The 56,274-nt window shown below is 63.8% G+C and carries 53 protein-coding genes, 3 tRNA genes and 2 pseudogenes (2 of these 58 cut by a window edge); 17 read left to right on the top strand and 41 right to left on the bottom strand.

The features are described 5' to 3' along the window. Positions 1–1,091, top strand: the 3' portion of a protein-coding gene (locus KF707C_RS14030; protein WP_003452359.1) for a multiheme c-type cytochrome. It extends 424 nt beyond the left edge of the window; the window shows 1,091 of its 1,515 coding nt (coding positions 425–1,515); its start codon lies off the left edge, out of view; its stop codon occupies positions 1,089–1,091. A gap of 54 nt (positions 1,092–1,145) precedes the next feature. Here the strand turns inward: KF707C_RS14030 and KF707C_RS14025 are convergent, their stop codons facing one another. The 3 genes from KF707C_RS14025 to KF707C_RS14015 form a co-directional block, all read right to left on the bottom strand. Further along, positions 1,146–1,898, bottom strand: a complete 753-nt coding sequence (locus tag KF707C_RS14025) for a hypothetical protein (protein ID WP_003452360.1) — start codon at positions 1,896–1,898, stop codon at positions 1,146–1,148. 160 nt (positions 1,899–2,058) lie between these two features. Continuing rightward, positions 2,059–3,486 (bottom strand): DUF5666 domain-containing protein, encoded by a 1,428-nt coding sequence (locus KF707C_RS14020; protein WP_003452363.1) that lies wholly within the window; start codon positions 3,484–3,486, stop codon positions 2,059–2,061. Further along, entirely contained in the window at positions 3,483–4,337 is an 855-nt protein-coding gene (locus tag KF707C_RS14015; RefSeq protein ID WP_003452367.1) for a DUF6502 family protein, read from the bottom strand. Before KF707C_RS14015 ends, KF707C_RS14020 begins: the two co-directional genes overlap by 4 nt. Before the next feature lie 202 nt (positions 4,338–4,539). On the opposite strand from KF707C_RS14015, the gene KF707C_RS30155 reads away from it, so the two are divergent. Then, the gene (locus KF707C_RS30155; protein ID WP_003452368.1) at positions 4,540–5,151 is read left to right on the top strand and encodes a hypothetical protein; all 612 of its coding nucleotides are present in this window, start codon (positions 4,540–4,542) and stop codon (positions 5,149–5,151) included. Between the two features lie 227 nt (positions 5,152–5,378). Here the strand turns inward: KF707C_RS30155 and KF707C_RS14005 are convergent, their stop codons facing one another. Together KF707C_RS14005 and KF707C_RS29335 are read right to left on the bottom strand one after the other, a co-directional pair. Then, entirely contained in the window at positions 5,379–6,332 is a 954-nt protein-coding gene (locus tag KF707C_RS14005) for a hypothetical protein (RefSeq protein WP_069776290.1), read from the bottom strand. A 400-nt stretch (positions 6,333–6,732) separates the two neighbouring features. Further along, the gene (locus KF707C_RS29335; protein WP_158526757.1) at positions 6,733–6,906 is read right to left on the bottom strand and encodes a hypothetical protein; all 174 of its coding nucleotides are present in this window, start codon (positions 6,904–6,906) and stop codon (positions 6,733–6,735) included. A gap of 282 nt (positions 6,907–7,188) precedes the next feature. Here KF707C_RS29335 and KF707C_RS14000 point away from each other — a divergent pair, with 282 nt between their 5' ends. Continuing rightward, positions 7,189–8,445, top strand: coding sequence for an OprD family porin (locus tag KF707C_RS14000; RefSeq protein ID WP_003452372.1), 1,257 nt, complete (start codon positions 7,189–7,191; stop codon positions 8,443–8,445). A 44-nt stretch (positions 8,446–8,489) separates the two neighbouring features. Here the strand turns inward: KF707C_RS14000 and KF707C_RS13995 are convergent, their stop codons facing one another. The 4 genes from KF707C_RS13995 to KF707C_RS13980 all read right to left on the bottom strand — a co-directional run bounded on the left by KF707C_RS13995 (position 8,490) and on the right by KF707C_RS13980 (position 13,943). Next, a complete protein-coding gene (locus KF707C_RS13995) occupies positions 8,490–9,548 on the bottom strand; it encodes an NAD(P)H-dependent flavin oxidoreductase (protein ID WP_003452409.1) in 1,059 nt (352 codons plus the stop codon). Positions 9,549–9,610: 62 nt separating this feature from the next. Further along, positions 9,611–10,978 carry a Na+/H+ antiporter NhaA gene (gene nhaA, locus KF707C_RS13990; RefSeq protein WP_003452411.1) on the bottom strand — a complete coding sequence of 456 codons (1,368 nt, stop codon included), beginning with the start codon at positions 10,976–10,978 and terminating at the stop codon, positions 9,611–9,613. A gap of 114 nt (positions 10,979–11,092) precedes the next feature. After that, a complete protein-coding gene (locus KF707C_RS13985; RefSeq protein WP_003452414.1) occupies positions 11,093–12,673 on the bottom strand; it encodes a sensor domain-containing diguanylate cyclase in 1,581 nt (526 codons plus the stop codon). 484 nt (positions 12,674–13,157) lie between these two features. Beyond that, on the bottom strand, positions 13,158–13,943 hold the full coding sequence (locus tag KF707C_RS13980) for a CHAD domain-containing protein (RefSeq protein ID WP_003452420.1): 786 nt from the start codon (positions 13,941–13,943) through the stop codon (positions 13,158–13,160). 185 nt (positions 13,944–14,128) lie between these two features. Here KF707C_RS13980 and KF707C_RS13975 point away from each other — a divergent pair, with 185 nt between their 5' ends. Next, complete coding sequence (locus tag KF707C_RS13975) at positions 14,129–16,129, top strand: peptidase U32 family protein (protein ID WP_003452427.1); 2,001 nt, start codon at positions 14,129–14,131, stop codon at positions 16,127–16,129. 176 nt (positions 16,130–16,305) lie between these two features. Here the strand turns inward: KF707C_RS13975 and ampC are convergent, their stop codons facing one another. Together ampC and KF707C_RS13965 are read right to left on the bottom strand one after the other, a co-directional pair. Beyond that, positions 16,306–17,469, bottom strand: coding sequence for a class C beta-lactamase (gene ampC, locus KF707C_RS13970; RefSeq protein WP_004421712.1), 1,164 nt, complete (start codon positions 17,467–17,469; stop codon positions 16,306–16,308). A gap of 96 nt (positions 17,470–17,565) precedes the next feature. Then, complete coding sequence (locus KF707C_RS13965) at positions 17,566–18,567, bottom strand: GlxA family transcriptional regulator (RefSeq protein ID WP_004421713.1); 1,002 nt, start codon at positions 18,565–18,567, stop codon at positions 17,566–17,568. A 474-nt stretch (positions 18,568–19,041) separates the two neighbouring features. On the opposite strand from KF707C_RS13965, the gene KF707C_RS13960 reads away from it, so the two are divergent. Continuing rightward, the gene (locus tag KF707C_RS13960; protein ID WP_004421714.1) at positions 19,042–19,650 is read left to right on the top strand and encodes a LysE family translocator; all 609 of its coding nucleotides are present in this window, start codon (positions 19,042–19,044) and stop codon (positions 19,648–19,650) included. Positions 19,651–19,695: 45 nt separating this feature from the next. Here the strand turns inward: KF707C_RS13960 and KF707C_RS13955 are convergent, their stop codons facing one another. Further along, on the bottom strand, positions 19,696–20,160 hold the full coding sequence (locus KF707C_RS13955; RefSeq protein ID WP_004421715.1) for a MarR family winged helix-turn-helix transcriptional regulator: 465 nt from the start codon (positions 20,158–20,160) through the stop codon (positions 19,696–19,698). 73 nt (positions 20,161–20,233) lie between these two features. Here KF707C_RS13955 and KF707C_RS13950 point away from each other — a divergent pair, with 73 nt between their 5' ends. Further along, a complete protein-coding gene (locus KF707C_RS13950; RefSeq protein ID WP_004421716.1) occupies positions 20,234–20,974 on the top strand; it encodes a siderophore-interacting protein in 741 nt (246 codons plus the stop codon). A 12-nt stretch (positions 20,975–20,986) separates the two neighbouring features. Here the strand turns inward: KF707C_RS13950 and KF707C_RS13945 are convergent, their stop codons facing one another. Then, positions 20,987–21,328 (bottom strand): hypothetical protein, encoded by a 342-nt coding sequence (locus KF707C_RS13945; RefSeq protein WP_004421717.1) that lies wholly within the window; start codon positions 21,326–21,328, stop codon positions 20,987–20,989. Between the two features lie 258 nt (positions 21,329–21,586). Between KF707C_RS13945 and KF707C_RS13940 the strand changes: the two genes are divergently transcribed. Then, positions 21,587–22,141 (top strand): hypothetical protein, encoded by a 555-nt coding sequence (locus KF707C_RS13940; RefSeq protein WP_004421718.1) that lies wholly within the window; start codon positions 21,587–21,589, stop codon positions 22,139–22,141. 42 nt (positions 22,142–22,183) lie between these two features. Here KF707C_RS13940 and KF707C_RS13935 read toward each other — a convergent pair whose 3' ends face one another. The 6 genes from KF707C_RS13935 to KF707C_RS13910 form a co-directional block, all read right to left on the bottom strand. Next, positions 22,184–22,501, bottom strand: coding sequence for a cytochrome C oxidase subunit IV family protein (locus KF707C_RS13935; protein ID WP_004421719.1), 318 nt, complete (start codon positions 22,499–22,501; stop codon positions 22,184–22,186). Between the two features lie 18 nt (positions 22,502–22,519). After that, complete coding sequence (locus tag KF707C_RS13930) at positions 22,520–23,203, bottom strand: heme-copper oxidase subunit III family protein (RefSeq protein ID WP_004421720.1); 684 nt, start codon at positions 23,201–23,203, stop codon at positions 22,520–22,522. A gap of 4 nt (positions 23,204–23,207) precedes the next feature. Then, positions 23,208–23,897: a cytochrome c oxidase subunit 3 gene (locus KF707C_RS13925; RefSeq protein WP_004421721.1), complete on the bottom strand. Its 690-nt coding sequence runs from the start codon at positions 23,895–23,897 to the stop codon at positions 23,208–23,210. Beyond that, the gene (gene ctaD, locus KF707C_RS13920) at positions 23,894–25,660 is read right to left on the bottom strand and encodes a cytochrome c oxidase subunit I (RefSeq protein WP_004421722.1); all 1,767 of its coding nucleotides are present in this window, start codon (positions 25,658–25,660) and stop codon (positions 23,894–23,896) included. Before ctaD ends, KF707C_RS13925 begins: the two co-directional genes overlap by 4 nt. 36 nt (positions 25,661–25,696) lie before the next feature. Further along, the gene (locus tag KF707C_RS13915) at positions 25,697–27,142 is read right to left on the bottom strand and encodes a cytochrome c oxidase subunit II (protein WP_004421724.1); all 1,446 of its coding nucleotides are present in this window, start codon (positions 27,140–27,142) and stop codon (positions 25,697–25,699) included. A gap of 255 nt (positions 27,143–27,397) precedes the next feature. Beyond that, positions 27,398–28,198 (bottom strand): lipase family protein, encoded by an 801-nt coding sequence (locus KF707C_RS13910; RefSeq protein WP_004421727.1) that lies wholly within the window; start codon positions 28,196–28,198, stop codon positions 27,398–27,400. A gap of 201 nt (positions 28,199–28,399) precedes the next feature. Here KF707C_RS13910 and acuR point away from each other — a divergent pair, with 201 nt between their 5' ends. Beyond that, a complete protein-coding gene (gene acuR, locus KF707C_RS13905; RefSeq protein WP_036992963.1) occupies positions 28,400–29,032 on the top strand; it encodes an acrylate utilization transcriptional regulator AcuR in 633 nt (210 codons plus the stop codon). Positions 29,033–29,096: 64 nt separating this feature from the next. After that, complete coding sequence (acuI, locus tag KF707C_RS13900) at positions 29,097–30,080, top strand: acrylyl-CoA reductase (NADPH) (RefSeq protein ID WP_004421730.1); 984 nt, start codon at positions 29,097–29,099, stop codon at positions 30,078–30,080. A gap of 60 nt (positions 30,081–30,140) precedes the next feature. On the opposite strand, the gene KF707C_RS13895 is transcribed toward acuI, so the two are convergent. Further along, positions 30,141–31,082 (bottom strand): LysR family transcriptional regulator, encoded by a 942-nt coding sequence (locus tag KF707C_RS13895; protein WP_004421731.1) that lies wholly within the window; start codon positions 31,080–31,082, stop codon positions 30,141–30,143. Positions 31,083–31,217: 135 nt separating this feature from the next. Here KF707C_RS13895 and KF707C_RS13890 point away from each other — a divergent pair, with 135 nt between their 5' ends. Continuing rightward, positions 31,218–31,955, top strand: a complete 738-nt coding sequence (locus KF707C_RS13890; protein WP_004421734.1) for an SDR family NAD(P)-dependent oxidoreductase — start codon at positions 31,218–31,220, stop codon at positions 31,953–31,955. A 13-nt stretch (positions 31,956–31,968) separates the two neighbouring features. Continuing rightward, positions 31,969–32,175, top strand: coding sequence for a tautomerase family protein (locus KF707C_RS13885; protein WP_004421735.1), 207 nt, complete (start codon positions 31,969–31,971; stop codon positions 32,173–32,175). Positions 32,176–32,235: 60 nt separating this feature from the next. Here the strand turns inward: KF707C_RS13885 and KF707C_RS13880 are convergent, their stop codons facing one another. The 9 genes from KF707C_RS13880 to gorA form a co-directional block, all read right to left on the bottom strand. Then, complete coding sequence (locus KF707C_RS13880) at positions 32,236–33,405, bottom strand: iron-containing alcohol dehydrogenase (protein ID WP_004421737.1); 1,170 nt, start codon at positions 33,403–33,405, stop codon at positions 32,236–32,238. 8 nt (positions 33,406–33,413) lie between these two features. Continuing rightward, on the bottom strand, positions 33,414–34,802 hold the full coding sequence (locus tag KF707C_RS13875; RefSeq protein ID WP_004421738.1) for an aldehyde dehydrogenase family protein: 1,389 nt from the start codon (positions 34,800–34,802) through the stop codon (positions 33,414–33,416). Positions 34,803–34,858: 56 nt separating this feature from the next. Further along, positions 34,859–35,911: a TRAP transporter substrate-binding protein gene (locus tag KF707C_RS13870; RefSeq protein ID WP_004421740.1), complete on the bottom strand. Its 1,053-nt coding sequence runs from the start codon at positions 35,909–35,911 to the stop codon at positions 34,859–34,861. A gap of 156 nt (positions 35,912–36,067) precedes the next feature. Continuing rightward, positions 36,068–37,399: a TRAP transporter large permease gene (locus KF707C_RS13865; protein ID WP_004421742.1), complete on the bottom strand. Its 1,332-nt coding sequence runs from the start codon at positions 37,397–37,399 to the stop codon at positions 36,068–36,070. After that, positions 37,396–37,905, bottom strand: a complete 510-nt coding sequence (locus tag KF707C_RS13860; protein ID WP_004421745.1) for a TRAP transporter small permease subunit — start codon at positions 37,903–37,905, stop codon at positions 37,396–37,398. Before KF707C_RS13860 ends, KF707C_RS13865 begins: the two co-directional genes overlap by 4 nt. Before the next feature lie 97 nt (positions 37,906–38,002). Then, entirely contained in the window at positions 38,003–38,812 is an 810-nt protein-coding gene (locus tag KF707C_RS13855; RefSeq protein WP_036992965.1) for a dienelactone hydrolase family protein, read from the bottom strand. Between the two features lie 100 nt (positions 38,813–38,912). Next, entirely contained in the window at positions 38,913–39,293 is a 381-nt protein-coding gene (locus KF707C_RS13850) for a VOC family protein (RefSeq protein ID WP_004421749.1), read from the bottom strand. A 4-nt stretch (positions 39,294–39,297) separates the two neighbouring features. Beyond that, positions 39,298–39,921 carry a trimeric intracellular cation channel family protein gene (locus KF707C_RS13845; protein ID WP_004421751.1) on the bottom strand — a complete coding sequence of 208 codons (624 nt, stop codon included), beginning with the start codon at positions 39,919–39,921 and terminating at the stop codon, positions 39,298–39,300. A gap of 5 nt (positions 39,922–39,926) precedes the next feature. After that, positions 39,927–41,285, bottom strand: a complete 1,359-nt coding sequence (gene gorA, locus KF707C_RS13840) for a glutathione-disulfide reductase (protein WP_004421752.1) — start codon at positions 41,283–41,285, stop codon at positions 39,927–39,929. A 94-nt stretch (positions 41,286–41,379) separates the two neighbouring features. Between gorA and KF707C_RS13835 the strand changes: the two genes are divergently transcribed. Then, a complete protein-coding gene (locus KF707C_RS13835) occupies positions 41,380–41,802 on the top strand; it encodes a VOC family protein (protein ID WP_036993036.1) in 423 nt (140 codons plus the stop codon). Between the two features lie 65 nt (positions 41,803–41,867). Here the strand turns inward: KF707C_RS13835 and galU are convergent, their stop codons facing one another. The 10 genes and pseudogenes from galU to KF707C_RS13790 all read right to left on the bottom strand — a co-directional run bounded on the left by galU (position 41,868) and on the right by KF707C_RS13790 (position 48,069). Further along, entirely contained in the window at positions 41,868–42,707 is an 840-nt protein-coding gene (galU, locus tag KF707C_RS13830) for a UTP--glucose-1-phosphate uridylyltransferase GalU (protein ID WP_004421756.1), read from the bottom strand. Between the two features lie 49 nt (positions 42,708–42,756). Next, positions 42,757–44,118 (bottom strand): UDP-glucose dehydrogenase family protein, encoded by a 1,362-nt coding sequence (locus KF707C_RS13825; RefSeq protein WP_004421757.1) that lies wholly within the window; start codon positions 44,116–44,118, stop codon positions 42,757–42,759. A 96-nt stretch (positions 44,119–44,214) separates the two neighbouring features. Continuing rightward, entirely contained in the window at positions 44,215–44,499 is a 285-nt protein-coding gene (locus tag KF707C_RS13820) for a hypothetical protein (RefSeq protein ID WP_004421759.1), read from the bottom strand. A gap of 544 nt (positions 44,500–45,043) precedes the next feature. After that, positions 45,044–45,129: transfer RNA gene (locus KF707C_RS13815), tRNA-Leu, on the bottom strand. A 183-nt stretch (positions 45,130–45,312) separates the two neighbouring features. Next, positions 45,313–45,386: transfer RNA gene (locus KF707C_RS13810), tRNA-Cys, on the bottom strand. Positions 45,387–45,420: 34 nt separating this feature from the next. Next, a tRNA-Gly gene (locus KF707C_RS13805) sits at positions 45,421–45,496 on the bottom strand. An 81-nt stretch (positions 45,497–45,577) separates the two neighbouring features. Continuing rightward, a complete protein-coding gene (gene pgsA / locus KF707C_RS13800) occupies positions 45,578–46,138 on the bottom strand; it encodes a CDP-diacylglycerol--glycerol-3-phosphate 3-phosphatidyltransferase (RefSeq protein WP_004421762.1) in 561 nt (186 codons plus the stop codon). Between the two features lie 32 nt (positions 46,139–46,170). Next, positions 46,171–47,175: pseudogene (locus KF707C_RS13795) on the bottom strand (excinuclease ABC subunit UvrC); the annotation flags it as partial. Beyond that, positions 47,176–47,388 (bottom strand): annotated as a pseudogene (gene gacA, locus KF707C_RS30235) (response regulator transcription factor GacA); the annotation flags it as partial. It abuts the pseudogene before it with no gap. Between the two features lie 438 nt (positions 47,389–47,826). Then, positions 47,827–48,069, bottom strand: coding sequence for a hypothetical protein (locus KF707C_RS13790; RefSeq protein ID WP_036992975.1), 243 nt, complete (start codon positions 48,067–48,069; stop codon positions 47,827–47,829). Between the two features lie 305 nt (positions 48,070–48,374). Between KF707C_RS13790 and KF707C_RS13785 the strand changes: the two genes are divergently transcribed. The 5 genes from KF707C_RS13785 (at position 48,375) to KF707C_RS29085 (ending at position 53,760) form a co-directional block, all read left to right on the top strand. Further along, complete coding sequence (locus KF707C_RS13785) at positions 48,375–48,602, top strand: hypothetical protein (RefSeq protein WP_036992977.1); 228 nt, start codon at positions 48,375–48,377, stop codon at positions 48,600–48,602. 1,116 nt (positions 48,603–49,718) lie between these two features. Further along, positions 49,719–49,904: a hypothetical protein gene (locus KF707C_RS13780; protein ID WP_036992979.1), complete on the top strand. Its 186-nt coding sequence runs from the start codon at positions 49,719–49,721 to the stop codon at positions 49,902–49,904. After that, entirely contained in the window at positions 49,901–50,701 is an 801-nt protein-coding gene (locus KF707C_RS13775; RefSeq protein ID WP_004421765.1) for a BRO-N domain-containing protein, read from the top strand. Before KF707C_RS13780 ends, KF707C_RS13775 begins: the two co-directional genes overlap by 4 nt. Positions 50,702–51,116: 415 nt before the next feature. Then, positions 51,117–52,928 (top strand): hypothetical protein, encoded by a 1,812-nt coding sequence (locus KF707C_RS29090; protein ID WP_004421767.1) that lies wholly within the window; start codon positions 51,117–51,119, stop codon positions 52,926–52,928. Positions 52,929–52,944: 16 nt separating this feature from the next. Next, a complete protein-coding gene (locus KF707C_RS29085; RefSeq protein WP_131679679.1) occupies positions 52,945–53,760 on the top strand; it encodes a hypothetical protein in 816 nt (271 codons plus the stop codon). Between the two features lie 242 nt (positions 53,761–54,002). Here KF707C_RS29085 and KF707C_RS13770 read toward each other — a convergent pair whose 3' ends face one another. Continuing rightward, the gene (locus tag KF707C_RS13770) at positions 54,003–54,992 is read right to left on the bottom strand and encodes a phage portal protein (RefSeq protein ID WP_004421769.1); all 990 of its coding nucleotides are present in this window, start codon (positions 54,990–54,992) and stop codon (positions 54,003–54,005) included. Continuing rightward, on the bottom strand, positions 54,992–56,274 hold the 3' portion of the coding sequence (locus tag KF707C_RS13765; protein WP_004421772.1) for a terminase ATPase subunit family protein. The gene runs 478 nt beyond the window's last position; 1,283 of the gene's 1,761 nt are visible here — the last part of the coding sequence; the start codon falls outside the window, past its right edge; the stop codon is at positions 54,992–54,994. The genes KF707C_RS13770 and KF707C_RS13765 overlap by 1 nt, the downstream gene beginning before the upstream one ends.

The raw sequence follows: 56,274 nt of genomic DNA, 5'->3' as shown, positions 1-56,274 counted from the left end.
GCTGCCACACGCCCATTGGTCTCACCACCGGTCAGATCACCTCAGCGGTCAATCGCGCGTCAGTGGAGTTCACCGCTCAGCACAACCCCATGCCAGGCGTGGATTGCGAAACCTGTCACAACATCAGTGCGCGCACAGGGCTGGATAACGGCGCCTATGTGTTGAGCCCCCGAACGAATGGCAAACCGACCAAATTCGGTCCCCGCCAGGACGCGGTATCGCCCTATCACGACACCCTGTACTCGGGGCTGCACACGCGCTCGGACTTTTGCGCCACCTGTCACAACGTGACCCATCCCTTCAGCTCAGTGGCGGTTGAGCGGACCTATGACGAATGGCTGGAAAGCCCCTACAGCCTCAGCGGCGCGACCTGCCAAAGTTGCCACATGCCCGGGTTCGCGGGCCAGGCAGCCATCATGGGGCCGCATCGGGAGGATGTGGCCTCGCACTGGTTCAGCGGCGCCAACGCGGCAGTACTGGAATATCTCGGCCAGCGCGAGGCCGCACAGCGCGCACGTGAATCGTTGCGCCGTGCGGCTCAGATCGAGTTTTACGACATACCGGCGCAGATGGTGCCCGGAGAACAAGCGTCAGTGAGCATCAAGGTGGCCAATGTCGGTGCTGGGCACAAACTTCCGACAGGCTTCCCGGAAGGTCGCGAGGTATGGATCGACTTTCGTGTGATTGATGGGAAAGGGACAGAGCTCTACCGCTTGGGTGCAGTCAAGGACGGGGCCACTGAGCAAGGGACGCGCAACTTCAAGGTTCACCTGGGCGATAAGGACGGCAAGGAGTTGGATATTGAAGTCTGGAACGCAACCCAGATCCTCTCCGACAACCGTATCCTGCCGAAGGGTTACGACATCCGCGAGTTCTCCTTCCTGGTTCCGGCTGATGCGACAGGCCCCGTGACCTTGAAAGCCACGCTCAACTATTGGCCGTTTCCGCAACGGCTCGTGGATCACTTGCTCGGCCCGAAGCAATTGCAGGTGGAGATCACACCCATGGCCGAGGCTGAGACCAGCGTCGGTCTTGAGCCTGTACCAGTCATACGTGAAGCCAGGAGTCTCGTCGCTCCGTCCAGGTTCTGATGAGGCGTCATCGCCGCCCTGCCCTCTGCCCCGCTTCTGACAACAAGGTCCTGATCAGAATCGACGGCTCAGCAGCAGACCACCCCCCGAATCGGGACTGGCATCGGAAAAGCCCGCCAGCGCGTACAGTTGCACGCGCCACTCCGGACTAAGCCGCTGGGTAAGGAACAGCGTTAATTCCTGGATCTCGTCACCCTCCGAGACCACCTTCTCGCGCCAGTCGTAGGCCAGGCCGATGGAGGTCGCCGGTGCCAGGCGGGTCACCAACCCCAGGGACGCGAACAGCGGATCGCGGAAATCCGTGTCGTCCGGATCGCCGAATTTCTTCCACCCCAGAGTGGCGAAACCGGTGACCGGCCCCAGGCCCTGAGTGACGTCTATCTGCCCGGAAAAATCCGTCTCGCCGGTACCGAGGCAATGGTCCTCGTCCCCTGTGGGCAGCTTGACCTTGCCGACCAGATCAACGAGCAGCGTGCCGCCATCGCCACCCTCCAGCACGGCGTAATCGACGCTGGCGACGGTGTCGCCGAGGCCGCTTTCGATGCGATCGCAATCACCCGCCAGCGGTACCCCGTCCGGACCGACGGAGGGGTTGGTGATGCGCAGCCAGGGCACCGTGAGCTTGTAGGTCAAGGCGCCGCTTTCGTACTTGCCGATCACCGGGACGTACCAGGTCTCGCTGGTGACGGCCTCGCCGTAATCGCCACGGGAATAATCCGCGCCGGAAGACAGGGTGAAATCCCCCGCCAGAGCGGGAAACGAAAGGCAGATCAACACTGGGGAAAATAGCGTCTTGCGAAGACCCATGGGCACCTCATGGCAATTCGGCTGCGAGACTCAGGTGCCCTGCCCGCTCCATCGGACCGGCGCGGAAAGCTGCACGAGCGACCAGTCAATGGACGGCCGGACACCTTCCCAGCTTAGTCGGCACTTCGGGGTTCGCCGCCAGTGCCAGGCGACAACCGTCTCAGTGGGGACCGGAATGATCCTCTCGCTCTACCCGCTCGACCTTGTCCGGTCGCTCCACCTTGTCCGGACGTTCTATGCGCTCCACCTTCTCGATCCGTTCCACCTTGTCGGGCCTGTCCGGACGGTCCGAGCGCTCAATCTTCTCGATGCGCTCGATGCGTTCGACCCGCACGCCATTCTCGAACACCTCGATGCGCTCCCGCGTCTCCATTCGGTCGGAAGACTCACGGGTCTCGCTGCGCTCGATTCGCTGCAACTCCCCCGAGGCCGACTCTTCCCGCGATTCCACGCGCTCCCGCGACTCGCCGTCCTCGACGCGCTCGCGGGTCTCGCTGCTGCTCTTTTCGGCGTTTCCGTGCGCCTCCTCTTCCGACTTGCCTTCCTGGCTGGCACCGTGGCCGCCATTCTGCTGATGGGGGTCGGCCGGCAGGTCCCGCGACAGATCGATGCGCTCGGCGCGGATGGTGCGACCCTGCTCGAAGACGCCGCTGACGCGAATGCGCTGGCCTACCGCGACGTCGCGATCAGCGGAAAACGCCGTACCTTCTCCGACCAGCGCCGTGAAGGCGCCAAGCTCGATTCGGTTGCCGCGGTGTGCTTGCACCAGGCCCTCCACCAGGGCATGGCGGACTCGACCGTCGAAATACAGGCTGGGATCCGGTCGCGCCTCCGCCACCTGCAACTGGCGACCATCCCAGGTGCCCCGCACCAGGGTTTCGCTGGCCACCGGCAAGGTCTTGTCGAGGGCCAGGCCCTGCAGCCGCCCGGGCGTCTCGACGGCGCCGATGGCACTGGCCTGGACCAGGCCCGGGGCCCGCTCGATACGGCTGGCAACCACCTCTCCCTGGGCATCGCGCAGCCCGCTGACCCGGACCGGATCACCGACCCTAAGGCCCGAGGGAACCCGGGCTCCAGCGGCCAGGCGTACCGGCTGCCCCATCACCCGCAATCCGGCGGCAGCCTCGGTCACCGGTCCTTCGTAGGCATGCAGGATGGCGATGTTCCGGGCTTCCAGGCCACGTGGCGAGCGGCGGGCCTCGACCGCCACCACCTGACCGATCGCCAGTTGCCGCTGACTGGCGGGCACTCCATTTTCGGTCACGGCGGAGGTGCTGTCGTAGTGCACCTCAACACCATTGACGCAGATGGAGCCGAATCCCGTGATGGTGCCGACGATGCCGGTGCCGCCGATGCCACCTTCCTCGGCGGGAGCGCCGGTGCCGCCGATCCCGCCATGGGCCGGCGCGCCGGTGCCACCTACTCCTCCCCTCTCCTGCGGCGCGCCCGTGCCGCCGATCCCACCATTGGCGACCGCCCCGGTTCCACCCATGCCACCAGGTTCCAGGCACGCGGGCGCCGCGCTGATGGACAGCGAGCAGGCTGCGGCCAGTAGCAGAACGATGAACGCACGCAGGACAGGGATCATGGCCGATCAGCCTTGGTCGGGTCGGAGCCGGTTGGCGAACTGGGTTCAGTGTAGAAATACAGGCCGATGGTCATGCGCTGCCGCTGGTCGGCCGAGGGTAGGTCATGCGCTTCCAGTTCCGCCGCCAACTGGTTGAAGGCGATGAGCATCCGCATGCCATCTTCGCTGACCCGCTCCCGTAGCTGTTCGATGCTGGCCACCGACAAGCTGTCGTAGTGGACGCTGCGCTCGAAGAACGGCTCGGCGTCCTCGGTCAGGTTATGCACGGCCGCGCAGGCGTGGTCGTGGAGGTTATGCCGCAGATAGGCCGTCTTCTCCTCGAAACCATGCTGGGGAATGAAGGCCATGGCCTCCAGATGCACCCTGTCCTGCTCGTCCAGCCGCACTATTCCCAGGCGCAACCACTCGTCCAGCACCACGCGGGCGCGAATGTCCTTGCTCACCTCGGCCACCAGTGCGTCGAAGGAGCAGCCGCCGCCGACGCTGGCCAGCCGAGGAAGTGGCTGGGGACGCCCGGGGCGCAGGCAGAACGGCGTGGTGTTCAACCAGACACTTACCAGGTGCGCCCCCAGCGAGACGTTCTCCGGCAAGTCCCCCTCGTCCAGTTCCTGGCCGCCACGCAGCCGCTTGACGTCCTTGCGATGGACGCCGGTCAGCAAGCTGATGCGACTATCGCTAGGCGGCAAGCCGTCAAGGCCGAACTCGCGCTCGGCCACGTCGACGAACAGACGCTTGAGGTGCTCGGCAAAGCGTGGATAGGTCACCCCCTTCCGCAACATCAACCTCACCAGCGGGCGCATGATATGACCGAGCGCAGGCAGCAGCGAGGATGGGAAGGCGGGCAACTGCATGGTGAACTCCTGTCATACCCTCGAGTAAAGATCCGGGTTCGCAGAACCTGGAATCATCGGTGCGCAATGCGCGCCATATGGCTGTGCCGGTTCATATGAAAAGCGGGCGAGGCTTCGGCACTGCCCATCCGAAGCCTTGCCCGCGCCAGGCTAGTGACGCGCCATCAGGCCGAGGCCCAGGGACGAACCGTCACGTCGCGCCATGGTCGTCGCCCACATCGTGTCCGGGGCCGTCATCGGCGCCATGTCCGACGCCATGGGGTCCACCGACATCATGCCCGGGACCGTCATCGGCGCCGTGTCCGACGCCATGTGGCCCACCGACATCATGCCCGGGACCGTCATCGGCACCGTGCCCTTCGCCATGCGGTCCGCCGGCGTCATGGCCAGCACCGTCGTCGCCCCCACGGCCACTCTGGCCTCCGTGGCCACCGCCGTCGCCGTCGCCATGGCCGGAGCTCCCGTGCCCACCGCCATCACCGCCGTGACCGCTACCGGAGCCACCATGCCCGCCACCATCACCGCCGTGGCCGCCGCCGGAGCCCCCACCGCTACCGCCGCCGTGACCACCGCCGTGTCCACCGCCGCCGTGTCCACCGCCACCGCCACCGCCACTCCCGCCGCCGCCACCGCCACTCCCGCCACCACCACTCCCACCGCCACCGCCACCGCCGCTACCCCCTTCCTTGGCGTGGACGGTGGAGAACCCGCCGATCGAATCCGGCACCAGGACAGTCGACGCCGACAGCACGCCGGCTATTGCCAGCGCCAGCAAACATCTCTTGAGCAACATGATGAACCTCCACTCGGATAAGCGTTGTCATGTCCTTATCGAACGCTGGGCTTGATGATCGTGGCCCCTGCAAAGGCGGCCTGGTAACCGGTGCCATGTCTTGTCGATGGCGTGATGCGAATGCCTCGACGCCGGCCCTCCTGATGGGCCGGCTGGAGCCTGCGTGGGAGTTTTTCCCACATACTCAGACTAGACCCCGCTTCACTTCTGTCAACGGCCGAGGGTCGTCGCGATACGGCTGTTCCACGTCAGGGCAGGCGCGGCGTCACACGACTTTCGATAGGGACCGGAAAGGGGAAGCCCAGGACCGGGAACTTGCCTCGCACCCTGTTCTGCGCCTGACACTTGCTGACGCAATTGGTGGCTGGCGGCGCGACCTCCACCGAGTCTTCGCCCAGGACCCCGCCCATGCGCCCGCCGCTGGCCACTCGCCAGACCGACACGCCGCCCAGCTGGGTGATGCGCGTTGCCACCTGGGGGCTGTCCCGACCGACGAAATTTGGCGACAGGTCGTTGGCGAAGTTGATCCGCGGCGTCACCGGCACCGGCGCGCAGCTCTTGTTGAAATTCGGTGGCGTGCAGAGCGGCAGTATCGTGGTACGGAATCGCGGGTTGTCGAAATAGAACACCCCGTTCGCCAGTACGTGGGTGATGTCGGTAGTGCCGCCGTCCGCCCGCGAGGGCTCCATCTGGAAGATGCCGCCCTGGGCGCAGTCCTTGGCTTGCACCTTCATGCCTACCCCCGGACCCTTCCTGGACAGCACGAGGTCGGGGCCCTCGAGCTCCACCGACAAGGCGCCGTTCAAGACTGCGCCCTGAAGGTTTGGCGTCTTGCTGGTGAATAGAGTGGTCGGTACCCCGCCGGTCATGTCCTGCGGGTTGGGCGTTCCGGTGAGGGTGTAGTTGCGAATGCCCAGGGTGCGTGCATCCACCTCGAAGGTGACGAACTTGCCCTGGACGAGAAAGCTCGCGCCGACCCCGCTAGCCGGCACCGTCCGCGACGTCAGGCCACTCAGGGCGCCACTGGGAAGCATGACGCTGAAGCCGCCGCCTTCGCAGCCATCGCTCTTTGCCGCGCTGGCCGACTCGACCAGCAGGAAGGGTGACAGCGCCGCCAGCGCCAACAGGCCGAGGCGGCGACGCTGGCCTGGTGGGTGGAAGACCGGGGTTCGGTTGCCGGGTAGAAGCCATGGACGACACATAATGGGGTCCTCGTGCGCAAGTGGTGGTGCCAACCAGTCCAGGCCCTGCCCAGCCACGAAATCCTCGACCTGCCATCAGGGCGAGACGCGCCGTGTCACGTCCTGTGCCTCCTCCGTCCAGACCAGCTGGTCGTTGCGTGGGAATTTTTCCCACATCACGAGCCTAGTCCCGTCTACCCGATCGTCAACGACCGCTTGTCCGGCTGGAAAAGGACGTCGCCGTGCCGGGGATTTCCGTGCAGAACAAAAAAAGCCGCCCCGAGGACGAGGCGGCCAAGACTTTCTAACCAAAGGATTGATGAAGCGGAGGCTTCGGAGTTCATTCATGGGGAGGAACAGAATGAACACCCGAGATATTCTTCATCGCCGCCAGTGTATCTCCGTTACCTTCCATAAAAAATCAAACAGGATAATAGGCAATATCGATGAACCCATATATCGAAGTTCCCCTTTGAATGTTATTGCCAAACTTCAACAGTAGCGCCAAAACAAATAAACAGGGCTTGGTCAAGCCTTGACCCGCCATGTAAATCTGTTTTTCGCAATACGCAATAATGAGTTCGGCACCAGCCATATCAAGGCGTTTCCGGGGATCTTCAAGCAGACATTTCTTTCTTGCCCCGAACACCTCAGGACAATTGTTTGCATTGATATGGACAATTGAGCAAAGCAGTTTTAATGTGCCGCGCCTACATGCTAACCCTTGGCGCGCATCGCATTGACGAAGCCAATGAACAAGCACAATCAAATAGTCCGCTAATCCGCCTCTTCAAGGTGTGCCATGGCGTCGAGTCAGTCTTTTGAAGTACTGCCCACTCCCAATAATCCATAAAACAGACCATCAGGAGCACCCGTGATGACTATCAGACCCCTCAGTGCCCTCGCGCTGGCGGTATCCGCCGCCGTCAGCCTGCCCGCCTTCGCCAGCGAGCAATCGGAATCCAAGGGCTTCGTCGAGGATGCCAGCGCCAACCTGCTGCTGCGCAACGCCTATTTCAATCGCGACTACAAGGACCGCACCAACGACGCCAAGACCTGGGGTCAGGGCTTCATCGGCACCTTCGAGTCGGGCTTCACCCAGGGCACCATCGGCTTCGGCGTGGATGCCTATGGCCTGCTGGGCGTGAAACTGGACAGCGGCCGTGGCCGCAACTACAGCGCCTTCTTCGACACCGAGAGCGACGGCCACCCGGTGGACGACCTGTCCGAAGCCGGCGCCGCAGTGAAGCTGCGCTTCTCCAACACCGTGATCAAGTACGGCAACCAGTTCCCGTCCCTGCCGGTGCTGGCCTATGACGACAGCCGCCTGCTGCCCCAGGCCTTCACCGGCACCCTGGTCACCAGCAAGGAAATCGAAGGCCTGGAACTGAACGCCGGTCGCTTCACCGGTGACAGCCCCATGGGCGACCCGGCCCGCGACCCCAATCGCCTGAAGAGCATCGACGTGCTAGGCGGTCGCTACACCGTCAGCGACGACCTGAGCCTGAGCCTCTACCACTCCGACGTGGAAGACCAGTTCAAGAAGTACTACGCCAACGTCAACTACAACCTTCCGTTCAGCGAACGCCAGGCCCTGAACTTCGACTTCAACATCTACCGCACCAAGTATGACGATGGCTCCACCGCCGCCGTCGCCATGGGCGGCGACGGCCAGGGCGACCGCAACACCATCTGGAGCCTGGCGGCCAAGTACAGCATCGGCGCCCACGCCTTCATCCTCGCCCATCAGCGCAATACCGGCGACGCCGGCTATGCCTACGACTTCGGCGATGGCGGCAGCACCATCTACGTGGCCAACTCCTACTACTCCGACTTCAACCTGAAGGACGAGCGCTCCTGGCAGGCCAGCTATGAGCTGGATTTCGCCGAGTACGGGGTACCGGGCCTGAGCTACAAGGTCGCCTACGTGCGCGGGTCCAACATCGACGCCGGTGGCGAGAGCGACGGTACCGAGCGCGAGCTCTTCAACCAGTTCAAGTACGTGGTACAGGAAGGCGCGGCCAAGGACCTGTCCTTCAAGCTGCGCAACTCCATCTACCGCGCCGACAACAATGTCGGCCCGGACCTGAACGAGATCCGCGCCTTCATCGAGTACCCCCTCAGCATCCTGTGATGCCCAGGGTCGCGCCGGTTCTCCGGCGCGACTCCCCTCCCCTGTTAACCCGCCTCAGTCAGTTCCTGCACCAGTCGCCGGACCAGTTCGACCGCTGGCAGCTCTCGTGCCAACGGAGCACCCTGCCCGGCCCATTGCACGGCGAAGTCGTCGTTGCCTGCCGCGCCCGCCGCAGCGAGCAAGGCCTTGGCGGCGTCGTAGGCGATGGGGTAATCCGGCAGTCGCGGTCGTCCGGGGGCATCCAGCTCGGTCAGGAGCCGATTGACCAGCCCCCGGGCCGGACGCCCGGAGATGGCGCTGGTGATGCGCGTGTCCGCCGTGCGTGCCGATTTCATCGCCCCACGATAGGCGGCATTCGCCGACGACTCAGGGCAGAGGATGAAGGCGGTACCCAGTTGCGCGCCGCTGGCGCCGAGGCGCATGGCGGCGGCAATGCCGCGCCCATCCATGATGCCGCCCGCCGCGATCAGCGGAATCCGGCACGGGTTGGCCAGCAGGCCCAGCAACGCGAAGGTGCCCAGGGCGGCGTCGCTCTCGGGCTCGAAGACGCCACGATGGCCACCGGCTTCGTAACCCTGGGCAACGAGGGCGTCCACGCCTGCGGCCTCCGCCAGTCGCGCTTCCTCGGGGTGCGTCACCGAGCACAGCAGCAGCACTCCGGCCTCTTTCAACGCCTCGATGAAGCCCTGGGGCGGCAAGCCGAAATGAAAGCTCACCACCGCCGGCCGCTCGTCGCAGAGCATCCGCAGCATGGCGTCATCCTCGACGAAGGAGCGGTAGATCTCCCGCAGCGCGTTCGGCGGCGTACCGCCAAGCTCGCCGAAGAGTGGCGCCAGATGCTCCAGCCAGCGGGCTTCCACATCCGCATCGGCCCGGGCCGGGCGGTGGCAGAAGAGATTGACGTTGAAGGGCCTGTCGGTCAGCTCGCGGGTCTGCTGGATCATCGCCCGGGCCTGTTCCACCGTGCTCGCACCGACACCGATGGAGCCCAGCGCGCCCGCGTTGGAGACCGCAGCAGCCAGTCGGGGCGTGGAGACGCCGACCATGGGCGCCTGGATGATGGGGTGTTCGATACCGAGCAGTCGGGTCAGTCTGTCGTTCATGGTTCACCTTCGAGCGGGTGTGAAGCCCGGGAAATGGGTAGGTATCGCTGTGCGCTGCGGGCCTAGGCATCGCCTCCGGAATTGGCCCGGGAACGCCGCACCAGGCAGGCCCCGAAGGCCAATCCGATGCAGCCCGCGATCACCGAGGCCAGCAGCACGCCCAACTTGGCGGCGGCAAGCAACTCGGCGTCCGCGAACGCCAGGTTGGCGATGAAGATCGACATGGTGAAACCGATGCCCGCGAGGCAGCCGATCAGGCCCATCCAGACCCAGTTCATGCCCGATGGCAGGCTCCCCCAGCCCAGGCGCACCATCAGCCAGCTGAAACCGAACGCCCCGATGGGCTTACCGAGCACCAGGGCTGTCGCGACACCCGTGAGCACCATCAGGGACGAACCGCCCTCCAGGCTGACGCCTTCCAGGTTGACCCCCGCGTTGGCCAGGGCGAACAGCGGCATCACCAGGAAGGCCACCCAGGGATGCAGCGCCATCTGCACGCGCATCACCGGCGGCAACAGCTCCCGTTGCGCATGGCGTAGCTGCCTTACCGGCGCCATCAGTTCCGCGCCATGCCCCTGGGTGGACTGCTCGCGGGCGATGAAATCGTTGATTGCCTGGGCCGCCAGTTCCAGCGGTGCCTCGATCACCTTGACCGGCCGCACCGGTGTCATCAGCCCCAGCACCACGCCCGCCAGCGTCGGGTGCGCGCCAGTCTTCAGCAGGCCGAACCAGAGCAAGGCACCAGGCAGCAGATAGGCGTAGGCCGCGCCGATGCCCAGCCATTGCAGGCCGAGGACCAGCAGGACGCCCGCCGCCGCGATGAGGAAGCCCGTCGGGTCCAGGCCACCGGAGTAGAACAGCGCGATGATCAGCACCGCGACGATGTCGTCGATGATCGCCAGCGCCAGGAGGAAGATCCGCACCGACCCCGGTACCGAACGCCCAAGCAGGGCCAGCACGCCCACGGCGAAGGCGATGTCGGTGGCGGTTGGCACCGCCCAGCCCTGGCGGACGCCATCGGCGTGGTTGAAGGCCAGGTAGATCATCGCCGGCACCATCACGCCGCCCAGCGCCGCCACCATGGGCAGTGCGGCGAGCTTGAGATTGGACAGCGCGCCCTCGTGGATCTCCCGGCGGATTTCCATCCCCACCACCAGGAAGAACACCGTCATCAGGGCGTCGTTGATCCAGAAATGCAGCGAATAGGAAAGGCTGAAGTCACCCAGGCTGAACGCCAGCGGCAAGTGCCAGAAATGCTCGTAGCTGCTGGCGTGAGACGAGTTGGCCCAGATCAGCGCGGCGGCGGCGGCCAGCAGCAGCACCACGCCACTGATGGCTTCGATATGGAGAAACTTCTCGAATGCGGAGAATGCCTTGTCGGCGAAACGCTGCGCAGCCGGCAGCGCCTTGGAGGAAGGGCCTTGGGTCATGGTTGCTCATACTCGGCAGATTGTGCGGCGGCCCGACCAACACATGACACCTGTCTGGCTGCGACTGCAGCCTCGACACCCGGCGAGAAAAATACACAGACGCAATCGTCTTGGCTAGCCGGCGTGATCGACTCGGGCTTCCGCTTCACCCTGACGGGAGGATTCCTGTGGCGTCGTCATCAGTATATGCGCCGTCTCGACTTCCACCCGGTTACGCCCTGCCGACTTGGCTCGATACAGGGCCAGGTCCGCCGCCCGCACCAGCTCCAGCTCGCGGCCGGGCGCCTCGCTTCCGGCCAGGGTGGTCACGCCGATACTGGCGCTCAGGGTGCCCAGGGGGCTGCCCTCGTGGGTGATCCGCAATTGACGGATGCCTTGCAGCAAGGATTGTGCGACGGCCAGGGCGCCCACCCCATCGGTACCGGGCAGGATCACCGCCATCTCCTCGCCGCCGTACCGCGCCACCAGGTCCCCGGGACGCTTCACGCAATGGCGCAACTGCCGACCGACTTCCTTCAGGCATTCATCTCCGGCGATATGGCCGTAGGTATCGTTGAACGCCTTGAAATAGTCGATATCGATCAGCAGCAGGGACAGCGACACCTCCTCGCGCCCCGCCCGACGACATTCGAGGGTCAGGCGCTCATCGAAGCTGCGACGGTTGGCCAGGCCGGTCAGGGGGTCGCGCGAAGCCAGGACTTCCAGTTGGCCATTGGCCCGCAGCAGGTCTTCACGGGCACTGACCAGCAGCGCTTCGGCATTGATGCGGCGCTGGATGTTGAGGATCAGCCGGCGACCGATGCCGACGAGGGTGATCTGCAGCGCCAGGACGACGCCCAGGGCCAGCAGGGATTCGAGCTTCCAGCGGAGCAGCGCCTCCGCATGCCCCACCGCCACCGAGATCACCAGCGGGTAGCGGTCGTTGGTGCGGAAGGAGTAGATGCGTTTCACGCCGTCCAGGCCCGAGGTGAAGACGGCGCTACCGAATCGCGCGCCCTTGTAGTAGCGCGAGAAGTTGGCCGACGTGGAAAAGTCCCGCCCCACATCTTCCTCCCGGTACGGATAACGCACCAGCAGCGTGCCACTGGTACTGACCAGGCTGATGGTGCCTTCACGGCCGACATCGATCTTGCCGAACAGCCGCAGGAAGTTCTCGATGCCCAGGGACACGACGATCACCCCCGCGAAGTGGCCCTCGCGGTCCTCGAAACGGCGGCTGATGGTTATGACCCAATCACCGGTGGAACGGCTGCGGATGGGCGGGCCGATATGGATATCGATGCCCGGGGTGTCCCGGTGATGGATGAAATAGTCCCGGTCCCCACTGTTCACGCCAGCCGGTACTGGACCGGTGGAGGACATCAGCCAGTTGCCCAGGGCGTCCAGCACCACCAAGCCGTTCAACTGGTCGAGCAAACGCTCCTGGCGCTGGACCAGGCGCTGCATCCGCTGAAGGTTCTCCGGCCCCGTGCCGTCCAGCTCCAGGCGTTCGGCCATGCCCAGCAACAGCATCGAACTCTGGGTGATGACGCCTTCGGCGTAGGTATCCAGGGCCATCGCCAGATTTCGATTGCTGGTGTCGACTTCAGCGAGCGCGTGCTGGCGCGCCGCCCAGATCTGCCAGGCGGTGGCCAGGGACAGGGAGACGCAGATGGTCAGCAGCAGGAGAACGGCAAGGCGGATATCGGGCTTCACGAATGCACCGCAGGGAAGGTTCGATTCCGGGTCGCGATTCGCTGCGGACGGCTCGGTCCCCGCCTGCAATCGCCCGCCCGGCCCTGTTTCGGTCCATTCAGGAACCTGGATCAGGATCAGCCGCGAATTCTAACGATCCGCGTGGGATTCCGTATTGGCTATTTAGCCGGTCGGTCGCGCTTCGGCCGACGAACGGAGTCTTCACCCGCTCCGGGCTGGCCATTCCGCCCGCCGTCTTCCCCATCGGACGGGCGCCGGGCCCGTCCGGGCAGCCGAATCCACTGGTAGAACAGGCGGTCGAGGCGCTCCCGCAAGCGGGAGAACCAACCCCGGCGGGGTGGCGGCGGAACGGGTCGGAGAGGAATGACCTTGGCCATGACGGTTCTCCTGCGATGCGCTGGCGGATGGCTCCAGCATGGAAGGCCATCGCCCCGAACGGATTGACCTGGGGCAAGGTGGCAGCACCTGGAGTGCCGAACGCTCGCTATCGGTCCTGGGGCGACTGCCCATCGAGCGCCAGCGTCTCGGCCAGGATCGACAGCTCCACTTCCGCGGCGGCCAGTTCCGCCGCACCGGCCACCTCCCAGCGATCCTTGAGCACCAGCAGGTCCGCCTCCTGCTCGGCCCGCAGGCACCACTGGAAGTGGTCATGCCAGTCCCCCAGGGCCGATTGCACGGCCTTGAGGGAGGCGACCGCCGGAGCTGGCAGCGGCGAGAGACGCGGATAGGCCTCGTGGGCGTAGCGCATTCGCTTGACCAGCAGGCGCAAGGCATGGCGATCGAACTCGGGCTGTGCCAGGGCTTCGCGCAATCCTTCCAACTGCCGCTGCAGCCTGGCCTTTACCCGCTGGCGAAGCCTCGACAACTCCCCTGCCCGCTCCGCCTCTCGCATATGGCCCGGCCAGGCGTCCAGGATCGATAGGAATCGCACCAGCGTGGCGCTCCCCTCGATGGCGGAATAGCGCGACTCCAGCAGCCGGGCGCGTCGTTCGGCCTGGTCGGTGAATCCCTGGCGCCGCAGCTCGATGATCATCACCTCCAGGTCCCGCACCGGTGTGGTCAGGCGTCCCACGTCGGCGGCGGCTGCATCCAGCTCACGGGGCGCATCCAGTCGGCGAATGGGTCTCAAGAGGCTGCGCAGTTTGCGCAGGTTGATGCGCAGGTCGTGAAGCGCCTCGCCATCGGTACGACTGGCCAGCCGGGCACAGGCATGCTGAAGGCGGACTTCCAGCTCCAGTACCTGAGCGATCACGGCATCGACGAATGACATGGAGCGACCTCTTCCGATCAGGATGCACAGAGCCTAGCCGGAAAAGATGTGAATGCTGTTGCACCAGGTCAAGGGCGCATCGGGTGGACAGCGAGCGACGCCATCCGGCACTCCACAGGTGCCCGGGCCGCGCGCCCCCGGTACAATGCGCGCCTTGCCCGTGCAGCCTGATAAAGAAAAACACCATGTCCCTACCCAAACACCACCTGGAACTCCTGAGCCCCGCCCGCGACGTCGAGATCGCCCGCGAGGCCATCCTCCACGGGGCCGACGCCATCTACATCGGCGGCCCCAGCTTCGGTGCCCGGCACAACGCCTGCAACGAGGTGGCGGATATCGCCAGGCTGGTGGAGTTCGCCCACCGCTACCACGTGCGGGTGTTCACCACGATCAACACCATCCTCCACGACGACGAACTGGAACCGGCGCGCGCGCTGATCCACCAGCTCTACGACGCCGGCGTGGACGCCCTGATCGTCCAGGACCTGGGCATCCTCGACCTGGACATCCCCCCCATCGAGCTGCACGCCAGCACCCAGACCGACATCCGCACCCTGGAGCGGGCCAGGTTCCTCGACCAGGCCGGCTTCTCCCAGCTGGTGCTGGCCCGCGAGCTGAACCTCAAGGAAATCAGCGCCATCGCCGCTGAGACCGATGCCGCCATCGAGTTCTTCATCCACGGTGCGCTCTGCGTGGCCTTCTCCGGCCAGTGCTACATCTCCCACGCCCAGACCGGCCGCAGCGCCAACCGTGGCGACTGCTCCCAGGCCTGCCGCCTGCCCTACACCCTGAAAGACGACCAGGGCCGCGTGGTGGCCTACGAGAAGCACCTGCTGTCGATGAAGGACAACAACCAGAGCGCCAACCTGCGCGCCCTGGTGGAAGCCGGCGTGCGCTCCTTCAAGATCGAGGGACGCTACAAGGACATGGGCTACGTGAAGAACATCACCGCCTATTACCGCCAGCGCCTGGACGAAATCCTCGAGGACCGCCCGGACCTGGCCCGCGCCTCCAGCGGCCGCACCGACCACTTCTTCGTGCCGGATCCGGACAAGACCTTCCACCGCGGCAGCACCGACTACTTCGTCACCGAGCGCAAGGTGGACATCGGCGCCTTCGACTCCCCCACCTTCACCGGCCTGCTGGTCGGCCAGGTGGAAAAGGTCGGCAAACGCGACCTGATCGCCGTGACCCATGAACCGCTGTCCAACGGCGATGGCCTCAATGTGCTGGTCAAACGCGAGGTGGTGGGCTTCCGCGCCAACATCGCCGAGCTCAAGGCCGAATTCGAGGAAGATGGCGAGAAGCGCTACCGCTACCGCGTCGAGCCCAACGAGATGCCCGAGGGCCTGCACCGCCTGCGCCCAAACCACCCGCTCTCGCGCAACCTCGACCACAACTGGCAGCAGGCCCTGCTGCGCACCTCCGCCGAGCGTCGCGTCGGCGTCGACTGGAAGGCCGTCCTGCGCGAAGACGCCCTCCAACTGACCGCCACCAGTGAGGAAGGCGTCAGCGCCAGCGTGCGCCTGGACGGCCCATTCGGCGTCGCCAACAAGCCCGAGCAGGCCCTGGAGCAACTGCGCGACCTGCTCAGCCAACTGGGCACCACCCAGTACCACGCCCGCGACATCGAGCTGGACGCGCCCCAGGCCTTCTTCGTACCCAACTCGCAGCTCAAGGCATTGCGCCGCGACGCCGTCGAGAAACTCACCGAAGCCCGCATCGCCGCCCATCCCCGTGGCGGGCGCAAGCCCGAGACCGACCCGCCGCCCGTCTACCCGGAGGCGCACCTGTCGTTCCTCGCCAACGTCTACAACCAGAAGGCGCGGGACTTCTACCACCGTCACGGCGTGCAACTGATCGATGCGGCCTACGAGGCCCACGAGGAGACGGGCGAGGTGCCGGTGATGATCACCAAGCACTGCCTGCGCTTCTCCTTCAACCTCTGTCCCAAACAGGCCAAGGGCGTCACCGGCGTGCGCACCAAGGTCGCGCCGATGCAGCTGATTCACGGCGACGAGGTGCTGACCCTCAAGTTCGACTGCAAGCCCTGCGAAATGCACGTGGTGGGCAAGATCAAGGGCCACATCCTCGACCTGCCGCACCCCGGCAGCAACGCCAGCCAGGTGGTCGGGCACATCACCCCGGACGACCTGCTGAAGACCATCCGCCGCGCGCCCCACTGAGGGGCGTAACTGATCGGAACCGCACGGGCGTAAGCGCCCCTGCGCCCTCCCCTGGCTGACGAGGGTTGGCGCTCTACGGAGCATGACGGTTTCCATCACATTCCGTTGAGCCCCCTGGCCCAAGGCCTGCCCCGTCGACTCCGGCCTCCCTGGTCATCGAAATCGGCGCATCGGACTCACTCCTTCGCCGAGCAGGCCTCGACCCTGCACAGGATCCGATAGGCCAGACGTACCCGCGCCTCGTTGGGGTAGTTGCGGTTGGCGAGCACCACGATGCCCGTCTCGCGCGCCGGAACGAAGGCGACGTAGGCACCGAAGCCGTTGGTGGAGCCCGTCTTGTTCACCCAGACGTCCCGCTGGGGCGGCAAGGTCGGCGAGATGGCCTCCTCGGGATGGCTTTCCAGCGCCATGGAGGCGCCGTTGCCCCGCTCCAGCGTCGCCAGGGAAACCGGAAAGGCGTACTGCTCCCAGATCAGGTCCTGGGTCATGGCGCCTAGCCGGTAATGGCCGTTGCGAGTCGTGGCGAGCGCGCGGGCCAGCGCAGGCTCCAGGCCAGGACGGCCGAGCTGGGCCTCGACGAAGCGCAACAGGTCCCGGCTGCTGGTTTTCACACCATAGGCCTCGTCGGCCAATGGCCCCGGATTGACCCGCACCGGCTGATCGTCGCGGTTGTATCCCTGGGCGTAGCGCCGCTCGGCACTGGCCGGAACCCGGAGCCAGGTGTCCTTCAATCCGAGCCTGGGAAACAGCTGGGCCTCCATGGCCTCGATGAACGGCAGGCCCAGGCTGCGGGCGGCGACCACGCCGAGCAGGCCGATACTGGGATTGGCGTAGCTGCGGGTGCTTCCCACCGCGTACTCCGGTTCCCAGGTCCGGAAATAGCGGGTCAGATCGGCCTGGTTGCGCACGTTGTCCGGCACCTGCAAGGGGAAACCACCGGCGGTGTGAGTCGCCAGGTTCAACAAGGTCACCTCCTCCAGCCGACTCCCGCGCAACTCGGGCAGGTGGCGGGCTGGACTGTCCTGCAGGGACAGTTTCCCGCGGGCTTCGGCATAGGCCGCCAGGGTGACTGTGAAGGTCTTGCTGATGGAGCCCACCTCGAACAAGGTGTCGCGGTCCACCGGCGTGCGGGTCTCACGGGAGGCAACGCCGAAGTTGTAGAAGCGCTGTTCTCCACCTTGGGTCAGGCCGATGGCGAGGCCGGGGATGCCGTACTCGGTCATGACCTGCCGGGCTTCGTCGGCCACCCGCAAGTCCAGCCCATCGGCCGCCACCAATGGAAGCGGCAAGCCGCAGGCCAGCATCAGGAGTCCCTGGCGCAGGAGTGTGGTCGTACTCATGGAATTCGTTCTCGTCGGACATGCGAAGGGGCGCACGCTAGCACTGCAGCGCCATCAGGCCCAGAGCCGGCCTTCCAGCCAGGACGATACCGCAGGTCAGCGGCCACCCTGGGCGGGACGGGCGGCCTTGCGCAAGGCCGCCGGCGTCACCCCGAAGCGCTTGCGGAACACCTTGGCCAGGTAACCCGGATCGGCCATGCCGACCTCGTCGGCGATCAGCGCCAGGCTGTGGCTGGAGTTCAGCAGCCGCCACTCCACATGGCGCAGACGCATGTCGCTCCAGTAGTCGCTGGCGGTCATGCCGTAGGCGGCCTGGAACAGGCGATCCAGCTGGCGGCGGCTGATGCCCACCCGCTCGGCCATGTCCTCCATGGTCTTGCCGGAGGCCATCCAGTGACGCATCAGGGCGATCGCCCGCCCGACATGCCGCCCGGCCGCCGCCACGTCCTCGCGGGAACGGACCTGGTGCTGGCTGCTGCGGCTCTCGTCCACCAGCATGTCGGCCAGGCCCTTCATGGCGCGGGTGCGCCCACAGGCCCGCGCCAGCAACTCCACGGCCAGATCGATGGCGGCGAGGCCACCGGCGCAGGAGATGCGGCTGCCATCGATGCAATAGAGCTGCTCGCTGACCACGGGGATGCGCGGATAGGACGCGCGAAACTCCGACTCATGCCGCCAGTGCACCACCACCTTGTGGCCTTCGAGCAAGCCGCAGGCCGCCAGCAGGAAGCAGGCGTTGTCGATGGACACCAGCTTCACCCGCTGGGTCGCGGCTTCCTGCAGCAGTTCACCATAGCGGGGCGCCAAGGCCTCGGTGGCGCTGGCGCTGCGGCCACCGAACACCACCAGGTAGTCGTAGTCGATAAGGCGGATCTGCTCTGGTGTGAGGTCCACCCTGACCGCCGCGCCACTGCTGGACTCCACCTCGCCGGCCTCCACGCCAAGCACGGACCAGGTGCAGTAACGCTGGCGGCTGTAGTCTTCCTCATCGCCGGTAAAGCGCAGCTTGTCGAGGAACCCGCCGAAGGGAAGCATGGCGAATCCCGGCAGGGGCAGCAGCAGGAAGCGGAGGTCGGGCATCAGGGTCTCGGCAAGCATCAGTCAGCGTCCAGATATTCCATGTCAGCGTCCGAATTCTACCTGTTACGAATCTTCTAACAAGCGCAAAGCCCCTGATTTCAGGGGCTGCGCCCTGCCCTCCAGGAACCCTTGCCGAGCCGATCGACGCGAGGTCCAGATATGACAGTAATACGTCCAGAAAAGACGCATCAAGTCTGCTGACGGTGACCGCACTACCCAGTCCGTGGCGACGCAACCGTTCGCCGCAGATCATGGCCATCACCCGACACAGGGCGACGTCCAGATCTCACTCTTTCATGTCTATAAAGCACACTTATCCTGACCGCAGGTGGCCGCCAGCCCCCATGAAAACAGGGACTCCAGGCCTGCAGCCCCCATATCCGCCAGGGCATTGCGCGGGCATATCCAGTTTTCACCCAACAATGTCCAGAACCTACCCTTCACCCGTCCGATGAGCCACTACACTGGCGCCAGTTCGCAGAGGAAACCTCCATGGCACTGGACACCTGGCTCATCTACGCCCTGGCCACCCTCGGCCTGTCCCTGACACCCGGCCCCAACAGCCTGCTGGCCCTCACCCACGGAGCCCTGTACGGCGCGCGCCGCACCCTGTTCACCATCCTCGGCGGGGTCATCGGCTTCAGCCTGCTGATCGCCCTGGCCATGTTCGGCCTGGGAGCCCTGCTGCAAGCCTCCTCGGACATCCTCCTCACACTGAAATGGATCGGCGGCGCCTACCTGCTGTGGCTGGGCATCCAGCTCTGGCGCTCGCCGCCCCTGCACCTGGGCCCGCTCTCCGGTGGCGGGCTCGGTGATGCCGCCCTGTTTCGCCAAGGCTTCCTGTCGGCGGTGTCGAACCCCAAGGTGCTGTTGTTCTACGGAGCCTTTCTGCCGCAGTTCCTCGATCCGCAAGCGTCCCTGCTGACGCAGTTCTTCGTGATGGCCGCCACCTTCGCGGTGGCGGAGTTCGTCGTCGAGTACCTGCTGGCACGCCTGGCGTTTCGCATTCGCCCCTGGATGGCCCGTGGTGGCAACGTATTCAATCGTGCCTGCGGCGGCCTGTTCGTCCTGGTGGGTGCGGCCTTGCCGCTGAGCCGCTGAGCGGCTGGGGTGAGCCTTGCAGCGGTGCAGGCGTCCCGGCGCTAGCTAGTCCACCGCTGTACGGGTGTCCGGCTGGACGGCGTCCAGGTTGCCCCTGATCCGCCCCAGCAACGCCAGCAGTTGCCGGCAATCGCCCTCCTCCAATCCGGCCACCGCCTGGGCGTTGACCTGACTCGCCTGGGTCCGCGCGACCTCATGCGCGGCCGCGCCCTCTGCGGTGACGGTGAGGCGGATGCTGCGGCGATCCGCCTCGTCGGGCTGGCCTTCCAGCAGCCCGCGATCGCGCAGGCCCTTGATCAACCTCGCCACCTGGGCCTTGTCGCGCCCCGCGTGCTGAACCAGATCGCTCTGGGTGGCGCCGGGATGGACGGAAAAAAAGCCCAGCACCTTGTGCTCCATGTGGGTGAGCTCCTCGGCGCCGCCCCGCAGCGCCCGGTACTGCAGGTGGCGATACTGGTGCATGAGCCCGTGAAGGGATTCGAACACTTCATCGGCGAGTGTCATCGGCATATTGGTTGACCCTATCAACTTAATTCTTTTAAGATCGTTGATGTTATCAACCAGTCTCCGAGAGGTACAACCAATGGAGTCCAAACGTCCACAACGCCGCGTTCAACGGGTGCGCCACGAGCTTTGCCGCCGCGACGTGCAGGTGGCCCGCATCGAGCCGGTGGGCACCGCATTCCTTGCCATCACCTTCACCGGTGAAGCACTGGCCGACTTCGTTTCCCTGGGGTTCGACGACCACGTGAAGTTCATCTTCGAGAACGCCGACGGCGAGACCCTGATGCGGGACTACACGCCGCGCCATTTCGATCGCGAGAAGCGCGAGCTGACCCTCGAGTTCGCCCTGCACGGCGACGGCGACGCATCCAACTGGGCGGAGGCCGCCACGCCGGGACAGTCCGCCATCATCGGCGGGCCCCGGGGCTCCATGGTGGTTCCCGTGGATTTCGAGTGGCACCTGCTGGTAGGCGACAGCAGCGCCCTGCCCGCCATTCACCGTCGCCTGGAGGAGCTGCCGGCGGAAGCGCGCGTGATCGTGGTGGCGCTGGCCACCGAGCCCGGCGAGCGCCGCGAAATGAGTACCGCCGCGCAACTGGACCTGCACTGGGTGGCTAGCAACGACGCCCTCATCGACAGGCTACGCGAACTGCCCCTGCCGAGCGGTGAGGGCTTCGCCTGGGGGGCTGGGGAAGCCGCCACCATGAAGCGCCTGCGTGGCGTGCTGGTGGACGAGAAGCGGCACCCGAAGGACGCCATGCGCGTCGCCGCGTACTGGCGCCAGGGTGCCGCGGGTTTCCACGAGGAACTGACCGGGTGATCCCGGGGGCGATCAGCCGAGCTGGTCGATCATCACCGCATTGGTGTAGATCAGGCTGCCGTCGCTTTCCCGGTGGCCCACCAGGTGGAACTGCCCCCGCTCGTCGTCCTTGCTGAGGTAGACGCGGAACTGCAAGTCGGCGAGAGAGCCGCACTCGGCCGGGGTGATCAGCTCCATGTGCTCCATATCGGCGTCGATCATCATGTCCGGTTCATGGGTCTGCTGCAGGCGCTCCTCGGCCTGCTCCAGTCGAAGGTGGTCGGCATCGTTGACGTGGAAATGCAGGTCCCCCAGGGGAAAGGACTTCTCCGCACCCCGAGGCTTGCACCAACTCTTGATGGTCAAGGTGTTCATCAGGCTTCCTCCTGCAGTCGCATCACCGCGACAGCGTCACATTGCCAAGTTTAGACAAGCCGCGCAGGGTGTTCCGTGCTCGAGGCTCAAAGCCGCGCGCCACTAGGCCTTCGGCCACTTCCCCAAAAACCTCGGTGCTATAATTTACCCGTGAAAGAACCCTGGGATCGAACCCATGGCCCGTCCATGACGAGAGGTAATAAGGCGCTCGACCAAGGAGGTCGAAAACACCATCACGAGTACGTGTGGAGGTATGCCATGAACCGGCACTACTACATCAGCGACGACCTTGACGAACTCGAAACCGTCGAGTCCGAACTCGAGGCAAGCGGCATCAACACCGAACAGATCCACGTACTGAGCGACATGGACGCCGCCGTCGAAGAACACCATCTCCACGACGTGAATTCCTTCATGAAGCAGGACGTCGTCCACTCCGGCGAGATCGGCGCGGTCATCGGCGTACCCCTGGCCGCCCTGGTGCTGCTGGGAGCCTGGCTGGCCGGATGGACCGAGACCCCGGCGGGCTGGGTGCCCTTCGTCTTCCTCGCGGTGGTGGTGCTGGGATTCTGTATCTGGGAAGGCGGGTTCTTCGGTATCCAGGTCCCCAACGCCCACTTCCGCAAGCTGAAGGAGAAGGTCAGGGATGGCGAGCACCTCTTCTTCGTGGACGTTGAGCCGGAACAGGAATCCATCCTCGACCGCGTGATGAATCACCATCCGCAACTGCGCCTGGCCGGGACCGGCTCGGCCGCCCCCCACTGGATAGTCGCCTGGCTGCATCGCTGGCATCAGTTCAAGCGCACCATCTAGCCCTGCCTGGCACCGCACCGGCCCGCACACGCGGGCCGGTCGCTATTGGCCGAGGAACAGGCCGCGGCTGCTGAACACATAGTCCGCCTCGGCGGCCATCAGTCCCACCAGCACCAGCAGGCACAGGGGCGGGACCAGGATCGCGTAGACCAGCGCCAGCCGTTCCCAGGCCATGTGCATGAAGATGGCGACGATCAGCCCCGCCTTGAGCAGCATCAGGACGAGGATCATCGACCAGCGCAGATAGCCCGTGAAGTGGAGGTAATCCACCATGTAGGACAGGCCGCTGAGGATGAACAGCAGTCCCCAGATCTTCAGGTACAGGGTGATGGGGTGTTGTTGACCTTCGGTGTGGGCCATGTGCGTCACTCCCCTGCGCTACCACAGGTAGAAGAAAGCGAAGATGAACACCCAGACCAGGTCGACGAAGTGCCAGTAGAGCCCGGCGATCTCGACGATCTGGTAGTTCCCGCGCCGTTCGTAGTCCCCACGCAACACCTTGAAGGCCACGATGCTGAGATAGATCACCCCGATGGACACGTGCAGTCCGTGGAACCCGGTGATCATGAAGAAGCTGGCGCCGAACTGCGCCGCGCCCATGGGATTGCCCCAGGGCCGCACGCCTTCGGCGATCAGCTTGCTCCACTCGAAGGCCTGCATGCCGACGAAGGTGGCACCCAGCAGCGCGGTGGCAAGCATCAGCGCCGCGCTGCGCACGCGGTTGCGCCGATAGCCGTAGCTCACCGCCATGGCCATGGTGCCGCTGCTGGTGATGAGCACGAAGGTCATGATGGCGATGAGGATCAGGGGGATATGGGCCCCGAACAGCGTCAGGGCGAAGACCTCGCTGGGGTTGGGCCAGGCGGCGGTGGTGCTCATGCGCACCGACATGTAGCCGGTGAGGAAGCAGGTGAAGACGAAGGTGTCGCTGAGCAGGAAGATCCACATCATCGCCTTGCCCCAGGGCACCTGCTTGAAGGCGTCGCGGTCCGAAGCCCAGTCCCGGGCGATGTCGCGCCAGTTCGTGGTGGTCTCGGTCGGGGATTGCCGGGTCATGGCCATGGCGTCACCTCAGACCGCAGAAGGCCGCGATGGCCTGGTAGGTTTCCGGGGTGCTGGTGAGCAGCGCGAAGAGCACCAGCCACAACCCCAGCAGGTAGTGCCAGTAGAAGGCGCAGAGTCCCATGCTGGCACGCAGGCGCTCCACTGAACCCGTGCCCAGGAGGCGGCGCGCCACCAGCAGCCAGGCCACCAGGCCGCCCGCCAGGTGGATGCCGTGCAGCCCGGTCAGCAGGAAGAAGAAGCTGTTGGCCGGATTGCCGGCGACGCCGTAGCCCCAGGCGCTGAATTGCTGCCAGACCCAGAGTTGTCCGGCGAGGAAGGCCAGCGCGAAGGCTCCACCAAGCAGGAACGCCAGGCTGGCGTCAGTCCTCCGCCCCCCCTCCAGCGCCAGCTTGGCGCCCTGCAGGCAGACGCTGCCCAGCGCCAGCGAAGCGGTGTTGACCCAGAGCATCCAGGGATGGGCCAGGGGCGCCAGCGGGTCGGTCAGGGCCCGCCAGTCAGAGACCTGCGAGCGTGCGATGAAAGCCAGCAGGAACAGCAGGAACAGGGAGGTCACCACCCCGAGGAACACCCAGAGCCCCACCCTGGCGGTGCGCTCGGGGTCCTGGATCGGCGCCTCCTGGCCGGAGCGGCCGCCCGGCAACCAGCCTCCCTCCCCGCCACCGTCTGCGTCTTTCCAGGGTTGCGTGCTCATGGTCGACCCTCCGCCTGGCCGCCGGCTTCGCGCAGCCGCTGCAGTTCCTCATCGGAGACCGTCTGCGGCACGAAATCCTGCTCGACGCCCGGCATGCTGTAGTCGTAGGCCCAGCGATGCACCACGGGCAGGCGCTCGCGCCAGTTGCCATGCACCGGAGGCGTATCCGGGGTCTGCCACTCCAGGCTGGTGGCCCGCCAGGGATTGCCGCCGGCGGGCCGCCCCTTGAAGGTGCTCCAGGCCAGGTTGAACAGGAACAGCAGCTGCGCGGCACCCACCACCAGGGCCGCCACCGTGATGAAGGCATTCAGGTCCTGGGCGGACTGGGGGATGAACTGGTAGTCGGGATAGGCGTAGTAGCGCCTCGGCATGCCCAGGAAGCCCAGGTAGTGCATGGGGAAATAGATGGCGTAGGTGCCGAGGAAGGTGATCCAGAAATGCAGCTTGCCGAGCCGGTCGTCCAGCATCCGCCCGGTGATCTTCGGGAACCAGTGGTAGATGGAGCCGAACACCACCAGGATCGGCGCCACGCCCATGACCATGTGGAAGTGCGCCACCACGAAGTAGGTGTCGGACAGCGGGATGTCGACGATGACATTGCCGAGGAACAGCCCGGTGAGCCCGCCCACCAGGAAGGTGACGATGAAGGCCAGGGCGAACAGCATGGGGACGGTCAGGTGGATGTCGCCGTGCCAGAGGGTGAGTGTCCAGTTGTAGACCTTGAGGGCGGTGGGCACCGCGATCACCAGGGTGGAGATGGCGAAGAAGAAGCCGAAGTAGGGATTCATCCCGCTGACGTACATGTGGTGGGCCCAGACCACGAAGCTCAGCACGCCGATGGCGACTATGGCCCAGACCATCATCCGGTAGCCGAAGATGTTCTTCCGCGCATGGGTGCTGATCAGGTCCGACACCAGGCCGAAGGCCGGCAGCGCCACGATGTAGACCTCGGGGTGGCCGAAGAACCAGAACAGGTGCTGGAAGAGGATCGGGCTGCCGCCCTGGTGATCCAGCGCCTGCCCCATGGAGATCAGCGCCGGCATGAAGAAGCTGGTGCCCAGCAGGCGGTCGAAGAGCATCATGATCGCGCTGACGAAGAGCGCCGGGAACGCCAGCAGCGCGAGGATCGAGGCCATGAAGATGCCCCACACCGACAGCGGCATGCGGAACAGGGTCATGCCATGGGTGCGCGCCTGCAGCACCGTGGTCACGTAGTTGAGGCCGCCCATGGTGGCGGCGACGATGAAGATCGCCAGGGACACCAGCATGAGCACGATGCCCCACTCGGTGCCCGGCGTGCCCGGGAGGATGGCCTGGGGCGGATAGAGGGTCCAGCCCGCGCCGGTGGGTCCGCCGGGCACGAAGAAGCTGGCCAGCAGGACCAGTACCGACAGCAGGTAGAACCAGTAGCTCAGCATGTTGACGTAGGGGAAGACCATGTCCCGCGCGCCCACCATGAGCGGAATCAGGTAATTGCCGAAGCCGCCCAGGAACAGCGCCGTCAGCAGGTAGATCACCATGATCATCCCGTGCATGGTCATGGCCTGGTAGTAGGCGCCGGGGTCCATGAATTCCAGGCTGCCGGGGAATCCGATCTGCATGCGCATGAGGCCGGACAGCACCAGCGCCACCAGGCCGACGAAGATCGCGGTCAGGGAATACTGGATGGCGATGACCTTGTGGTCCTGGCTCCAGATGTAGCGGGTCAGGAAGCTTTTCGGTTCATGCAGCACATCGGCTTCGGCATGCTCGACATGGGCCATTGCAAGCCCTCCGTATCGCGTCGGGTCCGTCCGCTTCTAGGGCGCCTGTTCCTGGTCGTCGGAGTCGGGATCGGCCCTGGACCTGATGAAGGCGATCAGGGCATCCAGTTCGGTGTCGCTGGGGGTGAACGCCGGCATCAGCGGCGAGTATCCCTGCACCAGCCTGGCGGCCGGGGCCAGCACCGATTCACGCAGGTAGGCCGCGTCGGCCTCCACCTGGCTACCGTCCGCCAGGGTCACAGGGTGGCCGTAGAGCCCCTTCCAGCTCGGCCCCACGCCCTTGCTGCCGTCCAAGCTGTGGCAGGCCAGGCAACCCAGGGACTGGGCGAGCTTCTCGCCCTGCTCCACCAGGTTTCCCGCACCACCGGACTCCTGCTGGCCGACGGCGCTCAGGGACCGGATGAAGGCCACCAGGGCGGCCAGCTCATCCTGGCTGAAAGTATAGGGCACCATGACCGGCGGATAGCCCTGCACCAGGCGGGCCCGGGGATCGAGGATGGACTCCCGCAGGTAGGCCGCATCCGCCTTCAGCCGGGAGCCGTCCGCCAATTGCACCTCACGACCATAGAGGTCCTTCCAGCCCGGTCCCAGGCTCTGGCTGCCGTCCTGGCTGTGGCAGGCGGGACAGCCGTGGGTGTCCGCCAGCTGGCGCCCCCGTTCGATCAGGCCGCCCTGGCTGGGCGCACCGGCACTGGCGAGGACCTGGGCGAAGGTGGGCTGGGTCGCCAGCCATTGCTCGAAGGCCGGGGCCGGCTCCACCTGCAGCTTTCCGCGCATGTTGAAGTGCCCGACCCCACAGAACTCGGCGCAGAGGATCTCGTACTCCCCGGCCAGCGTCGGGGTGAACCAGAAGTGCGAGACCATGCCCGGCACCATGTCCATCTTTCCCCGTATCTGCGGGATGTAGAAATTGTGCAGCACATCCTTCGAGCGCAGCAGCACTTTCACCGGGCGGTCCAGGGGCAGGCGTACCTCGTTCCCGCGAACCAGCACGTCGTCCTGGCCGTGGGGGTCTCGCGGATCCAGCCCGAGCGGGTTGCGGGCGTCGACCCAACTCACGTCGGCGCGGCCCAGCTGGCCGTCCTGCCCCGGGAAGCGGAATGCCCACTGCCACTGCTGGGCGACCACCTCCAGGGGATAGGCGTCCTTCGGCACCCGGACGAAGTCGCTGTAGACCACCAGACCGGGCGCCAGCATGCCGACGATGCCCAGGGAGGTGACCACCATCAGCCACCACTCCAGGCGGCGGCTTTCCGGTTCGTAACGGGCGCGCCGGCCTTCACGATGGCGGAAGCGGATGATCGCCACCACCATGAAGCCCACGACGGCGATGAAGAAGACGCCGGTGATGACCAGGGTGATGAGCAGGGTGGTGTCGATGGAGCCCCAGTTGGAGGCAGGCGGGGTCAGGTGCCAGGGCGCGAGGAAATGGAAGAGTACGGACGCGACCAGGATGAGAGCCAGGATGATTGCGATCGCCATGATCCCATCGCCTCTTCACCGATGCTCCGGCGCCCGTGGTGGATGCCGGTCATCGACCATGCAACAGATTCGATATCCGTCTTCCGGGCGACCGGAAGCGCGGCCACTTTCCCCCCTTTCACACAGTTGCTGGCAAGTATAGACACTGCAGCCCGCCCTCCTCGTTCCCGGGACCGGGGGGCGAGCACAACGACGCACCGGTGACCGCCGGGCCGCTGCCCAGGCCGGCTCCAGCGCATCGCGTGCCGACGTGCCTCACCCCTTCATGGGCGCCGTGGGATTCTCCAGGGCGTAGAGGTAACAGCCCGCCAGGCTGTGGTCGGCCTCGACGCTGCCGTAGCTGGCGGTGAAGGTGACGGCCCGCCCCAGGTGCTGGTAGATCCAGTCGCCGGTGACACCCGGGGGGACCTCGGGCACCAGGTCGCTGTCGTTGACCACCCGAAAGGTGGGAACGCCCAGGCCGTTGTAGAAGGCGGCGAAATCCGGGGCCGCCAGGCGCGGGCTGGCGAAGTTGTAGTGTTCCAGCGGCTGGTCCGGCCAGCGCTCGCGAAGGTCCGGCACCGCCAGGCTGGAGAGCGCGCACCCCAGGCTGTGGCCGCACACGCGGATCAGGCCGCCTGGCTGCAGGCCATCAGCCGCCTGCAGCGCCATGTCCCGAAGGGAGGCGTAGAGCTTGAGGAAGCCATCGTGGACCTTCCCGGCGCCCGCTTGCCAGGGATAGCCGGCCTGGTCCGCGTCCAGGTCGTCGAGCCAGTCCTGGGGTGACTCGGTCCCCCGGAACACCAGGTACACGACTCCCTGGGCGTCGCGGGCGGCGAAGCCGAAGGGCTCCGATTCATTGAGGAAGCGCAGTTCGCTGAGGATGCTCCAGATCGGGGCGGACAGGCTCCAGCCGCTCATGGCCGGCGGCTGCCAGTTGAAGTCGGCGGGTTTGCGCGGCTTGTCCTGCGTCAGCCATTGCGCGTACTGGTCGTAGGCGGCGGCGACCAGCTGGGCAGACTGCAGGGCGACGGGAAGGGAGAAATCCGGGGGAAAGTACAGGGGAAGACTGGGCATGGTGGCCTCCTTGCCGAGGGGATCGGAACCCACTCTAGACCATGCTCGCGTCGTCGACATCCTGTCAGCGGATCTGGCCGCCGACCCCGTGGACATCGACGGCGCCTAGCTTCCGTGGAGACAAGCCGGGCCCACGCAAGATCGAACGGATGGCATTCTGGCGATTGCGTTTCTAGACGACCAGTCTAAAATCCCTTTCCCATGACCGACGCCCAATCCCCTCCCCGTCGCGGACGTCCGCCCAAGGTGGAACGCGATTTCTCCGACACCCGTGCCGCGCTGATCCGCTGCGGCATGGAACTGCTTACCGAACAGGGCTTCATGACCACCGGCATCGACACGGTGCTCAAGCGGGTGGGCGTGCCCAAGGGCTCCTTCTATCACTACTTCGAGAGCAAGGAGGCCTTCGGCCAGGCGGTGCTGGAGGCCTTCGCCGGGTACTTCGCGCGCAAGCTGGATCGCTGGTTCCTGCAGGACGACGTAGCGCCCCTGCAACGCCTTGTGGACTTCGTCGAGGACGCCAAGGCCGGCATGGCCCGCTACGCGTTCTGCCGGGGTTGCCTGGTGGGCAACCTGGGCCAGGAAGTGAGCCTCTTGCCGGAAAGCTTCCGCCTGCAACTGGAGGCGACCTTGTGCGACTGGCAGGCAAGGCTGGCGCGCTGCCTGGTCGCCGCCCGGGATGCGGGCGAACTGGCCCCGGACGCGGATTGCGAGGCCCTGGCGGCCTTCTTCTGGATTGGCTGGGAAGGCGCGATCCAGCGTGCCCGGCTGACGCGGGACAACGTCCCGCTGGATATTTTCATCAAGGGTTTTCTCGCCGGTTTGCCGCGCTAGCCCACAAGGGCTCGCGGCGTTCCGCGCCTATTAATAGACGACTGGTCTAAATGGAGGTGTGACGATGTTCGACGCAATCCTGATCGAGAAGGACGAGGCCGGCTACCGTGCCCGAACCACCCAGCTGGAGGAGGCGCAACTCCCCGAAGGCGATGTCACCGTCCGGGTGGCCTACAGCACCCTGAATTACAAGGACGGCCTGGCGATCACCGGCAAGAGCCCTGTGGTGCGGCAGTTTCCCATGGTGCCCGGCATCGACCTGGCCGGCACCGTGGAGTCCAGCAGCCACCCGGATTACAAGGCCGGCGATGCGGTGCTGCTCAACGGCTGGGGCGTTGGCGAGACCCACTGGGGAGGGCTGGCTCAGAAGGCCCGTCTCAACGGCGACTGGTTGATCCCCCTGCCCAGCGCCTTCAGCGCCCGCCAGGCCATGGCCATCGGCACCGCCGGCTACACCGCCATGCTCTGCCTGCTGGCCCTGGAGCGCCATGGCCTGCGGCCCGGCCAGGGTGACGTGCTGGTGACCGGCGCCAACGGCGGTGTCGGCAGCTTCGCCATCGCGCTTCTCGCCCGCCTCGGCTACCGCGTGGTGGCCGCCACCGGCCGCCCGCAGGAGGCGGATTACCTGAAGGGCCTCGGCGCCGCCGAGATCATCGATCGCCACGAGCTCTCCGAACCCGGCCGTCCCCTGGGAAAGGAGCGCTGGGTCGCCGCCATCGACTCTGTGGGCAGCCATACCCTGGCCAATGTCTGCGCCGGCCTTCGCGCCGACGGTGCCGTGGCCGCCTGCGGCCTGGCCCAGGGCATGGACCTCCCGGCCAGCGTCGCGCCCTTCATCCTGCGTGGTGTCAGCCTGCTGGGGATCAACAGCGTCACCCGCCCCCGCGCCGAGCGCATCCAGGCCTGGGACCGCCTGGCCCGCGACCTGGACATTGCCCAGCTGGAGACCATCACCCGCGAGATCGGCCTGGGCGACGCCATCGCCACGGCCCATGAGCTGCTTGCCGGCCAGGTGCGTGGCCGCGTGGTGGTGAATCTCGACGCCTGAGGCGGCGCAATTCCGGCCCGGCGGCTCGCGAAACCGCGCCAGCGTGCCGGAGCCGCCCCCTCAGGTAATGCTCGGATCGGCGGGCCGCCAACCCTCCCGCCGTTCCATCAGGAAATCCACGAACGCCCGCAGGCGCAGGGGGACATGGCGGTTCTGCGGATAGAGCAAGGTGAAGGGCCGCGAACGCCCGCCATAGTCCTGCAACACCTCCACCAGGCTGCCCTCGGCCAGCTCCTTCTCGACGATGAAGCGGTAGGTCTGGAAGAGTCCGGCGCCATGCCGGGCCAGGGTCACGCCCCCCATGACCACATCATCGGTGATCACGTAGCTGCCCTCGGCCAGGACCTCCCGCTCGCGCCCCTGCTCATTGAACAGCCAGGCGATGCGCCGACCGCTGCTGGGCAACTCGAACTGGATGCACTCATGCCGGGCCAGGTCCTCCAGCGTGCGCGGCGTGCCCATCCGGCCCAGGTAGTCCGGGGTGGCGATGACCACCAATGCGGCGTCCTCCAGATGACGGGCGATCAGGGTCGAGTCGGGCTGGGCCCTCACCCGGATGGCCATGTCGTAGCCCTCGGCGGCAAAGTCGATATTGCGGTTGCTGAGGTGCACCTCGATCTTCACCTGGGGGTAGCGCCGGCGGAATTCCGGCAGGAGCGGCAGCACGCGGAAATGACCGTAGACCGTCGGGATGCTGATGCGCAGGACTCCAGCGGGTTCCTGCTGCTGGCCCATCACCGAGCGCTCCGCCTCCACCAGCTGGGTCAATGCCTGGCGGCACTCCTCGTAGTAGCTGCGGCCGCTTTCGGTCAGGCGGATGCTGCGCGTGGTGCGGGAAAACAGCCGCACCCCCAGGCGCGCTTCCAGGCGCCCGATTGAGCGGCTCACCGCCGCCGGCGTGACGCCCGCCACCTGGGCCGCAGCGGTGAAACCGCCCTCCTCGGCGGCCAGGCAGAACAGCTCGATGCTGCCCAGCAGGATGTCGTCGAACTGACGCTTCATGATTCATTACACTAGGTATCAACTGAAGTACTGGACAGCTTATTTATCCGCTGTGTGAGCACAAATATAGTCGGTCCCAACAGAGAGGCGCCCTCTGGGACATTCGAACCCGTTCAGCCATCGAGGATCATCGACATGAACCCAAACAGCAGAACCGTCGTCGTCACCGGCGCCTCCAGCGGTATCGGACTCGGCCTGGCAAAAGCCTACCTGGACCAGGGCTTCAACGTGGTCGGCTCGGCCCGCAACGCGGAACGCCTGGCGGCCGCCGCCGAGGAGCTTGGCAACCCCGAGAACTTCATCGGCGTGGCTGGCGACATCGGCCAGAGCGGCACCGCCACGCGCCTCATCGAAACCGCCGTCGAGCGTTTCGGGCAGGTGGACGTGCTGGTGAACAACGCCGGCATCTTCGTGCCCAGCCCCTTCACCGAGTACAGCGAGGAGGACCTGGACGCGATGCTCGCCACCAACCTCAAGGGCGTGGTCTATGCCTCACAGGCGGCCGCGCGGCACATGATCCCCCGTCGTCGCGGCCATATCGTCAACATCACCGCATCGGTCGGCCTGCAGCCCAACCGTGACGTGCCGGCCTCGCTGCCGACGCTGATCAAGGGCGGCCTGAACCAGTTCACCCGCGCGCTGGCGCTGGAGCTGTCGCCCCACGACATCCGGGTCAACGCCGTGGCTCCCGGCATCATCGAAACCCCGATGCACGACCCGGGCGCCCGCGAGTTCCTCAACGGCCTGCAACCGGTGGGCTACATCGGCCGGGTCCAGGACATCGCCGATGCGGTGCTGTACCTGACCCACTCCGGCTTCACCACAGGCGCCGTGCTGCCGGTAGACGGCGGCATGAGCACCGGGACCTGGTAAGGAGGACGACGACATGCCCTTCGTCAGCGTACGCATCACCCGCGACGGCGTGACCCGCGAACAGAAAGCCCAGGTCATCGCCGAAATCACCGACACCCTGCAACGGGTACTGGGCAAGCGCCCGGACCTGACCCATATCGTGATCGAGGAAGTGGATACCGATAACTGGGGCTACAAGGGGATCACCACCACCGAGTACCGTCAGCGGAACCCTGGATGATCCGGGGCTTCGCGCCCCTTGCCCGAGCGACCGCAAGGCCGCCCGGGCTTTCTGCCGGGCCTAGAGCCGCCCCTCCAGCGCATGCTGGAAAATCCGGCTGTACTGCGCGGCATCGAAGGGAATCGGGTTGGTACCGGCCGAGGGGTCGACTTCCGCCATGCGTCCCACCTGCTCGACCCGGGCGCCGTCTATGCCGATTTCCGCGAGGCTGTGGGGGATGCCCAGGCCGGCGCGCAGGTCCAGTACCCAGTCCAGCACCGCACCGAAGCCCGCTTGCGGCAGCCCCAGGTAACGCGCCAGTCGCTCCATCGGCGCCTCGATGCTGGCGCGGTTGGCCTGCAGCACAAAGGGCATCAGCACCGCATTGAGCAGTCCGTGATGGGCGTCGTAGAGCGCCCCGAGCGGATGGGCCAGGGCGTGCATGCCGCCCAGGCCCCGCTGGAAGGCCGTCGCGCCCATGCTGGAGGCCACCAGCATCTGCAGCCGCGCCTCGACATCGCCACCGTCCGCGCAGGCCCGGGGCAGGAAATCCTTCACCAGGCGCATGCCTTCCAGTGCGATGCCCTCGGCCATGGGGTGGTAAAGCGGTGAGCAGAAGGCTTCCAGGCTATGGGACAGCGCATCCATCCCGGTGGCCGCGGTGAGCGTGCGCGGCAGGCCCAAGGTGAGCTCCGGGTCGAGAAGGACGATGGCCGGCAGCATCCGTGCGTGAAAGATGATGCGCTTGAGCCGGGCCTGGTCGTCCGTGATGACCGCCGCCCGCCCCACCTCGGAGCCGGTGCCCGCCGTGGTGGGCACCGCGACCACCGGCGCCATGCCGGCCACCTTCACCCGGCTGGCGTTGTCCCCCACGTCCTCGAAATCCCAGAGGGGACGGTCCTGGCCCACCATCAGCGCGATGGCCTTGCCGGCGTCCAGCGCCGAGCCGCCGCCGAAGGCGATCACCCCGTCGTGCCCTCCCGACCAAAAGGCCTCGACGCCGTCCATGACGTTGGTCCCGGTGGGATTGCCCTTGATCCGATGGAACAGGCCGGCCTGGAGCCCGGCATCGCGGCAGCGCGCCAGCGCCGCATCGATCATCGGCAACCCGGACAGGCCCGGGTCGGTCACCAGCAGCGGTGCGGCCATGCCGAGTTCACGGCAGGCGCTGGCCAGCTCGGCGATCCGGCCGACACCGACCCGCACCGAGGTGGGGTAGTTCCAGTTCATGCGGAAGTGACTGGGTTCCATGGCGTACCTCAGGGGACGGTCTTGAAGTGGAAGGACTTGGGCCGGGTCAGGTGTTCGTAGCCCACCCGCGACAGGGTGCAGCCGCGACCGGAGTGTTTCACGCCGGTCCAGGCCAGCGCCGGGTCCAGGTAGTCGCACCGGTTGAGGAAGACGGTACCGGCCTCGACCCTGTCCGCCAGGCCAAGGGCGGCGGCCTCGTCCTGGCTGAAGATGGCGGCGGTGAGGCCATAGGGACTGTCGTTCATGAGGGCCAGCGCTTCCTCGTCGTCGCGCACTCGCTGGATCCCCACCACGGGACCGAAGGATTCCTCACGCATGACCCGCATGCCGTGATGCACCCCGGTGAGCACCTGGGGCGCCAGGTAGGCGCTGCCCGGCCGATCGAGGCCGAAGGCTGCCGGATCAAGGTGGGCGCGGGCGCCCTGCTCCACCGCCTCGCGGGTCTGCCCACGGACGAAGTCCGCGGCCTCGGCGCGTACCAGCGGTCCCAGCGTGGTTTCCGGGTCGTCGGAGCGCCCCAGGCGGTACTGACTCACCAGGGCGACGGCCTGCTCGACGAATGCGTCGTACAGGTCCGCATGCACGTAGATCCGCTCGATGCCGCAGCAGGACTGGCCGGAGTTGAAGAAAGCGCCGTCGACGGCGGTTTCCACGGCGTGGCCGAGGTTGGCGTCGGCCCGTACATAGGCCGGGTCCTTTCCGCCCAGTTCCAGCCCGGCACTGATGAAGCGCCCGGCGGCGGCCCGCTCCACCATGGTCCCGCCGGCCACGGAGCCGGTGAAGGCGACATGGCGCACGGAATCGGCCTGGATCAGGCGCTCGGTGTCGCCATGGCTCAGGTGCAGGTACTGGAAGACGCCGCTCGGCAGGCCGGCTTCGACGAAGGCCTCCACCATGCGTTCGGCACAGAGCGGCGTCTGCGCCGAATGCTTGAGCAGCACGCAGTTCCCGGCGAGCAACGCGGGGACGACGGCGTTCACCGCAGTCAGGTAGGGGTAGTTCCAGGGCGCGATGACCAGCGCCAGCCCCAGCGGCTCGCGGCGGATCATCCGCATGAAGCCGGGCTTTTCGGGGAGCCGGATATCGGCCAGCGCGGATTCGGCGATGTCAGCCATGTAGCTGGCGCGCTCGACGAAGCCGCGAATCTCCCCGGGCGCATAGCGGATCGGCCGGCCCATCATCCAGCAGAGTTCCTCCGCCAATGCGGTCTCGCGCTGCGCGAAGGCGGCGATGGCACGCCGGGCGATGGCGACCCGCTCGGCCACCGGCGTGGCTTTCCAGGGCCCGCGCGCCCGTTCGGCACGCTCAAGGGCGGCGGCGATCTCGGCGGCGACCGCCAGGGGACGCTCGACGTATGTGGAGCCGTCGATGGGCGAAATGCAATGCAACAGGTCCATGGTTCGGTCCTTGTGCTCGAACGCCTGGCCCGCACAGGCGGGCCAGGCCAGGCGACTCAATAACGGTAGGGCGGGCCGGCCTTTTCCATCAGCGCGTTGTACTGCTTGAAGATCTCCACGACCTTGGCGCAGCGAGGGCTGGTCTTGGCGATCTCGTCCCAGAACTTGTGCGCTTCGGCCTCCACGGTCTTCCACTCTTCGGCGGGAATGGAGGTGAGCTTCAGCTTGGTGCCCTCCACCCGCAGCTTGGCCTCACCGCCCCAGTACCAGTGCTGGCGGTAGTAGTGGGAGCTGTCCATGCACAGGCGGAAGAGCACCTTGAGGTGCTCCGGCACTTCGGCCCAGCGCTCGGAGTTGGCGAAGTAGGAGCCGATCCAGGCGCCGGAGATATTGTTGGTGAGGAAGTACTTGGTGACGTTGGCCCAGCCCACCGTGTAGTCCTCGGTGATCCCCGACCAGGCGATGCCATCCAGCTCGCCCGTCTGCACGGCGACTTCCACGTCTTCCCAAGGCAGCGTGACCGGAATCACGCCGAAGCGGGCCAGGAACTTGCCTGCCGTGGGGAAGGTGAATACCCGCTTGCCCTTCAGGTCCGCCAGGCTGCGGATGGGCTCGACCGTGGCGAAGTTGCAGGGATCCCAGGAACCGGCGCCCAGCCAGGTCACGCCTTTCACTTCGGCATAGGCCTCTTCCCAGATCGCGTTGAGGCCCCACTGGTGAAACAGGGTCGGCACGTCCAGGCTGTAGCGGGTGGCGAAGGGGAAGTAGCCCCCGAACACCGCGACGTCCACGGGGGCCGCGATGGAGTCGTCATCGCTCTGCACCGCGTCGATGGTGCCCTTCTGCATGGCGCGGAACAGCTCGCCGGTGGGCACCAGCTGGTCGGCGAAGTAGAGCTGGATTTCCATCTCGCCATTGGCGGCCTTGTTGAAGGCGTCGATGGAGGGTTTGATCACGTGCTCGGCCAGGGCCGGCCCCGCGTAGGTCTGCAGGCGCCAGGTGATCTTCTTGCCGGACTGTGCGTGGACGAAGGGGGCGCCGAGGGTGGTCGCCCCCACCGCGCCGGTGGCGACGGCGGCCCCCTTGAGGAAGGTGCGTCTGGTACTCATGGTTACCTCCAGGAATGTGGATGGGGTGACTGGCACCCGCCCAACACCGCACCGCCACTGGCGGCGCGGCTTTCTCAGGTCGGCATCTGGCCCTGCGTTACTCCACCCATTCCCGTGCGCCGCTACGACATTGCGCACCTTGCCGTTCCTGACGAACTAGCTCCCCACGCCGTAGTGCCACTGGGGCAGCCAGAGGGCGATCTGGGGAAAGATCATCACCACTGCGAGGGTGATGATCATGATCACGACGAAGGGCCCCACGGAGCGGTAGATATCGCCCAGGGTCACTTCCGGGGGCGCCATGGCCCGCATGAGAAACAGGTTGTAGCCGAATGGCGGGGTCATGTAGGCCATCTGGCAGGTGATGGTGTAGAGCACGCCATACCAGACCAGGTCGAAGCCCAGGGCGCCCACCAGGGGTACGTAGAGCGGCGCGACTATCACCAGCATGGCGGTGTCGTCGAGGAACATGCCCATGATGATGAAGGACATCTGCATCAGGACGAGGATCTGCCAGGGACTCAGCCCCATCTGCTGCACGAACAGCCCCTCGATGGCCTTGACGGCACCGAGGCCGTCGAACACCGCGCCGAAGCACAGGGCGGCCAGGATGATCCACATGAACATGCAGGTGATGCCGAGGGTCTTGCGCAAGGTCTCCTCGAGCACATGGCGGGTCAGCCGGCCCTGGAACAGGGCCGCGAGGGTCGCCGCCAGGGCGCCGACCGCCGAACTCTCCACCAGGCTGGTGTAGCCCATCAGGAAGAGGCCGGTCATGGCCAGGAAGATGAACAGGGGCACCAGGCCCGCACGAAGCAGGCGGAAACGTTCGCCCCAGGTGATCTGCGCCCGTTCGACCGAGTCCAGCGGCGGGCCAAGGCGCGGCTGCAGGCGGCAGCGAATGACCACGTAGAGGATGAACAGCGTGGCCATCAGGAGCCCGGGGAACACTCCGGCCAGCCATAACTGCCCCACCGGCTGGCGAGCGATCATGCCGTAGAGCACCAGCACGACGCTGGGCGGGATCAGGATGCCGAGCGTGCTGCCGGCCTGGATCACGCCGGTGACCATGATCTTGTCGTAGCCCCTGCGCAGCAGTTCCGGCAAGGCGATGGTGGCGCCGATGGCCATGCCGGCGACGCTGAGCCCGTTCATGGCGGAGATGACCACCATCAGCAGGATGGTGCCGATGGCCAGGCCGCCATGCAGGGGTCCCATCCAGACATGGAACATGCGATAGAGGTCGTCGGCGATGCGCGACTCCGACAGCATGTAGCCCATGAAGACGAACATCGGCAGGGTCAGGAGGGGGTACCACTTCATCAGCTTCATGGCGGCGCTGAAGGCCATCTCCGAACCACCTTCGCCCCACAGCGCGAGGGCCGCCGCCGCCGCGACGAAGCCGATGGCGCCGAACACCCGCTTGCCGGTCAGCAGGAGCAGCATCATGGAACTGAACATCAGCAGGGCGATGAGCTCGTAGCTCATGGGAACTCCCTGCCCAGGATCAGCCCCAGGTCGCGAAAGAAGTTGGCGATGGCCTGGAGCATCATCAGCAGGATGCCGACGGTCATCACCACCTTGATCGGGGCCATCTGCGGCGACCAGGACGAGTAGCTGGTCTCCTTGTACTCGAGGGCGTACTGGGTGGACGAGAAGCCGCCGTAGAGCAGCATCACCAGGTAGAACAGCAGGAAGCCCGCTGTGAGCACGTCGATCAGCGCCCGGGAGCGAAGGCTGAAGCGGGAGTAGATGAGGTCCATGCGGACGTGGGCGTCCAGCTGCATCGAATAGGCGCCGCCCAGTAGGAAGTAGGCGACCATGAGGAACTGGGCGGACTCCAGGGTCCAGATGGAAGGCTGGAAGAAGGCCTTGGAGATCGAGGAGTACAGCAGGACGGCGAGCATCGCGAAGATCAGGTACATGGTGAAGCGGCCAACCACGCGGTTAAGCCCTTCCACTGCCCTGATGTAGGCGCCCATGGCATTGAACATGCCCAACCCCTGCGAACGTTGCCGTCCTCGAAACTCTAGTCGATGGACGGCGAATGCCAAGGCAGCCCGCGCCGTTCGAAGGCCGCCCGGCCAGGTGTCACGGCTGCGGGAAGACCTCCTTGAACAGGGCCTGCATATCGGCCCAGGCGTTCTCGTCCGCCACCTGGCTGTAGCCCAGGTCAGGTCCCTTCTCGTCGCCATGGCCGGCATGGCTCAGGCGATCGGCGTCGGGATTGGTGAAGCTGTGCTTGGCGTTGGGCTGGATCACCACGCGGTAGTCGGCCTTGGCCTGGTCGAACTCGGCCTTGAAGGCATTCACCGCACTGGCGGGCACCAGGCTGTCCTTGCCACCGTGTTCCACCAGGACCTTGGCCTTGACGCTGCCGGGGGTGGCCGGCGTGGTGGTGGCCAGTGCGCCATGAAAGCTCACCACCGCGGCCAGGGGCACGCCCTGGCGCGCCATGTCCAGGACCACCTTGCCGCCAAAGCAGTAGCCAATGGCGGCGAGGCGGTCCGGGTCGGTCTGGGGCTGGGCCTTGAGCAGTTCGAGCCCGGCGAGGAAGCGCGCCTTCGCGGCGGGCGCACTGGCCAGCGCGGCCTGCATGAAGGCCTGGGCATCGGCCGGGTGCTCGGTGTTCTTGCCGTCGCCGTACATGTCGATGGCCAGCGCGCTGTAGCCGAGGGCGGCGAGGTCACGGGCGCGGCGCTTGGCGTAGTCGTTCAGGCCCCACCATTCATGGACGACCACCACGCCGGGGCGTTTGCCGGCCAGCGCATCGTCGTAGGCGTGGTAGCCGATCAGGGCGGTTCCATCGGGGGCCTTGTAGGGAATCTCGCGGGTCATGATCTCCGCGTGGGCAAGGCCCGCGCCGGCAAGCAGCGCGAGCAGCAGGGCGACTCTGTTCATGGGCGTACTCCGGCCTGGGCAATGGAAGGCGGCTGCAACCAGTGTTGCGTGTTTGCCGGATTTCGCCAGCGCCCCTGATGAATCGCCCCGGGGTGGAGCGCTAGTCCGGGTACCGGCTGACCTCGATCAGGTTGCCGTCCGGGTCGCGGAAATACACGGACTCGATGGGACCCAGTGCGCCCGTGCGCATCACCGGCCCCTCCTCCACCTCGACACCCTGCTCCGCCAGGTGCTCCAGCACCCGTTCCAGGGGCCATCGCGTGATCAGGCAAAGGTCGATGGCGCCGGGCAAGGGATGAGCCGCCTTCGGCTCGAACTCCTGGCCGGCCTGGTGAAGGTTGAACTTCTGTTGGCCGAACGCGAGGGCGTGTCGACCGTTGCCGAAGGTTTCGTGGCGCATCCCCAACACCCGCTGGTAGAAGTCCAGGGTGCGGGCAATGTCCGCGACGGTGAGGACCAGATGGTCCAGGCGTTCGAGCATGGCGTCAGTCCCGGTCGAGGAGGTGGAAACGCGGCAGCGAGAGTTTCCAGTGGATGGCGGCCAGGCGGATCAGCAGCACCACCAGCATCGCCATCGAGGTTCCCAGCCAGCCCGGCACAGCGATTTCCCGCAGGCCGATGAACACCAGGGAGCCGGCGATGCAGGCGATGGCGTAGATCTCTTTCTGGAAGATCAGCGGCACCTCGTTGCAGATGATGTCGCGCATCACCCCGCCGCCCACGCCGGTGATCACGCCCATGATCACTGCGGTGCCGGGCTGCAGGCCGTGCTGCAGCGCGACTTCGGTGCCGTAGACGGAGAACACGGCAAGACCGAAGGCGTCGGCCAGGAGCAATCCGGTTTCGTTGATGGGACGGGTCAGGCGTACCCAGATCACCGTGCCCACGGCCGCCAGGGAGGCGACCAGGATGTAGGTGTCATCGCGAATCCAGCTGACCGGGTGGTTGCCGAGGATCACGTCGCGCAGGGTACCGCCGCCCAGGGCGGTGATGACGGCGATCACCAGCACCCCGAACAGGTCCATGGATTTGCGCCCGGCCATGAGCGCGCCGGTGATGGCGAAGACCGCCACGCCAAACAGGTCGGATAGGTAGAAGAGTTGTTCCATTCAGGTCAGGCACCGACCGGGGTACGCAGGGTCACAAATTCCTCGGCGGCGGTGGGATGCACGCCGATGGTCTCGTCGAAGATGCGCTTGGTGGCACCGGCCTTGAGCGCGACCGCCAGCCCCTGGATGATCTCGCCGGCTTCCGGGCCGACCATGTGGCAGCCCAGGACGCGGTCGGACTCGGCGTCGACCACCAGTTTCATCAGGGTGCGCTCCTGGTTTTCGGTGAGGGTCAGCTTCATCGGCCGGAAGCGGCTTTCGAAGATCCGGACCTTGTGGCCCCGAGCACGGGCCTGCTGCTCGGTCAGGCCCACTGTGCCTATGTTGGGCAGGCTGAAAACAGCGGTGGGAATGCCGTCGTAGTCCACCGGACGGTACTCCTCCGGCTTGAACAGGCGGCGCGCCACCGCCATGCCTTCAGCCAGCGCCACCGGGGTGAGCTGCACGCGGCCGATCACGTCGCCGAGCGCGAGGATCGAGGGTTCGGAGGTCTGGAAAAGGTCGCTCACCTTGATGAAGCCGCGCTCGTCCAGCTCGACGCCGGTGTTCTCCAGGCCCAGGTTATCGAGCATCGGACGACGGCCGGTGGCGTAGAAGACGCAGTCGGTTTCCAGGTGGCGGCCATCCTTGAGCGTGGCCAGGAGGCTGCCATCGGGCTGTTTGTCGATGCGGGCGATATCGGCGTTGAACTGCAGGTCCATGCCCTTCTTCGACAGCTCGTCCCGCAGGTGGACGCGCACGGCGTCGTCGAAGCCCCGCAGGAAGAGTTCGCGCCGATAGAGCAACGACGTCCGGGCGCCCAGGCCCTGGAAGATGGACGCGAACTCCACGGCGATATAGCCGCCGCCCACCACCAGTACGCGCTTGGGCAGCTGCTCGAGGAAGAAGGCCTCGTTGGAGCTGATGGCCAGCTCACGGCCCGGGATGTCCGGTATCTGCGGCCAGCCGCCAGTGGCGATGAGGATGTTCCTGGCCGTGCAGCGTTGGCCGGCCACCTCGACGCTGTTCGGGTCCAGCAGTCGGGCGTGGCCTTCCAGCAGCGTGACGCCGCTGTTCACCAGCAGGTTGCGGTAGATGCCGTTGAGACGATGGATCTCGCGGTTCTTGTTGGCGATCAGCGTGGGCCAGCTGAAATTCGCCTCGCCCAGGGACCAGCCGAAGCCACTGGCCTGCTCGAAGTCCTCGGAGAAATGGGCACCGTAGACCAGCAGCTTCTTCGGCACGCAGCCGACGTTCACGCAGGTGCCGCCCAGGTAGCGGCTTTCGGCGATCGCCACGCGCGCCCCGAATCCGGCCGCGAAGCGCGCCGCACGTACACCGCCGGAACCGGCACCTATGACGAAAAGGTCGAAGTCGTAATCCATGGCAAGCCTCCAGAAACAAGCCGCCAGCATACCGGAAGATATGCACCTGACCAGTTGCCGGGCCTATCCTGAAAGCATCGAACAGGAGACGACCATGCGCCCTACCCTCACCCACGTGGCCCTGCATGTACCGGAGCTGGAGCCCTGCGTCCGTTTCTACGAAACCTTCTGCGGCATGCGGGTGATCCACGAGCGCGCCGCCAAGGGTTCGAAGATCGTCTGGATGGCGGAGCCGGGCAAGGAACACAGTTTCATCTTCGTCATCATGCCCGGCGGCCAGGACCGCAACCTGGCGCCCACCGACTACAGCCATTTCGGCTTCGCCGTGGATAGCCGCGAGCAGGTGGACGACATCGCCCGCCGCGCCGAAGCGACGGGGTGCCTGATCTGGGCCCCCAGGGACGAGCCCTATCCGGTGGGCTACTACTGTGGGCTCAAGGACCCGGCGGGAAACTACGTGGAGTTCAGTTACGGCCAGCCATTGGGACCGGGATCGGAGGCGATGCCGATCCCATGATCCGGAAATGACCTGACTGAAAACGAACAGGCCGCCCGAAGGCGGCCTGTTCGCAGCAATGGCGATCAGTACGCCTTGCCGGTCTTGTAGAGGTTTTCGAAGCAGTAATTGGTGGCCTCGATGTAGCCTTCGGCTCCGCCGCAGTCGAATCGCTTGCCCTTGAACTTGTAGGCCAGCACGCAGCCATCCTGGGCCTGCTTCATCAGGGCGTCGGTGATCTGGATCTCGCCACCCTTGCCCGGCTCGGTTTCCTCGATGAGCTTGAAGATGTCCGGCGTCAGGATGTAACGGCCGATGATGGCCAGGTTGGATGGCGCGTCCTCCGGCTTGGGCTTCTCCACCATGCTGTTCACGCGGAAGATGTCGTCACGGATCATCTCGCCGGCAATGACGCCGTACTTGGAGGTCTCCTCGCGGGGCACTTCCTGGATGGCGACGATGGAGCAGCGGAACTGGTTGTACAGCTTGACCATCTGGGTCAGGACACCGTCACCGGCCAGGTTCAGGCACAGGTCGTCCGCCAGTACGACGGCGAAGGGTTCGTCGCCGATCAGCGGCCGTCCACTGAGGATGGCGTGGCCCAGCCCCTTCATCTCCACCTGGCGGGTGTAGGAGAAGCTGCACTCGTCGATCAGGCGACGGATGCCGACCAGGTACTTCTCCTTGTCGGTGCCCTTGATCTGGTGCTCCAGCTCGTAGCTGATGTCGAAATGGTCTTCGAGGGCGCGTTTGCCGCGGCCGGTGACGATGGAGATCTCGTTGAGACCGGCGTCCAGGGCCTCTTCAACGCCATACTGAATCAGTGGCTTGTTCACCACCGGCAGCATTTCCTTGGGCATCGCCTTGGTGGCCGGCAGGAAGCGGGTACCGTAACCAGCAGCGGGGAACAGGCATTTCTTGATCATTTCAAACCTTGGGAAGGTGGGTGTGGTGGCAATTTGGCGCGCAGTCTAATCACGCCGCAGTCGCCTTACAATGGCCCCTCTGGGGCCGTCCGACGCCCCGATAGACGAACCCTGACTCCACCAGTTGTTCCGGCTCGTAGAGATTGCGTCCATCGAAGATCACGGGCATGCGCATGAGACCACGAATTCGCTCGAAGTTCGGCTGCCGGAATTGCTTCCATTCGGTTACCAGGACCAGGGCGTCGGCGCCGTCCGTGACCTCGTAGGGGGAGTCATCCAGTCGCAACTGCCCGGTCTCCACCGCCCGGGGAAAGCGCGCCGCCACCCCGGCGTTGGCCACCGGGTCATGGGCACGGACCCTCGCTCCGGCCTGCAACAGGGCCTCCAGCAGCACCAGGCTCGGCGCCTCGCGCAAGTCATCCGTTCCCGGCTTGAACGCCAGCCCCCAGAGTGCGATCACCCTGCCCTTCAGGAATCCGTTGAAGTGCTCCCGCACGGACTGGTACAGGAGGGTTTTCTGCAAGGCATTGCGCGCCTCTACGGCACGCAGGATGCCCGGCTCGATCCCCTCCTGCTCAGCCGTTCGGATCAGCGCGCGTACATCCTTGGGAAAGCAGGAACCGCCATAGCCACAACCCGCGTAGATGAAATGGGTACCGATGCGCTTGTCACTGCCCACGCCGCGCCGCACTTCCTCGATGTCCACCTCGAGGCGAGCGCAGATGCCCGCCATCTCGTTCATGAAGGAAATCTTGGTGGCCAGAAAGGCATTGGCGGCATATTTGGTGAATTCCGCCGCACGCAGCCCCATGACCAGCAACCGGTCGTGGTTGCGCAGGAACGGCGCGTACAGGCGCCGCAGGCACTCGGCGGCCTCCGGACTCTCGCAGCCAATGACGACCCGATCCGGGCGCATGAAGTCCTCGATGGCCGAACCTTCCTTGAGAAACTCGGGGTTACTTGCCACCTCCACCCGGAAACCGAGCCCCCGCGCAGCCAGTCCGCTGTGGATCCGGTCCGCGACACGCTCCGCGGTGCCCACGGGGACCGTGGACTTGTCCACCACCAGGCAGGGCCGCTTCAGGCCGGCGCCCAGCTCTTCGGCGACTTCGAGGACATGGGAAAGATCAGCCGAGCCATCCTCGCCGCTGGGCGTGCCCACGGCGATGAAGATGACATCTGCGCGGTCGATCCCCTCCGCCAACGACGCGGTAAAGCCCAGTCGTCCTGCCGCAACCTGGTCCTGGAGCATGGATTCCAGGCCTGGCTCGTAGAGCGGCGCTTGCCCCTTGGCCAGACGTGCGAGGCGAAACGGATCGCGCTCCACGCACATCACCTGATTCCCCATCTCGGCGAAGCAGGTCGCCGTCACCAATCCCACGTATCCCGCACCGATCACGCACAGTCGCATGGCTGGAACCTCCACTTCGATAAGCGGATTCCATCCAAGCGCCATGGCAAGCGCGTGACGCCGGCATGACGAAAAAAAGTAATGGGAAAGTAGCGGTCAGGATTCCTGGGGAAGCACGTTGAGTTCCATCTCCACCAGGGGCTCCGCACTCTCGTACGGAACGGGCAGATCGCTGTACGCGGCCAGGGACTCCCAGTGCTGATCGAGCCCCGCGCCAATGAAGGCCAGGTGATCGATCATGCGCCGGCCCGCGCTCTTAACCGCCGGGTCGTCACTGCGCATCATCTCGAAGGACATTTCGCTCATCGCCGCCGTCAGGTGCGTGAGACTTCGGGTGGTCAGGCTGAGCAAGCGCACCAGATCCTGATCTTTCGATTCCATTCGTTTCCTCTCCTGCGCCTGGGTCGCCCAGGCGTTTTCAACGCACGCTCAAGACGACTGTGGATTTCAGTCTTAGTCCTGCCAATCATGCGAAAGGTTCTACAACATCCCCCGTTCTGTCCTAGGACGTGGGACGACAAATCATATAGGAAAGCCAATCCCCTAGAAATCGCCCTCAAAGAAAAGGGCCCGCACAAGGCGAGCCCCAGGAGAAATTTGAAGTAGGTGGCCGGTGCTGGTTTCCGGCTTACAAGGTTTCTCAGGCATCTGACAGCAGCCCATCACGGCTCCTGCTTCACACGGCATAAGGGCTGGATCTCATCGCGGGAGATCTTTCTAACCGTGTACCCTTCGGAACGCGCCCCACGTTTCCTTGCTATCCGCTTGCGCATCAGTCTGCGTATCCACCTACTGAATCTCAGGCTAGCAAAGGTTCGTGCAAGGAATTAGATCGATTGCTTCCGAGAAGAACCCTTGCTGGAACCCCCAGGTTGCCTAACCAGGAATTTTTCGAGAAGGGATGCGCAAGGTATTGATATTGAAATGGTGCCCGGAGCGGGACTCGAACCCGCAAGCCCAAAGGGCGAAGCATTTTAAGTGCTCTGCGTATACCGATTTCGCCATCCGGGCAGGAGGGGCATATGGTGCAGGGCGCTGATTTAAGCCCAAATAAAATTCTGAATCAATCACTTAGGCATGATTCAACGCCCTTCTCGTTCCCAACGGCCACAGGCGAGCGGTTGGCATCTGGAGCAACTTATTCAAGCCCATGAAAAAAGCCCCGTAGACTTTTGATCTACGGGGCTTTTTAGATGGAGGCCGAAGTCGGAATCGAACCGGCGTACACGGATTTGCAATCCGCTGCATGACCACTCTGCCATCCGGCCTTACAACAACCCCAGAGAGGTCATCGCGTGAAACTGGAGCGGGAAACGAGACTCGAACTCGCGACCCCGACCTTGGCAAGGTCGTGCTCTACCAACTGAGCTATTCCCGCGTCGTCTTCGGTTTGCGCTGAAGACGGGCGCCATTCTATAGCAACAAGAACAGCCGTCAACCCCTTGATTCAAAAAAACTTTTATTTTTCTTGCGGGTCTGGCCGCAGGTGCGGCCAGGCGGCCAGGAGGTAGTGCAGCATCGACCAGAGGGTCAGTGCCGCTGCCAGGATCAGCAGGAAATAACCCAGCCCCACCCAGAAATTGATAAGCGGCGGATTGGCCAGGAGGATCACCAGGGCCAGCATCTGGGCGGCCGTCTTCCACTTTCCAAGATTGGACACCGCTACATGCGCACGGGCGCCCAGTTCAGCCATCCACTCTCGCAACGCGGAGACCACGATCTCACGCCCGATGATGATGGCTGCTGGCAGCGTCAACCACAGGTTGTGATGCTCCTCCACCAGCAACACCAGGGCCACCGCCACCATCAGCTTGTCCGCGACCGGGTCGAGGAAGGCACCGAATGGCGTGCTCTGCTGCCAACGACGGGCGAGATAGCCATCGAACCAGTCGGTGACCGCTGCAATGGCGAAGACCACGCTGGCAGCCAGGTAGCTCCAGGAAAACGGCAGGTAGAAGAGGAATATGAAAACGGGGATGAGCAGTACGCGCAGAACAGTGAGCAGGTTAGGAATATTCATCGCTACGGCTGGGTCTGAGGGAAGGCGGCATTCTACTCGCTGTGCAAGGCGGCATAAATCGACTCCGCCAGCTTTTTACTGATGCCCGGTGCTTTGGCAATTTCTTCGATACTGGCCCTGCTCAACTCCTGCAACCCACCGAAATGCTTGAGCAGCTCGCGACGACGCTTGGGCCCTACCCCGGCCACCTCTTCCAGGCTGGATGTACGACGCGCCTTTCCGCGACGCGCCCGATGGCCGGTGATCGCAAATCGGTGCGCTTCGTCGCGGATCTGCTGGATCAGGTGCAGAGCGGGAGAGTCCGCCGGCAAGGTGAACTCATGGGCGGCATCGTTGAGATAGAGCGTCTCGAAGCCTGGCTTGCGGGTCACACCCTTGGCCACCCCAAGCAGAATGAGTTCTGGCACCGCCAGCTCCTCCAGGACCTCCTGCGCCATAGCCAGCTGTCCTTTGCCGCCGTCCACCAGCAGGACGTCGGGCAACTTGCCCTCACCATCTTTGAGTTTGCTGAAACGACGGGTCAATGCCTGATGCATCGCCGCGTAGTCATCGCCCGCCGTGACGCCTTCGATGTTGTAGCGGCGATAGTCCGACTTCAGCGGACCCTCCGGACCGAATACAACGCAGGAGGCCACGGTCGCCTCGCCGCTGGAGTGACTGATGTCATAGCACTCCAGCCGCTGAGGTGCCTCGTCCAGGCCAAGCGCCTCCGCCAGCGCATCGAAACGGGCAGCCGTGTGTTGGCGATTCGCCAGCCGCGCGGCCAGCGCCTGCTCCGCATTGGTGACGGCCAACTGCTGCCAGCGCGCCCGGGTGGCCCTTACGCTATGGCTGATGCTGATTTCCCGCCCGCGCAGCTCCGCGATCGCGGCCACGAGGGTGGGAAAATCCTCATGGGTGGTGTTCACGATCAGCTCCGAAGGCAGATCGCGCTCCTGGTTTCCGAGGTAGTACTGGCCTATGAAGGCGGAAAGGATGTCCCCTGCCTCCTCCTCGATGGCCACCTGGGGAAAGAAGTTCTTGCTGCCCAGCACACGACGCAACAGTTTGCGTGTCGCTTCCAACCCTCCGATGCCTGGCATCTTCACATCCATCAGCACCACATCGGGCTTGAGCTCTCGAGCCTTCTTCAAGGCCTCTTCGCCACTGTCGGCCTGCCCCACCACCTGCAAGCCATCGACGTCGGCCAGCATGCGGGTGATCCCCATTCGTACCAGATCGTGGTCATCGACCACCAGCACCCTAATCAAGCGACACCTCTCTGTGCATCGCGCGCCACCGCAGCAGCAGGCATGTTCATCAAATGAGGCTCACATTATCAAATGACCGGGGAATGACCTAGCGCGAGTTGTTCGAGACGTCAAAGTAACAGCGTCAAACGATCCGACAGAAATGCAATGCCCCAGAACCCCAGGAACCGCTGACGATGTATGGCGCGATAGTCTGCACGAGGCACCACGAGGTGATGCTTAGGAAACAGCGCGGAAGAAACCGAGGACACGGCAGAGATTTCGGAGCGGCCTTACCTGCATTGAAGCAGCATCTGGCAAGGTTACTCGGAGCCCCTTGGCCAGCCCATCCCCTCAGACATGACTGCCGGGTTATCAAGTAACAACCCTGAGAGAGACCCGCCACGAATCTCACGCGCAGCCCTTGCAGACACACATTGGATATGACAATGACCGCGACTACTCTCCTGCGGCCAGACGCAATCCCTGACCCACAGCCGGACGTTGCCGAGGGTCGTCGACGAATGCACTGTACGCACGAAGTGCAATGCGCTCAGCCAGGACCAATCCCTCGAACTCCAGCGTCTGATCGTCCGTCCAGGGAACTGGCGCTTCTTCCAGAAAGGCCACGACGGCAATGTGGGCGGCGGCAGCGTTGAGCGACAACCGACGAAGCTCCGCCCAATAGATCATTTCGACCACGAATCGCTCCCGGTGCACCACTTGACCAGATGCACCCGTTTAGCAATAGCGCAGGCGGGCAGAGGACGCCAGTTCGGACGGCCAAAAACGGATACCGCCGGTCAAGAGGCACGTTTGCACGCTGTACCCGGAGCCGTTCATCGCGTGAAACAAACGGACTCATGACCTGAACCCCCTGGTGCATGGGAGAAGCGAGCCGGCATGACGTTCGATGACACGTTCCGTAGCGACTTAGAGGTTGCGAGATCCGGACTGGAGCGTCTATCAACAAAGCTCCACTTCAATCAGTACAAGGAGTTCCTGCCATGAGTGCACGCTTCTCGGTGAAAAGGGTTCTACGCTCACGCCCCAGCGGTGACAGGAAGAACGAGAAGTCAGGCTTTGAGGCCTACTGGTACCGGATCATCGACAAGGCGACCGGTAATTTCGTGGGGGGCCAGCATGACGATGAGTCGAAGGCGGCAAGCGAATGCGAGCGCCTTAATTCCCGAACTGGCTTCGCCCCAGCGCGACAACAAGCCGCCCCGCAATGAAACCACCCCTTGAAACAAATTGGGGGCCTTCTCTCGAAGGCCCCCAATTCTGAGCTTCACCTGCCGCTGTTCAAGGGAACCAGCGGAAACACACATATATGGCGGAAGCGGTGAGATTCGAACTCATGCCGGAAGCCCTTGCGCCTCTGGAGCCCGCGTAATCCGGGGCCTCTGCAAATCGAAAATGAGGAAATCTGTTCCCAGAGTGTTCCCAGACGTGAACGCGTGGAGAGAGAAAACCTCCCCCGATTTACCAGTTCCGATTTTTCAGGAAGGCCATCGGAAAATGGTAATCCTGGTAATCGACTTTCCCAGATCACATTTAATCAAATAGATTCAATGACTTAGAAGAATATATTGAAGGTAATTTTTGGGTAAGTGGATGGTAAGTCAATTACCGAAGGCCGGGTATTTTTCGTAAAATAAAAAATCTTTATAAATCAATAACCTCACCCTGCCCCGCCTAAAAAATTACCCAGAATTACCCAGCCGGGTAAGTACTCAACACCTAGTGCCACGCGCCTTTCAGCACGGCTAAAAGACCAAATTCCCAAAATTACCTTTTCCCGATGGCCTTCCTGAAAATCGCAGAGGCCATTCCCTCCTCTGCACGGCTCCGTGGGCCATCAGATCTGCACCGCCAGCTGCAGAAATCCGCAGGGTCGCACCCTCCCTTTGCGCGCACGACCAGCAGCCACCCTGCCCACTTTCCAGGGCACCGAAGGAATGCAGAAAAATCGACCTATCTAGCGCGCAGGCGTGGCGGGGGGACGACGGCGCGCGCCAGGTGCAGATGGTCGGTGGCCCTCTGCTGTCCGACGCGTTCAGTCGGTGAGGCGCGCTGAAGTTGACCACCCGAGAGCTTGCGGATATCGTGCGCCCGTCGCTGTACGTCCAGCGGCACGGGATTGGCGTCCCGGACTTCACAGGCGGACACGACCGCCGATAACGCGGTTTTTTTGTGTCCGCAGCATGGCAAGCCTGTTATGGGCGGGCCGTGCGTGGGTGCCTTCGGGCACACCGGCCCTGTGACCGGTACGCCAACCCGCACGGTTCCGCCCACCCAAATTGGCGTTTGGGGAGCGGAAAACGCACCGCCTCACAGGAGTCTTTGCCATGAGCATACGGACCGAACGGCGCTCGCTCGCCAGCCTTGCCCCCTACTGCCTGCTGCATACGCCCGATGAACAGGTGCTATTGCAGTACTATCGCCAGCTCAGCCAGGCCGACCGGTGCTTCATCCGCCGCTCTGCCCAGGCGCTGTCGCGGTACTCGGCCATGGAACAAGGAGAGAAGGCATGAGCTTGCCCGTACTGTTTGAGTTTGAAGCACTGCCAGTGCGCGTGATGACTGAGGAAGATGGCGAGCATTGGTTCTGCGCCAAGGATGTCTGCGAGGTGCTCGGATACAACAACACGAGCCAGACGGTCGAAGACCACTGCCGTGAGGCTGGTGTATCGAAACGATATACCAGCTCGGGAGGCCAGCGACGCGAGCTGGCCTTCATCAACGAAGGCAACCTCTACCGCTTGATCATCAAGAGCCGAAAGGAAGAGGCCAAGCGCTTCGAGTCGTGGGTCTGCGACGAAGTACTTCCGGCTCTCCGTAAAGCCGGCAGCTACCAGACGGGCAATCGCTCGGCCGAAGCGGCTCGCATCGCCAACCACCGCCTGCGCCTCTCCCTCGGCAAAGAGCTCTTTCATACGCGCGATCCTGAGCTGCGCAATCTGATCCACCAACAGCTCGCCGACGTGTCTGATGCTTTGGGCCTGCCTACTCCCGATATCGATAGCATTGGCCGCTCCGCGCCCAAGGCTCCAGATGTTCTGAAGGCATTCTGGGAGGCGCTGGCCTTTCTCGACGGCAAGGGCGTGGACTACAACCACGCAAAAGCGCCAGACGTACTGGCGGTCAACCTGCCCGAGCTGACCCGCTTGCTGGCTCAACACGGCCACTCGCTGATCTTCGACACCCCGCTGCGCCACGCGCTCTGGCAGAGTCAGAACCCGCGCTGCCTGCGCAAGAACCACCCGGTGGATAGCCGGATCGCAGGCAAAAGCATCAGGTGCTGGTTATTCGAATGGCCCCGAATTTTCTAGCCCTTATAGCAATAACTGCATTGATAGCGCCCTAACCACTTTACGACAAGTCAGCAAAAATCTTATCGAGAGTCCTCTGCACTGCTCTTAGGAGACGAACGGTCGAAATTCTCGACTGAAATTCACATTAAAGAATTTCACATGTGTTCCACTGGTGCTTGACTGGGATAGATGGAATCCCATCAAGAGCTTTAGCTTAGACACTAAACTCAGGGAACTTGAAAGCTCTCAGTAGCTCTTTCACCATCCGTAAGCAAAGGCAATTTAACAGAGGCGATTCGAAACAAGACACTCGGCAATGAGAGGCCGGCGAACTGGTGGAAGCAATGAATTCTTCATTTCAACCACGAGCCGACCCTGATCAAGAAGAAGGATTAATTCAAAGTTACTAATAACTTTGAGAGGAGACACAAGAATGGTGTCTTTTGCAATGGACAGGCAAAAAAAGCCGAAGATTTTCCGTCACTATCTAATGATCTCTCTTCTAGCATTCTGTTCTGGTGCACACAGCGAACCGCAGTCTGAACTTTCATCCATAGTATGGGTACCACAGACCCGCTCATTTAGCGATGTAGATCGCTTGAGATCAACACTTGACCTTGCCCCTGTCGTGGAAATCAATAATCCTCCTGGCAGATCCCCCTCCGAATTGATTAGACGCCAATATGGATTTGGGATCTCCGACTCCCAGGAGGCCTACTCGGCCATTGAAGCCAAGGTCCTATCTCTAAATGGAGCAAAAGAGGCTACACTCTTTCCTGCCGGGAAAATTATTATTCCGGACATCCCCAAAATGACAAGCACTCGCCCTTCTGAATCCGAGGCCTCTTGGCCGGTCGCGCGCAACAATTCCAAAATCATTAGAAGTTTTACGTCATATCCTTTTGACTCGCCTAGCATTGCCTACACAAAGCCCATCACAATAAGCAATCCAATCCAAGAATCCCTTAACTACGGACGAATTGATCGCTATTCCGCGACTGACGCAGCCCAACTCATAAGCCGTGCAGCTGAGGCTGGCGAATCAATAGTTGCAGGAAGCGAAGCCGAAGTTCAAATATCCAGCAACTCAACCGACTGCGACAATCCCTCGCAAAAAGTTTTATCCGAGGATGATCGAGAAATCATTTCTCGAGCAATAAGTGAATCTACCACGAACATCGAGAGATACTTGATTATAGTCGACACCGGATGGCCAAATTACGAGCAACAAGCTCTCTCACTTCAGGCTATCAGAAGAATTTTTAATGAAGTAAGAACCAGCCTCAAAGTACCCGAAAACGGAATCAGCAAATTTAAAGAAAGCCTACCGGAAGGCTCGTTCTCCTCTCCTACCCATCCACACGCGTGCATGATCTACCAATCACTTATAGAGTTCACCTCAATAGACAAAAAGAATACAATCAAGATTGTTTACATTCCATTACGCCCCGGACAACCTGGAGCCAAAGACTATTTCAGGGAGTTGTTAGAGCTTGACTTCATAATTCAAGCAAAGGGCCACGCACTATACACAAACTCCCCCTCCAACGGGGTTCTTGAAAGTGCACGAGCATATGCCGATAAGGCGCTCAAAGAAATAACAGCATTAAAGGAGCCTTGGTCAACAGGGGACGATGTTGTACGCATTTTCGAACCAGTAACTAGCGGATTGATTAGGGTATTCGATGCCTACACAAAAATAGACGACGTAAGCAGACCAGGGCAGCCTATGGTACACGCCAGATTCTGGATAAGCCTTTCTTGGAACTTCACAAAATATAGTGCAGCCCCATCACTTCCGTCCTCTTCTGCTTATCTAGTCTTTGTCGCCGCTGGGAACGACCAAACAGACTTCGTCGCATCCCGCCGTCTCTTTGCTAGCGAGGCCGCGATGGGTTACCGAGTCTTTACCGTAATGAATAGCGATGAAAGCTCAGGGGGACTAACATGCAAATCGGCAAGAATTAACAACATTTGGAATGAGCAAAACATTGATAGCAACATAGCATCCTTCCCTGGAAGGCTAAGCAACGCTCCGTCGTCCATATGCCCGGGATCTGGAGGGGGCACCAGTTTCTCGACACCTCGACTCGCGTGGATCTCTGCCGCCACTGACATTTCATTTGAGAACCACAATGAATATTGGCCGAAGGCTCTTAGCAAACGGTTATTAAAAAGCAGGACAAAAGTAGAGTCAGACCCTAATGCAGCACCTATCAGCATAAAGCTTTTATTCAAAAAGTAACAAAAGGAGAAGCCCCATGTACAAAAAAACCATATCCGTCGCTACCGTATCAGCCCTAACCATGACAATTGCAAGCTGTTCCTCAATCAACGGCGAGGTATCTAGGCAATCGTGGGAGCAAGTTCTTTCGCAGTGCGGGGTCAGTGACTTCAATAAGTCTGAGCCACTTTTTTTTGGGGCAGCAAATGCCAATGGAGTGGGATCAATATGGGCGCTTGACTCGGAAACCGGGGACTATTGGCCCCGTTCTCAATTTACAGACATAACCGCACGCAGCGATGTACTTTTTACAAACCGAGAGTTCCAATGCTCGGGAAAAGTAAAGGACGGACTAAACTTCGAAGTTGGCGCAAATGCCAAACCAGTAGTCTACCCTGTTTCCGTGGACGTCCAAGCTAGCATTAGCAGCGCAAAAACCGCCATAGTTAGTGTCAGCAGCATAGTTCAAGAGGATGCCTACTGGGACCGCTTCAACGATGAATTCACAAAACTCCCAGCAGACAGCTCAATCAAGAGAGGCGCAGAGCTGGGAAACCGTTACATTGTTGGTCGAGCCTGGAAGATAACGGGATTCCATGCACTTCTAACCTATGAAGGGGACCAGGCCTTAAGCGCCAAGGCAGCACTTGATTCAGAAGTTGCAACAGGCTCATTAGATGCCGCGATCAAACTTACAAGCAACAACACGCTAGAAATTTCAAGCTCCCAGGAACTCTATATCGCTGGCGTACTTAGAAAACTATCTCCAAGTGGAGTTGCTGCAGGCAGTGGAGAAGCCATTGGTGATTGGGTCCCCGCAACTAATAATGCAAAAATCAACCCGCCACAATAAAATTAAACCACAGAAAATCCCTATAATTTCAGGCTCGGATTGGCTTCTCTCCGCAAAGCATCAAGATGCCAATCCGAGATCAATCGAAGGGCCATAACACGAACCCACATCTGCAGCCAAACCTGTTTTTACAAGAATAAATAAACAATAGACTAATAGCCATTCGTAGCCATCGCTTCCCCCTCTTCAAATTTTCATTTTCCGAACACATATCACAAAGGTTAAATAACTTAGATTGGAGCCTAACTTACATTGCCGTATGTCCCAAACCTCACCACCTCCTCCCCCACCCACTCATTCACCTGCTGGAGCCGCGCCTGAACCGGCTCCAGCTCGTTCGCCGTCCACACCTCCGCCGCATCCTTGATCGAGCCGAATCCACCCGCGTTCACCGGCACGATGCCCATCAGCTGCGGCGGAATCCGCAGCGCGGCCAGCATGTCGTCACGGCTGATGTTCTTGATCGAGCCGAACTCGTCCTTGGCCGCCACCTCGCTCACCGGGATGAGCTGGATGCCGTCCTTCTTGCCACTGGGTGAGTACACGAACAGGTTGCGGAAGTTGCCCGGCCCCTTCGCGCTTTTCAGCGCCGTGCGCAGGTCGTCGATATCCTGCTCGTTCTGCGCGGCGTCGGTCATGTAGAGGATGAAACCCGCGTGGCTGCCGTTGTTGTAGTAGCGCCGGCGGAACAGCGTGGCGGACTCGTTCAGCAGCGCGCTTTGCAAGGCGACGAACCACTCCGGCAGGCCGTACACCTCCTGGTTGATATCCGCCTCGCGCAGATGACAGATGCTGCCCTTCTCGAAGGCGTGCTCCTCCTGCCAGCCCCGCACCATGTAGTAGCGGTCCAGGTCCGCGCCCCGGCGCATGTACTTGGCCAGGGCGGGCTGCAGGCCGAGGCTGCCCTTCAGGCGATTGCGCCGCATCTCCAGGTAGGCATTGCCGAAGGTCAGCCAGTCCAGGGCGAACTGCTCGAAGGCCTGGCGTGACAGCAACCGGTGCGGGATGAACGACTTCGCCAGCATGTTGCGCTTGAAGTTCAGCCCCGACTGCAGGAACACCCCGGCACGCACCGACTTCGCCAGCCCGGCCGGTGAGATCGGCGGCTCGTACCAGCGGCCGTTGCTCCAGATCTCCAGGTAGTCCAGGACCTCACGGCCATCGAGTACGGGCGTCGGATCGCCGAAGGTGAACAGCGCCGTGCTCAAGGACGGGGCGGTGGTTTCGCTCATCAGTTGATCTCCATGAAGCCGGTGTTGGCCGTGGTCTGCCCTTCCAGCGGCTCGTTGTGCAGGGCATGGAACAGCGCCCAGGCCAGGTCGGCGTGGCCGGTGGCGTCGTTGCGGCCGGCGCTGTAGGTGAACTGGCGACCGCCAGCAGTGATGGTCTTGCGGATAGCCATGAGGGACTGGGCGAAGTCCGTCCAGCCGGCGTCGAACTCCAGGCGGCCGTTCTTCACCACGTCGAAGGCCTTGAGCACCAGGCGCGTCTTCACCTCCGGCGAGTAGCTGAAGGTCTTCACATTCGGGAAGAACTGCCGCACCAGCTGGGCCACGCCGGAACCCAGGCCCGTGGTGTCGATGCCGATGTAAGTCACCCAGAAGCGCTGGGTCACCTTGCGGATCGCCTCGGCCTGGGCGGCGAAGTCCATGCCACGGAACTGATGCCGCTCCAGCACGCGGAACTTCCCACCCGGAACCGCCGGCGGCGCCACCACCACCAGGCCGGCGCTGTCGCCGGTCTCGGCCGGGTCGTAGCCCACCCACACCTGGCGGTCACCGAACGGCCGCATCGCATGTGGCTTGTACTCCTCCGCCCACGCCTCCCAGCTGTCCACCATGCAGGGCTGCAGCATGGCCAGCGGAAAGATCGAGGCGCCGTCGTCGACGAACTCGCACATCAGCAGGTTGGCGAAGGCCTCGGCGCTGTACTCCAGGCGCAGCTCCTCGATGTCGAACAGGTCGCAACCGCCCTGCTCCGCATCCAGGATGGTCACGATCTGCCGCCAGATGCGGTCCTCGCACAGCCGTCCCTGACGCAGGGAGTCATGGCTCACATCCAGTTGGATCCGCTGCGCGGCCGGCTTGCCCTTGTTGAAGCGCTCCCCGGTCCAGAAGCTGTAGGCCTCGTGCGCCATCGAACTGGGCGTGGAGAAGTAGGTCTTGCGCCACTTCTTGTGCATCGCCATGCCCGAGGCGACCTTGTTCAGCTCCTCGAAACGAAAGGTCCAGAAAAACTCATCGAAGTAGAAATTGCCGTGATAGCCCTGGGCCGTGCGCGCGTTGGTGCCGAGGAAGTACAGCGACGCCCCGTTGGGCAGCAGGATCGGGTCGCCGGTCAGCTCCACGCCCACCACCTCACGGGCGAAGGCCTGGATATAGCCGCGAAACAGATACGCCTGGCTCTTCGAGGCGCTGAGAAAGATCTGGTTGCGCCCCGTGGTCAGCGCATCGATCAGCGCCTCACGGGCGAAATACCAGGTCGCACCGATCTGCCGGCTCTTGAGGATCACGC

It is taken from the genome of Pseudomonas furukawaii (assembly GCF_002355475.1).
In the GTDB taxonomy this organism is placed as follows: domain Bacteria; phylum Pseudomonadota; class Gammaproteobacteria; order Pseudomonadales; family Pseudomonadaceae; genus Metapseudomonas; species Metapseudomonas furukawaii.
Note: the sequence above shows the minus strand (reverse complement) of the source record. Positions and strands in the feature narration are given on the sequence as shown.

Coding starts and splice junctions, on each gene's coding strand:
- KF707C_RS14025 (WP_003452360.1), bottom strand. CDS start 1,898: ATGGGTCTTCGCAAGACGCTATTTTCCCCAGTGTTGATCTGCCTTTCG.
- KF707C_RS14020 (WP_003452363.1), bottom strand. CDS start 3,486: ATGATCCCTGTCCTGCGTGCGTTCATCGTTCTGCTACTGGCCGCAGCC.
- KF707C_RS14015 (WP_003452367.1), bottom strand. CDS start 4,337: ATGCAGTTGCCCGCCTTCCCATCCTCGCTGCTGCCTGCGCTCGGTCAT.
- KF707C_RS30155 (WP_003452368.1), top strand. CDS start 4,540: ATGGTCGTCGCCCACATCGTGTCCGGGGCCGTCATCGGCGCCATGTCC.
- KF707C_RS14005 (WP_069776290.1), bottom strand. CDS start 6,332: ATGTGTCGTCCATGGCTTCTACCCGGCAACCGAACCCCGGTCTTCCAC.
- KF707C_RS29335 (WP_158526757.1), bottom strand. CDS start 6,906: ATGGCTGGTGCCGAACTCATTATTGCGTATTGCGAAAAACAGATTTAC.
- KF707C_RS14000 (WP_003452372.1), top strand. CDS start 7,189: ATGACTATCAGACCCCTCAGTGCCCTCGCGCTGGCGGTATCCGCCGCC.
- KF707C_RS13995 (WP_003452409.1), bottom strand. CDS start 9,548: ATGAACGACAGACTGACCCGACTGCTCGGTATCGAACACCCCATCATC.
- nhaA (WP_003452411.1), bottom strand. CDS start 10,978: ATGACCCAAGGCCCTTCCTCCAAGGCGCTGCCGGCTGCGCAGCGTTTC.
- KF707C_RS13980 (WP_003452420.1), bottom strand. CDS start 13,943: ATGTCATTCGTCGATGCCGTGATCGCTCAGGTACTGGAGCTGGAAGTC.
- KF707C_RS13975 (WP_003452427.1), top strand. CDS start 14,129: ATGTCCCTACCCAAACACCACCTGGAACTCCTGAGCCCCGCCCGCGAC.
- ampC (WP_004421712.1), bottom strand. CDS start 17,469: ATGAGTACGACCACACTCCTGCGCCAGGGACTCCTGATGCTGGCCTGC.
- KF707C_RS13965 (WP_004421713.1), bottom strand. CDS start 18,567: ATGCTTGCCGAGACCCTGATGCCCGACCTCCGCTTCCTGCTGCTGCCC.
- KF707C_RS13960 (WP_004421714.1), top strand. CDS start 19,042: ATGGCACTGGACACCTGGCTCATCTACGCCCTGGCCACCCTCGGCCTG.
- KF707C_RS13955 (WP_004421715.1), bottom strand. CDS start 20,160: ATGCCGATGACACTCGCCGATGAAGTGTTCGAATCCCTTCACGGGCTC.
- KF707C_RS13950 (WP_004421716.1), top strand. CDS start 20,234: ATGGAGTCCAAACGTCCACAACGCCGCGTTCAACGGGTGCGCCACGAG.
- KF707C_RS13945 (WP_004421717.1), bottom strand. CDS start 21,328: ATGAACACCTTGACCATCAAGAGTTGGTGCAAGCCTCGGGGTGCGGAG.
- KF707C_RS13940 (WP_004421718.1), top strand. CDS start 21,587: ATGAACCGGCACTACTACATCAGCGACGACCTTGACGAACTCGAAACC.
- KF707C_RS13935 (WP_004421719.1), bottom strand. CDS start 22,501: ATGGCCCACACCGAAGGTCAACAACACCCCATCACCCTGTACCTGAAG.
- KF707C_RS13930 (WP_004421720.1), bottom strand. CDS start 23,203: ATGGCCATGACCCGGCAATCCCCGACCGAGACCACCACGAACTGGCGC.
- KF707C_RS13925 (WP_004421721.1), bottom strand. CDS start 23,897: ATGAGCACGCAACCCTGGAAAGACGCAGACGGTGGCGGGGAGGGAGGC.
- ctaD (WP_004421722.1), bottom strand. CDS start 25,660: ATGGCCCATGTCGAGCATGCCGAAGCCGATGTGCTGCATGAACCGAAA.
- KF707C_RS13915 (WP_004421724.1), bottom strand. CDS start 27,142: ATGGCGATCGCAATCATCCTGGCTCTCATCCTGGTCGCGTCCGTACTC.
- KF707C_RS13910 (WP_004421727.1), bottom strand. CDS start 28,198: ATGCCCAGTCTTCCCCTGTACTTTCCCCCGGATTTCTCCCTTCCCGTC.
- acuR (WP_036992963.1), top strand. CDS start 28,400: ATGACCGACGCCCAATCCCCTCCCCGTCGCGGACGTCCGCCCAAGGTG.
- acuI (WP_004421730.1), top strand. CDS start 29,097: ATGTTCGACGCAATCCTGATCGAGAAGGACGAGGCCGGCTACCGTGCC.
- KF707C_RS13895 (WP_004421731.1), bottom strand. CDS start 31,082: ATGAAGCGTCAGTTCGACGACATCCTGCTGGGCAGCATCGAGCTGTTC.
- KF707C_RS13890 (WP_004421734.1), top strand. CDS start 31,218: ATGAACCCAAACAGCAGAACCGTCGTCGTCACCGGCGCCTCCAGCGGT.
- KF707C_RS13885 (WP_004421735.1), top strand. CDS start 31,969: ATGCCCTTCGTCAGCGTACGCATCACCCGCGACGGCGTGACCCGCGAA.
- KF707C_RS13880 (WP_004421737.1), bottom strand. CDS start 33,405: ATGGAACCCAGTCACTTCCGCATGAACTGGAACTACCCCACCTCGGTG.
- KF707C_RS13875 (WP_004421738.1), bottom strand. CDS start 34,802: ATGGACCTGTTGCATTGCATTTCGCCCATCGACGGCTCCACATACGTC.
- KF707C_RS13870 (WP_004421740.1), bottom strand. CDS start 35,911: ATGAGTACCAGACGCACCTTCCTCAAGGGGGCCGCCGTCGCCACCGGC.
- KF707C_RS13865 (WP_004421742.1), bottom strand. CDS start 37,399: ATGAGCTACGAGCTCATCGCCCTGCTGATGTTCAGTTCCATGATGCTG.
- KF707C_RS13860 (WP_004421745.1), bottom strand. CDS start 37,905: ATGTTCAATGCCATGGGCGCCTACATCAGGGCAGTGGAAGGGCTTAAC.
- KF707C_RS13855 (WP_036992965.1), bottom strand. CDS start 38,812: ATGAACAGAGTCGCCCTGCTGCTCGCGCTGCTTGCCGGCGCGGGCCTT.
- KF707C_RS13850 (WP_004421749.1), bottom strand. CDS start 39,293: ATGCTCGAACGCCTGGACCATCTGGTCCTCACCGTCGCGGACATTGCC.
- KF707C_RS13845 (WP_004421751.1), bottom strand. CDS start 39,921: ATGGAACAACTCTTCTACCTATCCGACCTGTTTGGCGTGGCGGTCTTC.
- gorA (WP_004421752.1), bottom strand. CDS start 41,285: ATGGATTACGACTTCGACCTTTTCGTCATAGGTGCCGGTTCCGGCGGT.
- KF707C_RS13835 (WP_036993036.1), top strand. CDS start 41,380: ATGCGCCCTACCCTCACCCACGTGGCCCTGCATGTACCGGAGCTGGAG.
- galU (WP_004421756.1), bottom strand. CDS start 42,707: ATGATCAAGAAATGCCTGTTCCCCGCTGCTGGTTACGGTACCCGCTTC.
- KF707C_RS13825 (WP_004421757.1), bottom strand. CDS start 44,118: ATGCGACTGTGCGTGATCGGTGCGGGATACGTGGGATTGGTGACGGCG.
- KF707C_RS13820 (WP_004421759.1), bottom strand. CDS start 44,499: ATGGAATCGAAAGATCAGGATCTGGTGCGCTTGCTCAGCCTGACCACC.
- pgsA (WP_004421762.1), bottom strand. CDS start 46,138: ATGAATATTCCTAACCTGCTCACTGTTCTGCGCGTACTGCTCATCCCC.
- KF707C_RS13785 (WP_036992977.1), top strand. CDS start 48,375: ATGAGTGCACGCTTCTCGGTGAAAAGGGTTCTACGCTCACGCCCCAGC.
- KF707C_RS13780 (WP_036992979.1), top strand. CDS start 49,719: ATGAGCATACGGACCGAACGGCGCTCGCTCGCCAGCCTTGCCCCCTAC.
- KF707C_RS13775 (WP_004421765.1), top strand. CDS start 49,901: ATGAGCTTGCCCGTACTGTTTGAGTTTGAAGCACTGCCAGTGCGCGTG.
- KF707C_RS29090 (WP_004421767.1), top strand. CDS start 51,117: ATGGTGTCTTTTGCAATGGACAGGCAAAAAAAGCCGAAGATTTTCCGT.
- KF707C_RS29085 (WP_131679679.1), top strand. CDS start 52,945: ATGTACAAAAAAACCATATCCGTCGCTACCGTATCAGCCCTAACCATG.
- KF707C_RS13770 (WP_004421769.1), bottom strand. CDS start 54,992: ATGAGCGAAACCACCGCCCCGTCCTTGAGCACGGCGCTGTTCACCTTC.